Raw genomic sequence first — 57,671 nt, forward strand, 5'->3', positions numbered from 1 at the left:
ACTTCTTCAATTTCTTCATTGAGATAGCGCACATCCGGCGTCACCAGTTGCACACCGCCCATCGACATATCAATGGTGGTGGTGCGCAGTGAAATGCCGTTGGCGTAATGAATAATCGCCGGGATCGCCACGTCGATACGGATGGTTTTACGCACCTGACGGGTTTCTTTCGCTACGGCAATCGCCGCCAGTAAAATCAGCACGCTGAAGCTGCCCCACGCAATGTTCAGCGCGACAACACTGGGGTCGATGGCAAAGTAATCATGAAATACGGCGCGCACGATGCCGTATCCGATACCCGCAAGCATCAGGATCGCGACAATCAGGTGCGGTTTGACGATGTTGAAATCGAAGAAACCGACATCCAGCAAACCGCCTTTATCCGTCACGTTAAACTTGCCGCGTTTTGGCGCGAACATGGTCACAATCGTTGGCAGGATCAGGTGGAAGGCCATCACGGTTTCGTAGATTTCACCCCAGAAGGTATAGCGGAAACGGCCATTCATGCGGGAGTTGATGTACAGCGACATCACCAGGTGCGGCAGCGCGTAAGCAAAGATCAGGCTGGCGGACGAGGAAATGATGTTCAGGTTAAACAGCAGGAACGCCAGCGGCGCGGTCAGGAACACCACGCGCGGCAGACCGAACTGGAAGTGCAGCATGGCGTTGAGATAGCACAGACGTTGCTGCCATTTCAGGCCACGGCCAAGCAGCGGATTATCCACACGGAAAATCTGCGTCATGCCGCGCGCCCAGCGGGTACGCTGAACCACGTGCAGACCGAGACGTTCCGTCGCCAGACCGGCTGCCAGCGGGATATCCAGAAAGGCGGTATTCCAGCCACGGCGCTGCATTTTCAGTGCGGAGTGGGCATCTTCGGTGACGGTTTCCACGGCGAATCCGCCGACTTCTTCCAGCGCCACGCGGCGGATCACCGCACATGAGCCGCAGAAGAAGGTCGCATTCCAGTTGTCGTTACCTTGCTGAACCGGGCCGTAGAACAGGGCGCCTTCGTTCGGCATGGTGCGGCCGGCAGAAAGGTTACGTTCGAACGGGTCAGGCGAATAGAAGTAGTGCGGCGTCTGGATCAGCGCCAGACGGGGGTCTTTCAGGAAGCTGCCGACGGTCGCCTGCAGGAACGCGCGTGTCGCCACGTGGTCACAGTCGAATACGCAAATCAGCTCGCCTTTGGTGAGTTTCATCGCATGGTTCAGGTTACCGGCTTTGGCGTGGGAGTTGTCATTACGCGTAATATAGCCAACGCCTGCATCCGCCGAGAACACCGCAAATTCATCGCGTTTACCGTCATCGAGCACATAAATTTTGATTTTGTCTTTCGGATAATCGATGCACTGCGCCGCCAGCACGGTATCACGCACCACGTCGAGACTTTCGTTGTACGACGGAATATACACATCGACCGTCGGCCACAGGGAGGTGTCATCCGGCAACGGTTCGATGGTGCGTTTTAATGGCCAGGTGGTTTGCAGGTAGCCCAGCAATAAGATAATCCAGACATACAGTTCGGCGAGAAATAAACCGATCCCTAAGATGGCTTCTATCGTTGAATTAAAATGCAGCGTTTCTGTCGCGCGCCAGTAAATATACCGCGTCGACATCATGACGGACATGATGACCATGACCACACTGATGCGGCGGCTTTTACTGATGCCCAGCAGGAATAACAGCCCGATGCTGATCAGGCCAAAAATGTACTGCTTCTGACTGTCCATCGGGGCAATAATGATGACTGCTGCCACCGGCAGCAGCAGAAGCACAAGTAAGGAAAACAGGAATTTATTCATCGCTTTGGGGTCGCTGTTAACAGTGATAGTTAATAACTGCCAGATTTAGGCGCGGCGTGTAATTCACCATCACCGACTTTAATCCCTAAAATGGCGGCGACTTTCTTGCTGATCAGTTCAATATCAAATGCCGAAGCAGAGACCGGACTGAAATCAATAATAGAGCGCTGCGAGGCATTCGCCTCTGGCACACATTCATCCCTGTGGATTGTGCCTAATAATCTTTCATTTAAACGCTGTTCGAAAAATTGCGTGACGTCGCGGCTTAATGTCCGGCGGGTGTCACTTTGGTTAACCACATAATATTCACCCTTCTTATTATTAAGCGGGGTACCAATTAATTTATTCTTTTCCATTAAAGGCAATAAAGATAATGACGCGGTATCCGCCAGCATCACCACAACATGTAAATCCGCAATCGCCTGAACGGCTTTTAATGCCGGACTCGGACCCGGAGGGAAATCGGCAATAATAATCAATCCCGGATAATTCAGGACGGTATTTAATCCGCGCTGTAAAAAATGCGGATCGCTGGCGAGCTGGTGTTCGAATTCCAGCCGCTGATCTTCCGTCACTTCGCCGTAAGGTAAGACAAAGGTATTGGAACCCGCTTTGAGGATGAACTGACTCCAGTCGGATTCATTCCCCGAACCGGCGACAAAACCACGGGTATCGGAAATCGGTACACCGAAATGCAGGCGAAGGGCGTTCTGCACGTCAAAATCGATGACCAGCACTTTGCTGCCACTGCGGGCAAGGGAATAGGCCAGATTGGAGGCCACCGTGGTTTTTCCTACCCCACCTTTCGGTGAACAAACGCAAACTAACGGCATGAGGCAATCATCTCTAACAAGGGTTGAAGCGGTGTGTCGCGATGTAAATAAGCGCTGGCAGGCTGCGGAGCCCGTTGTTTAAACATCTGTTTAAAGCGCTGGTTAGCATCAGCAGACGCCGGAGACGCCACGTGTGCCGGGCTTGCGGGTAACGGGCTGCGCACTGGCGCGGGTTGCTGTACAGGTGGTGCGGCGCGGACCGGTGCAGGCTGGGCAACCGGTGCAGGCTGAGCCTGAACGGGCGCCGGTGCCGGTGTCTGAACCGGCGGCGCTTCAGGCATGGCTTTACGCAGGGAATCGAGCAAACCTGACCCACTGTCTGGGATCACAGACTGCGCGTGCAACGTCGGTGCCGTGTGAACAGGCTGATGTTGCGCGGGCTGTGACGCCACAGGGGCAGGCGGCAGTGTTTCGCGCAGCGCATCCAGTAAGCCAAAACCGGCTGCCGGCGGAGCCACTTCCGATGACATCGGCGTGCTTTGCGCGTGCGTGGCAGGCTGCGTTTCCGGTTGCGGCGCGGCATGATGTTCAGACGCAGCCTGAGCCGCAGATAAGGAAAACTCATCCGCTGAAATGGCTTGTGGGGTGGGTTGCGTCGTGCGGCCATTGTCGAGGGGACCCGCAGGTTCTTCGCTGGCAGAAACTTGTTTAATCAACGTCCATTGATTCATTGAACCCGTAATGGATTCACCCGTTGATTTTTCATTAAGCTCTTTATAATCAAGCTTTTCCAACTTCGTCTTATCCATAAAACGTTTAATATCATCATATTTATTCATAAATCCCGCCCGGTAGGATTATATATATCGGTGTTTTCTGGACGTCAAAACGGCCCGGATTGGCCGCTAACAAAGCGTGTGGAAGGTTTAATTTTTTTAAAGTTTTATGTGGGAATAAGACTCGTCTTAATATATCAGTTCTTTTACAGCTTAGAGCACATTTTACAAAAAATAAGAATTTCCCGCATAAAAAACAACACCTCTATAACTGGCTGTCACACAAGGTTTTTAGCCTTCATTTGCTGGTTGTTTGTCTTAATGTAGTGGAATAGTTTGTCTTTACCGTGATCACCAGCACACTCACTTCATAAGTTGTATTCAAGTCAGGATGTTCGGTTTTTCCTTATTATTCGATTACAGTAAGTAATGTATGGATTTCGTAAGTTAAATAACCTCATGAATTATCAGTGTAGAAGCCTTCCGGCAAAGATGTTGTTTTTTATAGTCAAAACGTGGTGTAACGCCTCGAAATAACACGTTATAAGGTATACTGCGCAGAAGTGCCGTGCCTGCTCAGGCGGGCGGGGCAAATCGGGTCGGCGATTGATGGAGAATTAAGTTGCGGGTCAGGCGTTCACTAACGATCAAACAGATGGCGGCGGTATCCAGTATTGCGGCAATCACCATTTGTATTTTCATCGTCATCCAGCTGTTTCACTTTGTGCAGCAGCGGAGGGATGATTACGCCCAGCAACTTGAAAACATAGCACATTCTGTCCGGGTTCCGCTGTCTCAGGCGGTGCTGGATGTCGATCTGGAAGAAACTCAGGATATCCTGAATACCCTGCAACCGGTGGGCATATTAAGCCGCGCCGATGTCGTGATGCCTAACCAAATCGCCGCGCTGCACACGCATTTCCCGCCTGGCCGCCCGGTGCCGCAATGGGTCACGCGGGGCTTTAATTTACCGGTGACGATTTCCGTTCCTCTCTATTCTGCGGCGGCCAGCCCGAAAGATCCCAAACCGCTGGCTTATCTGGTGTTGCAGGCAGATTCCTACCGCATGTATCAGTTTATTGTCAGCGCGCTGTCGACCATGCTGACGACGTACCTTTTACTGGCGCTGATCCTGTCGATTTCCCTGAGCTGGATTATTAACCGGCTGATCGTTAAACCGCTGCGCAGCATCGCCAGTGATCTGGAATCCCTGCCCGAAAGCGATGTGCCGCACCATCAGCTGACCCTGCCGCCGCGCCATGAAGACGATGAAATCGGCATGCTGGTGCGCAGCTACAACCGCAATCAGCAGCAGCGGGAAAAAGCCCGGCCGCCTGTCACCGAGATGCTGCTGCCGTCAGACGGTGCGCTGAACAGCGAAGAACAGTTTATGCAGCGCCTGCAACACCGTCTGCATGGCGCGGAGCCGGAAAAAGGTTTCCATCTGCTGCTGATCGGCATTGAAAGCCTGCGCGATGACGGCCATGTCGATTGTCCGCTGATCTCATCCATCATGGAGGTGCTGCCGGAGCATTGCCTGATGGCGCGTCTGAGCTACAACGAGTTTGCGGTGCTGGCGGGCGATATTCCCCGGCCCTTTATGGCGATGCGTCTGGCCAGACACATCATGGAGCGCATTAATGCGCCGCAGGAAAGCCATGCGGGCAATATGTCGCTGCATCCGACCGGCAGTATCGGTATCGTGCAATACACCGGCGAATTCCCGGTGAGCGCGCAGCAACTGATGGTCAACGCGCGGGCGGCGAGAGTGTCGGCGTATCAGCAGGGGAAAAACCAGATCCTGTTCTTTGAACCGGAACTGACGGCGAAAATCCAGAAGCGCCTGTTGCAGGAAAACGAAATCCTGCATGCGATGGAGCAGAACGACTTCACCTTGTTTATCCAGCCGCAGGTCAATATGAAAACCGGCGAGGTGGTCGGTGCGGAAGCCCTGTTGCGCCGCAAAATGACGGACGGCAGTTACGGGCTGGAAAGCGATTTTATTGTGCTGGCCGAAGAAATTGGCGTCATGAGTTTGCTGGGATACAAAATTCTTGAACTGGGCTGTCAGATCCTGGCGGACTGGCAACGGCGCGGCATCACGTTACCGTTGTCCGTGAATCTTTCCGGTGCTCAGGTGCAGCAGCGTAATTTCCTGCCGGAGCTGCGCAGCCTGCTGAGCCGCTATAAAATCAATCCGGGGCAACTGGTGCTGGAAATCACCGAAACGGCACGTATTGATGATTTAGATCGCGCGCTGCTGTTACTCAGCGAACTGCGCGCTGTCGGTGTTTCGATTGAACTGGATGATTTCGGTCTGGGTTACTCCGGTCTCGAATACCTCAACCGGCTGCGTTCGCTGCCGATTGACGTGATTAAAATTGACCGCAGTTTCGTCAGCGTTCTGCCTGACGATGAAGTGATGGTGAATATCGTGGCCTCGATAGGCCGCGCCATGAATATTCAGCTGGTGGCGGAAGGTGTCGAAAATGAAGCCCAGCGCCGCTGGCTGCTGAAGGAAAATATTCACATCGGACAGGGGTATTTATTCTCCGCACCGCTTTCCAAAAAAGAGTTTGAACGCCAGTTCTGCCAGCCTTCCTGATCCTGCCTGACGGCGGGAAAACCCGCCTGTTTCCTCACTTTTTTACTTTCTTTACTTACTAAATTCTCAGCTGAATGGTTTCCGCTCTGGTTTTTCATGAGTCGCCATTGCAGAGGGAAACAAAATATTTCCATCATGTTGTGTTGGTGTTACTTTCCGGCTGTCGCTCATGACCTCCGACCCTACAAAATAAAGGGCGACACAATCACATCAGGATGGCAATAACATGAAAAAATCAATCTTCAAGAGCCTGTATTTTCAGGTTCTTTTGGCAATTACCGTCGGTGTTCTGCTGGGCCATTTTTACCCTGAGCTGGGCGCTCAGATGAAACCACTTGGTGATGGTTTTGTTAAATTAATCAAAATGATCATCGCCCCTGTGATCTTCTGTACGGTGGTAACGGGCATCGCCGGCATGGAAAGCATGAAAGCCGTTGGCCGTACCGGTGCGATCGCGCTGCTGTACTTTGAAATTGTCAGTACGCTTGCGCTGATCATCGGGCTGGTGATCGTCAATATCGTGCAGCCGGGTGCCGGGATGAACGTTGATCCGGCGGCGCTGGATGCCAAAGCCGTGGCGGTGTACGCCGAGCAGGCGCAAAGTCAGGGCATCATTCCGTTCCTGCTGGATGTGATCCCGTCCAGCGTCATTGGCGCGTTCGCCAGCGGCAATATTTTGCAGGTGCTGCTGTTTGCCGTGCTGTTCGGTTTTGCGCTGCACCGTCTGGGCCATAAAGGCCAGCTGATTTTCAACGTCATCGAAAGCTTCTCGCAGGTCATTTTCGGCATCATCAATATGATCATGCGTCTGGCTCCGCTGGGTGCGTTCGGCGCGATGGCCTTCACCATCGGCAAATACGGCGTCGGTTCGCTGGTGCAACTGGGTCAGCTGATCCTGTGCTTCTACCTGACCTGTATTTTGTTCGTGGTCGTGGTGCTGGGGCTTATCGCCCGCTTCACCGGCTTCAGCATCTTCAAGTTTGTGAATTACATTAAAGAAGAACTGCTGATCGTGCTGGGTACGTCCTCCTCCGAATCCGCCTTGCCGCGTATGCTGGATAAAATGGAGCGCCTGGGCTGTAAGAAATCAGTGGTCGGTCTGGTGATCCCGACCGGTTATTCCTTCAACCTCGACGGCACCTCGATTTACCTGACGATGGCGGCGGTGTTTATCGCCCAGGCCACCAATACGCATATGGATATCTGGCATCAGATCACCCTGATTGTGGTGCTGTTGCTGTCTTCCAAAGGCGCGGCGGGCGTCACGGGCAGTGGCTTTATCGTGCTGGCGGCGACACTGTCTGCGGTAGGGCATTTACCGGTTGCCGGTCTGGCGCTGATCCTGGGTATTGACCGCTTTATGTCAGAAGCGCGTGCGCTGACCAATCTGGTCGGTAATGGCGTGGCGACCATTGTGGTGGCGAAATGGTGTGATCAGCTCGATGAAGGACAGTTAAAGGCGACGCTGAACGGTCAGAAAGGTCTGACAGAAGCCGAGAAATCTGCCTGAATTTTCTGAATAAACGTCAGTAAGCGGAAAGAAATTCCGAGAAGGGTTTCCGAAAACGCATTTATTTAGCCTCAATCTCGCCTAATAACCCCCGGTTACTTGATGTAACCGGTGGATTATCTTCATAATATGTCCCTCTGATGCCTCATCCGGCGTTACTTCCCAGAATATTTTTGCAGGCTGCGCGACATTGCGAAAAATGTGCGGTCTAACGAAGGGCTGTATTTTACGTCCTAAAACTTACGCATTCAGTTCCTGTGGGCGAGTCAACTGACACCGGCAGGACAGCAAATTGAAAATTGGATTGTCATTACGTAGGGGTTCACATGCAGGGCACCAAAATCCGTTTACTCATTGGTGGATTGCTGCTGGCAGCAGCCGCAAGTCATGTGCAAGCTGAAGCATTACAACCAGACCCGGCCTGGCAGCAGGGGAAACTGGACAATGGATTTACCTGGCAGTTGCTGACCACGCCGCAACGCCCGAGCGATCGCATTGAATTACGTCTGGTAGTGCGCACCGGGTCGCTGGCAGAATCCGCCCAGCAAACCGGCTATGCCCATTTCCTTCCTCGTCTGGCGCTGATGCACAGCGAAGGCTTCAGCACGGCTCAGCTACAGTCTTTGTGGCAGCAAAGTATCAATCCGCAGCGGCCTTTGCCGCCCGCTGTCAGTTCTTATGATTTCACCTTATATAACCTGAGTTTGCCGAACAACCGTCCGGAGCTGCTGAAAGACGCGCTGAACTGGCTGGCAAACACCGCAGGGAAAATACCGGTCACTCCGGCGCTGGTGAACGCCGCGCGGCAGGAATCGCAGGATCCGGTCGGCTCGTTACCGCAAAATACGCAGGATCCCTGGTGGCGTGCCCGTATCGCCGGTTCGACGCTGGTCGGCCATAATCCTGACCAGTTACCCACCAAACCTATCAATATCGACGCATTAACCAAATTCTATCATCAGTGGTATACCCCTGATGCGATGACCTTATTTGTGGTCGGGAATGTCGATGGCCGCGGTCTGAGTGAGCAAATCAACCGCACTTTCTCTTCGCTGAAAGGCAAACGTGAAACGCCGCAGACCCTGCCGACGCTGTCTGAAGTCACCACCAAATCCATGACCGTGATGGATGAAAACCTGACGCAGGATCGCGTGTCGTTAATGTGGGATAACGCATGGCAGCCGATCCAGGAGTCACAGGCGCTGGCCGCGTACTGGCGCAGTGATCTGGCGCGCGAAGCGTTGTTCTGGCATTTGCAGGAGCAGCTGAAAAGCGCCTTTGAAAGTAAGAAAGACGCGACGACTCCGGCTTCGGCACTGGGCTTTGACTGCAATGTGCAGTACCAGCGCGCGCAATGTGCCATCCGCATTGAAGCGCCTCAAGCCAAACTGACCGAGCTGTTTAAGCGTCTGTCGGAAGAATTGCTGGCAGTGCGCGACAAAGGGATTTCTCAGGCGGAATTTGATGCGCTGATTGCGCAGAAGAATGATCAGCTGAGTAAACTGTTCGCGACTTACGCCCGCACCGATACCGATGTGCTGATGAGCCAGCGTTTACGTTCACAACAAAATGGCGTGGTGGATATCGCCCCGGAACAGTATCAGCAATTGCGCCAGCAGTTCCTTTCGACGCTGACCCTACCGGTCCTGAATCAGGAACTGAAGCAGCAGTTGTCCCGCGAGCCAGCGTTACTGATCGCGCAACCGAAAGGGGAACCTGAGGTGAATGCGGCAGAACTGCGGGCGGTGTATGACAACGTTATGGCTCCGGCGGAGACCGCTCCGGCGGCAGAAGCACCTGCCGGGGATGTGCCGGCGGCTTCGGCGGCAACGAGTGCGCAATAAGCAGATTGTTGAGTAAGAATTCGGTCGACTCCCTCCCCTGCGAAGGGGAGGGGTGGGGTATTAAAGATAAATCATAGGGTTAAAGCGTGGTTTGACCGCTGTTTTTGTTTTTAAAACCCCCTCCCAGCCTCCCCCTTCGCAGGGGGAGGAGCAGAGCCAGCGCGTTTTTAATCACGTTTGTTGAGTAAGAATTCGGTCAGCTCCCCCCCTTCGCAGCAGAAGCAGAGCCAGCGCGTTTTTATCCCCGATCTGGCATAAACTCCATCGGGATGATCGCCCCGCGATGCTGAATCACGGTACTGGCAGTCTCATGCCCGCGCACCGCCGCTTCCACCGCGCTGCCGCCGGTGAGTCTTACCGCCAGATACCCGGCACTGAACGAATCCCCGGCCGCTGTGGTATCGATGACTTTCTCTTTCGGCAGTTTTACGGCAGGCACATCATGTAGCTCGCCTTCGGCGCTGGAGACGATGCAGCTGTCGGCGCCGCGTTTGACCACGACTTCACTGACACCCAGCGCATGCGTGCGCGCAATCACCTCATCGTAAGGCTTCTGGCCCCACAGCATGTCTTCATCATCAAGGGTCAGGAAGGCGATATCGGTGCAGGAAAGCATGGCGTTATACGCAGCCTGGGTTTGCTCTTTGCTGGCCCACAGGCGCGGACGGTAATTGTTGTCGAAAATCACTTTGCCACCGCGTGAACGGCAGGCTTTCAGCAGGGTCATCAGACGGTCACGGCTTTCGTCGTTGAGGATCGCCAGACTGATGCCGCTCAGGTACAGATAATCAAACTCTGCCAGTTTCTGGCAAATCTCTTCCGATTGCGGGCTGTCGAGCCAGTAACGCGCAGCGGCGTCGTTGCGCCAGTAGTAGAAGGTGCGCTCGCCGGTGCTGTCGGTTTCAATCACATACAGACCCGGCAGTTTGTTATCCAGACGCTGGGTGAGATCCGTGTTCACGCCTTCCTGCTGCCAGGCCTGCAACATTTCATTGCTGAAACTGTCGGTGCCGAGCGCGGTCACGTAATGCACGTTCAGCGCATCAGGGGAAACCTGGCGGGAAATATAAACAGACGTGTTCAGCGTGTCGCCACCAAAACCACGGTGAAGCGCATCGCCTTTCTGAGATAATTCGATCATGCATTCGCCGATAACGGCAATGTTTTTGCGGGTCATTGTACCTGGCCTATGTCTGAAGCATTAAAACGAAAGGAAAGAAAAGACCGTCATTATTGCGCTCTAGTCTCTTCATAAGAATGCGGTCAGTCAAATAAATTAAAACGAGGTTTTATTTTTTTAGGCAGGAGGCAAAAAAACGAAGCAAAAATGCAGAAAAAAGTGGAAGTGGCAGCACTTCCACCTGAGGGCGTTACTTGCTTCCCTGTCGCAACTCGGTCACCGGACGGCCACCCAGACCCCAGTTATCGGTATCGATCTCATCAATGATCACCGTCGTGGTGGCCGGATTTTTACCCAGCGTATCCACCAGTAACTGCGTCACACCGGCAATCAGGGCTTTTTTCTGTTCTGCCGTCGCGCCGTCGCGGGTAATTTTGATATTAACGTAAGGCATTTTTTTCTCCGGGTTGTGAATGGGCGGTCAATGACATGTTTCAGTGCCTCCAATGTAGAGCCTGCGGAAAAGAACTTCCAGCGCGGTTTTTTGGTTTTTTATGCGCACAGATTGCAGGGAAATGCGGAGTGATTAAAGTTTCCCCGCGCAGCGCCGATAGATAACTCTACTAAAGAAAGCCAGGAAATCGGGCTACTTTGCCTCCATGAAACACGGTGTTTCCTGAAACACAGGCTGTTGACATGAATCTCATTGTAGTCACGCAACACATGTTGCCGCATGTCCCTGATAATCTGATTCTTATTCATGACGGCAGAAAAATATGATCACGAAGATGATGTTAGGGCTGATTACGCCTTCTTTTACCGCCATAGAGCGCGTAAAAGCACAATCTTACTGGCGTCAGTGTCAGAGAGTGTACCGTTTTCAGCCCATTTATCGCACCACAGGAAAGCTGTTGGGAATTGAATTACTGACCGGGGTTTTCCATCCTGCGAACCCGCATAAATTCATTTCGCCGGAAGCGTATTTTGTCGCGATTGCGGTGGGTAAACGCCTGCAAATCGTGCAGGAGCAACTCGACCTGTTGCAACGCTGGCAGACGATGTTTATCGAACATGAATTACTGGCGTCGATTAACGTCGATGGTCAGGTGCTGGAAATGCTGCAATCTGATTCGGCGCTGCGGGCGCAAATCAGCGCCATGCCGTACGTCCGTTTCGAACTGGTCGAAAGCGCCGAACATGCGCTGAGCATTCCGCTGTCGCAAATCGAGCAATCCGACCGGTTATGGCTGGATGACTTCGGGCAGGGCATCGCCAACTTCTCTTCCTTCACGACCTGGCATTACGAATACATCAAAATCGCCCGCGACCTGTTTATCCTGCTGGGGCAGAGCGAAGAAGGCTCACGGCTGTTTTACACGCTGGTGACGCTGATGAACCGTTACAGTAAAGGCGTGATTATAGAAGGGGTCGAGACCGCCGCAGAATGGGCGATGGTCTGTAATTCCGATGCGCTGGCCGCACAGGGGTATTATCTGGCGCGCCCGACGATTTTCGATAATCTGGACAACCTGCCGATACATTTCAAAGGATAATGGATCACACCTGACCCGCTAAGGCTAAGTCTCAAAGTGTCTGGTGAGTTGCTGTGGTGTGATGCATTTCCAATGCCTTGATTTCACTTCTCTTTCCTTTTCTTCCTCCTGCGGTTTCTTTCCCCTGCGTTTATACCGTTTCCGGCAAGCTGCGATGAATTCTACTATGGTTAAACTCTGGGATTCGTTAACTGTCTGAAAGGAACAGATTTATGACGCGCACAGGTAAAGTGATTTCCTGGGTTGTGGGTGTGATTATCATTCTGTTGATTGCTATCGTGATTTTCATCGCGATGTTCGACTGGAACCGGCTCAAACCCACCATCAATCAAAAAGTCAGTACAGAACTTAACCGCACTTTCGCCATCCGTGGCGATCTGGGCGTCGACTGGTCGCGTCATAAAGATGAAGCGGGCTGGCGTGCGTGGGTGCCCTGGCCGCACATTCATGCGGAAGATATCGTGCTCGGCAACCCATCCGATGTACAGACTGGCGAAAAAGACCCGCAGATGGTGAAACTCGCCCGCGTCGATGCCAGCATTGCGCCGCTGGCGTTATTGCATAAAGAAGTGCTGATCCCCACGATCTGGCTGAAACAGCCGGATGCCTCGCTGCTGCGTCTGGATAATGGCAAAAACAACTGGACGTTCAACCTCGCCAACAGCGAGAAGAAAGACCCGGCGCAACCGCCGTCTGCCTGGTCATTTACCCTCAATGACATCGTATTTGACCGCGGTCAGATCGATTACAAAGATGCCCAACTGAAAGCCGATTTCCGCGCGGTGATTGATCCGCTGGGCAAACCGCTGCCGTTTACCGAAGTGGTCGGTGATAAGAGCGATGCACCGAAATCCAAAACCCCGCCTTACATGTTTGGCTGGAAAGTGGACGGAAAATACAACGGCGAATCCCTCTCCGGCAGCGGTAAAATCGGCGGCATGCTGGCGCTGAAAGATCCCGATGCGCTGTTCCCGTTACAGGCGGATGTGCGCTCCGGCAACACGCGGGTGGCCGTGGCGGGGACCTTGCAGGATGCGATGAACCTCGGCGGTCTGGATTTACGTCTCAAATTCTCCGGCCAGACGTTGTCCGATTTGTACGGTCTGACCGGTGTGTTGTTACCGCAAACCCCGCCGTATTCCACCGACGGCCATTTATCGGCGACATTACACGGCAAAAACGGCGCGGTTTACCGTTATCAGAACTTCAACGGCGAAATTGGCGACAGCGATATTCACGGTTCACTGACCTATCAGGCCAGTAAACCGCGGCCTAAACTGAGCGGCGAAGTGGTTTCCAAACAGCTGCGCTTTGCCGATCTGGCGCCGCTGATTGGTGCCGATTCCAACAAGGATAAAGCCAAACGCGGCGAAACGACCCGCCAGCCTTCCGACAAAGTGCTGCCGGTCGAGAAGTTCGATACCAAAAGCTGGCGCGTGATGGATGCCGATGTGAAGTTCAGCGCCAAACGCATTGAGCACGGCAAATCCCTGCCGCTGAGCGATCTGAGTACTCATCTGAAACTCAACGATGGCGAAATCCTGCTCGACCCGCTGCGTTTCGGTGTGGCGGGCGGTAACCTCAATTCCACCATCCGGCTGGAAGGCGACAAATCACCGATGCAGGCGCGTGCGGACATTCATGCACGTAAGCTGAAACTGAAACAGTTGCTGCCAAGCGTGCAGTCGATGGAGCGCAGTCTGGGTGACCTGAACGGCGACGCAACCCTGACCGGCACCGGGAACTCCGTCGCCGCGCTGCTGGGGACCAGTAACGGCGACATGAAAATCCTGATTAACGATGGCGTGATCAGCCGTGGCCTGATGGAACTGGCCGGTCTGAATGTCGGTAACTATGTGGTGAGTAAACTGTTTGGTGATGACGAAGTGGCGATTAACTGCGCCGCCGCCAACGTTAATGTCAGGAACGGGCTGGTGACGCCACGTCTGTTTGTGTTCGATACCGAGAATGCGGTGATCAACATTACCGGCAACACCAACATGGCGACCGAACGGCTGGACCTGTCGATCAATCCGGAAAGTAAGGGTGTACGTATCCTGACCTTACGTTCACCGCTGTATGTGCGCGGCACGTACAAAAATCCGGATGCGGGTGTTAAACCGGGGCCGTTGATCGCCCGTGGTGCGGCAGCCGTCGCGCTGGGTGCCGTCGTCGCACCAGCCGCTGCCCTGCTGGCCCTGATTTCCCCAAGCGACAATGAAGAAAACCAGTGCGGCCCGATATTGCAGCAGATGAAAGAGAAGTAAGCTCCTCCCCCTCGTGAGAGGGGAAGGCGCTGGCATTAATCACCTTCGGGTATCTGTATTACTGAGGCACCGGATCCAGTACCGCACAATTGTGGTCCTGGATCTCTTCCGTGGAGGCGTTATTGAGTTTCAGCAGGTCGCGTTCGCTGGCGAGCAGCAGGAAGTCGCCGCCCGGCAGGGTGACCATCGCCATACCGAAATGGCCCATCTTCTTCTCCGCTTCCGGGACGCCTTCTGCCAAAAGCCGGAACGCGCCTTTCTCATTCAGCTCGGCTGAGGTCACTTTGCGCGCCAGATAAGTGTGCCCGAGCAATTTATCCGGCAGTGCCTGCCAGTTATACCCCATCTGCCCGCCATCCCTGCTCAGCGTGGTTTTCACCTGCGGCAAAAGACAGGAAATATGGATATGCAGCTGATTCTGCGAGCGGCCGTATTGTGAGTTGATCGCCAGCGAAACATTGGCGTCATCAATCGGTTTGCCGTATTTATCCGCCATAAAATGCCGCGCATTCCATGCCTGACTGAAAAAGTTCGGTGTGGCCGGTTCCAGCAGGGCGGGGCTTTCCATACCGGTGATGCGCGCGGTGGGCATCAGCAAATATTGCAGCGGGCCGTTCAGGTCTTTCAGCACCACAAATCCATGTTGTTCATCCACCTGCACACAAGGATCGGGTTTGCCCGTGCTTTGCTGATTCGGCACGCATTTCTTACTGACGATGTTCCACAGGGCGTTCGGATTGGAGGTGTGAGGCCAGAAATACCAGAGGGCCGCAGCAATGACGATAAGCAGGAGCAGGAAAGGCAGGATAAATCGACGCAAGCGCATAAGAAACCTTCGCTGAAGGCACCGTGCCGGGCGCAAACCGGGCACGGTGTCCGGGTCAGTTACAGTGACTGATGGGCGGTTTCTTTCGACAGTAACAACGCGATCAGCGTCAGCGTTGCCATTGAGGCCAGATAAACGCCCACATAGAACAACCCGTAATGGGTTGCCAGCCAGGTGGCGATGTACGGCGCGACGGATGCGCCCAGTATCGAAGACACATTATAGGAGAAGGATGCGCCGGTATAGCGAACTTCTGTCGGGAACAGTTCCGGCAGCAGCGCGCCCATCGGGCCGAAGGTCAGCCCCATCACCATAAAACCACACAGCAGGAAAACCATCACCAGCGCCTGTGAACCGGCCCCCAGAATAGTCGGGAAGCACAGCGCGAAGACGATCATCAGCAGCGTAATGCAAATCATGGTTTTGCGACGGCCAAACTTATCCGCCAGCTGACCGGCTACCGGCACCATCACGCCGAAACCGATCACACCAATCATCAGCATCAGCAGGAATTCGTTACGCGGAATGCCCAGACCCACCGGTTTCGCCGCCGTGCCGTAACCCAGTGAATACACGGTCATGATGTAGAACAGCGTGTAAGTCGCGACCATGATGAAGGTGCCGAGGAGGGTGGCTTTTTTGTATTTGGTGAACAGCGTGCCGATCGGCACTTTGACCTGTTTGCCCGCTTTGGCGATTTTGGCGAACACCGGCGTTTCGTGCAGGGAAACGCGCACATACAGACCGACGATGACCAGCACCGCAGAAAGCAGGAACGGCACACGCCAGCCCCAGGAAATGAACTGTTCGTCCGTCAGCAGCCACGACAGCAGCAGGAACATGCCGTTGGCGAAGAAGAAGCCAATCGGTGCGCCAAGCTGCGGGAAAGAACCGTACAGGGCACGTTTCTTCGCCGGGGCATTCTCAGTGGCGAGCAGCGCTGCGCCGCCCCATTCACCGCCCAGTCCCAGACCCTGACCAAAGCGCGCCAGCGCCAGCAGCAAGGGTGCGAAAACGCCTATCGTCGCGTACGTCGGCAGCAGGCCGATCACCACGGTGGACACGCCCATGGTCAGCAAAGACGCCACGAGGGTGACTTTACGGCCAACGCGGTCGCCGAAGTGACCGAACAGCGCGGAGCCGATCGGACGTGCGATAAAGGCGATGGCGAAGGTGGCAAGCGACTGTAGCGTGGCTGCCGTCGGATCCCCCTGCGGGAAGAAAATATGCGGGAAAACAATCACCGCAGCGGTGGCATAGATGTAAAAGTCGAAGAATTCGATGGCCGTACCGATAAGCGATGCCACGATGACTTTGCCGCGGGAGTTCTGACTCACCAATTGCGCGTCAGCTTCTAATTCTGGAGTGATAGTGGCTTGCATAAGTGTTTCTTATTTGTAATGAGTGGGAGGGATCTAATGTAAATAAATGTATATCGAAAAGGCATCTTATGCAGAGCGCAGCGGTATTTCAACGCAACGAAAGCAGGGGGAAAGGGCAATTCAGGGTGGATCGGGGGAATGTTTTATCAGGGCAGGATTTCGCCAATCATAAGTTTGGCGAATGGGTAAAAGTCAGAGTAACTGACTGCAAAACCGCGAAATAAAAGTACGGCTCTCAGTCAGTTATTCTGGTTTTCAGGGTGAGGCTCGGCTTTATTTGGTGTTATTCACTGCTTTTTAGCTTCATTCTCAGCATTAACGTCGGCTATATGCATTTCATCTGGCACGATGAGGTTGTCCGGTGTGTATTCACTGTCGTTTCCCGTGGCCGTTTTTGCGTGTTTGGCGGCCTTTTGCTTCGGATCCGGCATCGGCGGGTCATCTTTGTATTTCGCCGTGGCGATCCACGCCGCGACAAACAGCGTCAGACGGGCGAAGAAATAGAAGAACGCCATCAGACCGATCACTGACCCGAACGCCGCACCGGAAGGCGAGGTCGCCAGTTTCGGCAGCGTCATGGTCATCACGAATTTGATCACCTCAAAGCCTACCGCTGCCAGCAGCGTGCCGCGCAGTAAGGCTTTTTTGCGAGGCTTATGGCGCGGCAACATCCAGAAAATCCACAGGAACAGCAGATAGTTGGCGGCAATGGAAATCACCAGCGTAATACTGGTCATCACCGGACGCAGCCAGTCGATGCCGCCCAGCCCCAGTGCATCGACAATGGTTTTTTGCGCCGCACCGGCAATAGACGTCAGAGACAGCGTGATGATCAGCGCCAGCACCAGCCCGGTCAGGGAAATAAAATCGCGGATGTAGCGGCGGTAAATCTTCTCCTGATCCTGCGGATTGCGTTCCCAGACATCACGCGACTGAGCGCGGATCGCCTCACGCAAATTGCCCATCCAGCTGACGCCGGAATACAGCGCAATCAGCAGACCGGACAAGCCCACGGCGGTACGCTGCTGAATGGCGGTATTCACCGTGCTTTTCAGCGTATTCGCCAGATTCGGGTCACTGATGCTGTTGACGATTTTGTTGATCAGCTGGGCCAGCAGATCCGGATTTGAGGCCAGCACAAACCCCACGGCGGCGAAAGACACCATCAGAATGGGGATCAGCGACAGAAAGGAGAAATAGGTGATGGCCGCGCCGAACTGGCTGCCCAGGCGATCGTTAAAACGTTCCATGGCACGCAGCAGATGCGCGACCCAGCCCCAGGACTGAACGTGCTCCACCAGCCGCGAGAAGCGGCCAATGTTTTTATCCACCGTCTGATTGCCGGTTTTGAGGTTAATCAGCGGCGCGGTAGTTTCCTGCGTTTTCGGTTCTTTTTTTGAAATGATGGGCATTGATCCATGTCGTCCATAAAAGTGCATCCAGCCTTAAGTATAGACACCTGAGTTGCTCAGGCTATGCCGCAGCGGTTTAACCGCTCAGGCAATGAACGTTTGGGTGATTTCTGTCAGCCAGTCCATAAACACTTTCACGCGGCGGGAAAGGTTCAGGCGGTGCGGATAAACCAGTGTGACCGGCATCGGCGGCGCACGGAACTGCGGCAAAATACTCACCAGCTGGCCGCCCGCCAACGCGTCACGCACGCCGATCAACGGTGCCTGAATGATCCCAAGACCGGCCAGACAGGCAGAGACGTAAGTTTCGGTGCTGTTAACGGTCACCGCGCCGCCACTTTTCACCGTTTTTACCTGCTTGCCGTCGAGATATTCAAAGGCGGAGGTGTGGCTGCCGAGGGTCTGTTCGTAATGCACCATCGCATGTTGCGCCAGCTGATCAGGGTGATCCGGCGTGCCGTAACGGCGCAGATAACCGGGGCTGGCGCAGTTAATCACGCTGAGCTGGCCGAGGGGACGCGCAATCAGCCCGGAGTCTTTCAGCGTGCCGGAGCGGATCACACAGTCAAACCCCTCGCGCACCACATCCACACGATGATCGGTGCTGCTCAGTTCAATTTCCAGCGCCGGATAACGGTTAAGAAACTCGGCCAGTCGCGGCAACACCAGATGCGTTGCCATTCCCACAGACATATCGACGCGCAACCGCCCGCTGACGCTGGCCGGATTCGACTGAAACATCGATTCCAGTTCATCCATGCTGGCCAGCAACTCCTTGCAGCGTTGATAAAAGACTTGTCCGTCCTGCGTCAGTTGCACGCGGCGCGTTGAGCGGTGCAGCAGACGCGCCGACATCCGCGTTTCCAGTTGTTGCACCAGACGCGACACACTGCCTTTCGGTAATCCCAGACTTTCTGCCGCACGGGTAAAATTGCTCAGCTCCGCGACCCGTACAAAAACCTGCATTGATTGAATTTTATCCACATTTTGCCTGATTGTTGTTAATACTGAGACAGTGAAACTCATTATGGACCATTTATCACGCCTGAGTAATCCAATAGGCTGTATTTCATCCGATGCAGAAGATGCAAAAAGCCAATGAGGTCTGAAATGAATCGTAAAATCGCAATTGTGACCGGCGGAAGCCGTGGTTTAGGCAAGAATGCCATTGAAAAGCTGGCAAAAAAGGGCGTTGACGTGATTCTGACTTACCACAGCCAGGCCGCTGCGGCGCAGGAAGTGGTCGCCACGGTGGAAGCTCAGGGCGGAAAAGCCGTTGCCTTGCCGCTCAATACCGGTGAGTCCGGCAGCTTTGACGCTTTTGTGGCGCAGGTAAAAACTCAGCTGCAACAGGTGTGGCAGCGCGACACGTTTGATTTTCTGGTCAACAATGCCGGTGTGGGTTTGCATGAGTCTTTTGCGCAGACTACCGAAGCGCAGTTTGATCTGATGATGAATGTGCACCTGAAAGGGCCGTTCTTCCTGACCCAAAAACTGCTGCCGCTGATGGCCGGCGGTGGCCGCATCCTGAATATTTCCAGCGGTCTGGCGCGGTTTGCGCTGCCGGGATCATCCGCTTACGCCATGATGAAAGGCGCGATTGAAGTGCTGACCCGCTATCAGGCAAAAGAACTGGGTGCGCGGGGCATCACCGCCAACGTGCTGGCTCCCGGCGCGATCGAAACCGACTTCAGCGGCGGCATGGTGCGCGATAACCCGGAAGTGAACAAAATTGTTGCCAGCAACACGGCACTGGGGCGCGCCGGATTACCGGATGATATCGGGGATATGGTGGCGCTGATGCTCAGCGATGAAACGGGCTGGATGACCGCCCAGCGCGTCGAAGCGTCAGGCGGCATGTTTATCTGATGGCTGGTTCAGTCGTGCTGGAAACGCTTTGCTTTCATATGTTGCTGTTTTTCCAGCTCGAAAATCGCCCGTTGCAGGTCACGTTCCTGCGCGGGCGATAAATGCGGAAACTTAAAGCTCAGCCGCTGCGTGCTGACCGTCTCGCCTTTATTGCTCACTGATTTGCGCGCCATTGCGCCCAGATACTCTAAATCCACTTTAAAGGTGCCCAGCTCGGCAAGCTGGATCATCGAATCTTTCAGCACGGAACCGGAGGTGATCTCCGGCGGCGTGATCCCGTCAATTTCCAGCCCCAGCCCGCCCAGGGAAATGTCCCTGACACGGTAGGCGAACTCGGTCGCGTCCGGTAAGGTTCCGCTGCAACGGTAATCCGGCAGCCACGGCACATTCACGCGGAAATACTCACGACGTTGAATGAAATACAGCACCGGGGGAATATCGCAGGTAAAGGTAGGCAAACCTTCAAACGTCACCTGACGGACTTTGCTGCAGGAGTACTCTACTTTCGCGCCGGTCGGTTCAGCGACAAAACTCAGCGAGTCCGCTTCCATCGCCAGACCGTTTTCATAATCTGAGCTGCCCAGATCGAACAGGAACTGGTGGTTATCGGGATCCACGTCCAGAATTTTACTGATAAATTGCCCGCGGGCGTGGCTGACCATGACCAGCGTCTGATTCTTCTTTAAGTCACGCAGAACGGACAAGATTGCCAGCGTGTTCCGCTTAGCAAACGACTCTTTGGATACTTCGCTCACCTGCCACACCTCATAAGAAATAAATGCAAATTAATGGCGCAGCCGTTGCCGTATAAGACGCCCGATAGGGATTATCGGCTACGCAGAACAAAACTTTATCCGGAATTAAGGCGGTTCTTTATGGGTAAAATGGGCAACTGCTGTGCGAGGGTATGCCATTTTGTCCGCCCCTGACTTTATATATAGGCTATCTTTCACACCATTGAAGGTCTATTTCCCCTCTGTCTCAGATTTTTATTATCAGATTCGTCCTTTGCCGCCGACGACCAGCGTGTAGTTTCACTGCGAAACTAACTTATGTAATTATTTAAAGTATTAAACTATTTTTAATGCACGTAACGACGATGTTAAATTGTTTACGAAATCTCGATAATATGAGTATTCGGTAACATTTGTGTGGTTGATTTTGTGAACATCTGCCACGTTGTCGTCACTCTCCATTATTGTCCTTTCATACTCTGTGGAAATAAGTGTTTATTTCCCTCCGCACCGGGTTGTTGATTTCGTTTATCCAGCGCAAATCTGGATAGCTTTCACCTGCAAAACTAAAACTAAACATTCAGAGAAACAGACGTCATGAGAAAGATACTCGCCATGATCCTCTGCCTTAACGTGGTTGCTTTCAGCCAGTCAGCGTTGGCAGAAGATGAAAAGCCCGTTGATGTGTTACTGATCGGCGGCGGCATTATGAGCGCGACGCTGGGGACATACCTTCAGGAATTAGAGCCAGACTGGTCCATCGACATGGTTGAGCGTCTGGACGGTGTGGCGCTGGAAAGCTCCAACGGCTGGAACAACGCCGGTACCGGTCACTCTGCGCTGGCGGAAATGAACTACACGCCGGAAAAAGCCGACGGCAGTATCGATATCTCCAAAGCGGTCGAAATTAACGAATCCTTCCAGATTTCCCGTCAGTTCTGGACCTATCAGGTTGAGAACGGCGTGTTGCACAACCCGCGTTCTTTCATCAACAGCACGCCGCACATGAGTTTTGTCTGGGGCGACGACAACATCAATTTCCTGCGTAAACGTTTTGCGGCGCTGCAACAAAGCACTCTGTTCCGTGGCATGGAATATTCAGAAGACCCGGCGCAAATCAAACAGTGGATCCCGCTGGTGATGGAAGGGCGTGATCCGGCGCAGAAAGTCGCGGCGACCCGTATCCCGATCGGCACCGACGTCAACTTCGGCGAGATCACCCGTCAGCTGGTGGCGTCGTTGCAGAAGAAACCTAACTTCTCGCTGAGCCTCGGTCATGAAGTCCGCGATATCCAGCGTAACCCGGATAACACCTGGAACGTGACCGTTGCCGACCTGAAAAACGGCGACAAAGAAAGCGTCATCAAAGCCAAATTCGTGTTTATCGGCGCAGGCGGCGCGTCCCTGACGTTGCTGCAAAAATCCGGTATTCCGGAAGCAGACAACTACGGCGGCTTCCCGGTCGGCGGCGAATTCCTGGTGACCGAGAACCCGGACGTGGTGAAACGCCATCTGGCCAAAGTGTACGGTAAAGCGTCTGTCGGCTCACCGCCGATGTCCGTGCCGCACCTCGATACCCGTATTCTGGATGGCAAACAGGTTCTGCTGTTCGGGCCGTTCGCCACCTTCTCCAGCAAATTCCTGAAAAACGGTTCCCTGTGGGATCTGTTCGGCAGCGTCAATTTCTCCAACATCATGCCGATGACCCACGTGGGTATCGACAACTTCGATCTGGTGAAATATCTGGTCAGCCAGGTGATGCTCTCCGACGACGACCGTTTCGATGCATTGCGTGAATACTTCCCGGATGCGAAGAAAGAAGACTGGCGTCTGTGGGAAGCCGGTCAGCGCGTGCAGATCATCAAAAAAGATGAGAAAGAAGGCGGCGTTCTGCGTCTCGGCACCGAAGTGGTCAGCTCGAAAGACGGCAGCATCACCGCGCTGCTGGGCGCTTCTCCGGGCGCATCTACCGCAGCGCCGATCATGCTGCACCTGATGGAAAAAGTGTTTAAAGACAAAGTGGCGACGCCAGAATGGCAGGCCAAACTGAAGGACATCATCCCTTCTTATGGCACCGAACTGAACGGCAACGTGGCGGCAACCGAGAAAGAACTGGGCGACACCAGCCGCGTTCTGATGCTCGACAACCCGCAGCCAAAAGCCGCAGAACCGGCTCCGGCGGCGGACAATTCTTCAGCCCCTAAAAAGGGTGAAGAGCAGAAGCAGGTTGCAGACGTCGCGCTGTAATGTGATTCCGTAAAAAGTGATCGTAAAGGCGCGGGCAACTGCGCCTTTTTTAACATCTCACGTTTGCCATCAAACCCGATTTAGCACAAATTGCACGTTCTTTGACCGCCAGAAACCCCTCCAAAACTCTTTTGCAGAACCCTTAAAATCCAGCGGTGACGCGGCCTGAGCCACTGTCTGATATCCCCTCTGCCTGTTTTTTTGAAACGTTAAATCCTTTTTTAAATTTTGTAGTGATAATGTTATATTCGTAGCCATCATTTGAAAAAATGAAGTTTCAGTAACGATCCCGCGTGTTTTTTTGCTAATTTCTTGTTCGATAGCCATAACAATATTCCTAACGAATAGCCAAAACAGAACTGAACATTTAGAGAAACAGACGTCATGAGAAAGATACTTGGTATGCTTCTCAACCGTGACTCACTGGGTGCCAGCGAGCCTGCGGCCGCAGAAGACGAAAAATCCGTTGATGTATTGCTGGTCGGCGGCGGAATTATGAGTGCAACCCTGGGGACTTATCTCCGGGAACTCGAGCCGGACTGGTCGATCCATATGATCGAACGCATGGATAGCGTGGCGCAGGAAAGCTCCAACGGCTGGAATAACGCGGGTACCGGCCATGCCGCGCTCGCAGAAATGAACTATACCCCGCTGATGCCCGACGGTTCTGTCGATATCACCAAGGCCGTGGCGATCAACGAAGCCTTCCAGGTTTCCCGTCAGTTTATGGCGTATCAGGTGCAGAAAGGTGTGCTGAATAATCCGCGCTCGTTCATCAACAGCGTGCCGCACATGAGCTTTGTCTGGGGCGATGAGAATATCGATTTCCTGCGCAAACGTTTTGCTGCCCTTCAGGAAAGTACGCTGTTCCGTGGCATGGAATATTCGGAAGACCCGGAACTGATCAAACAGTGGATCCCGGCAGTGATGGAAGGCCGTGATCCGGCGCAGAAAGTCGCCGCAACCCGCACCACCGCAGGCACGGACGTGAACTTCGGTGAAGTGACCCGTCAGCTGGTTGAGGCGTTGCAGAAACAATCCAACTTCACGCTGGCAAACGGTCAGGAAGTGCGGGATATCCAGCGCAATCCGGACAAAACCTGGCGCGTCACCATTACCGATCTTAAACACAGCCACAAACACCATGTCGTGAATGCCAAATTCGTGTTTATCGGCGCAGGCGGCGCGTCGCTGACGCTGCTGCAAAAATCCGGCATTCCGGAAGCGCGTGAATACGGCGGTTTCCCGGTGGGGGGCGAATTCCTGGTGACAGAAAATCAGGATGTGGTGAAACGCCATCTGGCGAAGGTTTACGGCAAAGCCGCCGTGGGCGCGCCACCGATGTCGGTTCCGCATCTCGACACCCGTATTATTGATGGCAAACAGGTTCTGCTGTTCGGGCCGTTCGCCACCTTCTCCAGTAAATTCCTGAAAAACGGGTCCCTGTGGGATTTGTTTGGCAGCGTCAATAGCTCGAACCTGCTGCCAATGACCCATGTCGGCGTGGGCAACTTCGATCTGGTGAAATATCTGGTCGGGCAGGTGATGCTCAGTGACGAAGACCGTCACGCCGCGCTGAAGGAATTTTTCCCGCAGGCCGAGCAGAAAGACTGGAAACGCTGGGTCGCCGGACAACGTGTGCAGGTCATCAAAAAAGATGGCAAGCACGGCGGTGTGCTGCGTCTGGGCACCGAAGTGGTGAGCGCAAAAGATGGCAGCATTGCCGCCTTGCTGGGTGCATCACCGGGCGCATCAACGGCGGCACCGATCATGATGAAGTTGCTGGAAACCGTCTTTAAAGAGAAAGCCGCCAGTGCAGAATGGCAGGCCAAATTCCGGGAAATCATCCCGTCTTATGGCACCAAACTGAACGGCAATGTGGAAGCGACCGAGAAAGAACTGCTGGAAACCAGCCGTATCCTCGGGCTGGAAACCCCGTCGCTGAAAACCACACCCGTTGCCGATGTGGTTCAGCTACGTCCGCTGGAGGCTCAGGCGAAACAAGAGCCGAAACAGCCTGCGGATATCGCGCTTTAATTTCCTGATTTCAGGCACAAAAAAACCGCTTTAAAAGAGCGGTTTTTTTTATTGGTGATTTAGTTAGCGCTAAACCAGCCTTTTAAAACAAGCGGGAACGAGCAACCTCAACGAAAAGAACTGTACATGATTCACCCGAAACGAACAAGTTGAGTGACAATAAAATTGTCTTACTTTTTATATGGTCTTAATGCTAGTCTGCGCGCGGAGCTAGTTTCGCCTGTTTAGCGACAGGTCACCGGGCTCAGGAAATAGCACTTAAGTACCGCGGGGACGAGCAACCTCAACACTGCTTGTCCTTCTCCTGTCGGTCCCGGTGCTTATGGGTGAAACGCGGCTATAAAAGGCCGTAACAATGAAAAAGTGTATATACGCACTGATCGTTGTGCTGGGTTCTTTGATGACGTCTGAGAATGATGGATGGAACGTTAACGTTTCTCATATCAATATTAACGTCAACATGGGGTCTGGTTTATAGCAGTAGAGAAACCGCCCTTCGGGGCGGTTTTTTAACTCAGGCTTTACGCCCTAATCCCCAGCACACCAGTCCCGCCACCAGCAGCGACGGAAGAGTCGCCCCCACATCAGGCAGCAGATTTGCCATCAGATGATAGACCGCAATTCCGATAAACCAGGCTGCGACAGATCGCAGATTGAGGTTTTCGGTGGTCTGCCGGCGCAGGACAAAATGGTGCGTCAGCACCACGCCGAACAGCGGCGCGAAGACTGAACCAATCAGCAGCAGGAAGTTTTCATATTGCGTCAGCGGCACCGACCAGGCGATCAGCGTACACAGCAGGCCGATACCCAGCGTCAGCTTACCGACGCTGACCGGCACGGAAGTGCCTGCCGACACCGCCGCCGAATGGATATCCGCAAAGGCATTTTCATGTTCATCCACCAGAATCAACAGCAGCGGAATGCCCAGCGCGATACCGGAAAGTGCCAGCAGCAGCGCATTGGCATCGGTCGGGGTGCTGACAAACGCAAGCGTATAGGCCACGCCGAGCGACATCATCCACACGCTGCCGAGGAAATATCCGCACGCCGTGCCCCAGAAGTTTTGTCGCGCAGATTTGCCAAAACGGGTGTAATCCGACACCAGCGGCAACCACGAAAATGCCATCGACACCACGATGTCACAGGCCAGCGCGAAGGGCATCGAACCGTCTCCGGCGCTGTGCCACAGCGTGGATAAATCCGTATGCAGGAACAGATAACCGGTCAGCCATGCGCAGCTCGCCAGCAGCAACCAGATACCCCAGCGGCGCAGCACCACGCGGATAAACGCCAGTGGCCCGCTGGCCGCCAGCAAGGTAGCGACAGCGCCGAAAATAAACGTCCAGAGTGTCGGATTCGCCCAAATACTGCCATCCCCCCAGGCGCGTTTCGCCAGCAGACTGGCGGCATCACGCATCACCACAATTTCGAACGCGCCCCAGCCAATCAGTTGGATCAGATTGAACAAGACCGGCAACACCACGCCGCGTTTACCGAGGCTCAGTTTCAGCGACGCCATTGATGATAAACCGGTTTGCCCGCCGGTTACGCCGACCAGCGCCAGCAGCGCAACGCCGACGGCAGACCCCAGCACAATCGCCGCCAGTGCTCCTGCCAGTCCGAGGCCCGGCGCAAGAATCGCCCCGGCCTGCAACACCATCAGGCCCATGCCGAGTGAGAACCACAGCGAGAATAAATCTGACCAGCCCAGCACCCGTGATTTTTCCGGCACAGACGCCTGAGGAGAGTAAATACTATTATCTTTCATGAGGTTAATTTTGTGGCTAAAGCGAATGCCTGTTATAGCATATTGCGGTGAGATCCCGATGAAGGGCGGGGGAGAAGCGCACTTTTCGGCGGGGCGTGAGGATTTCAGACACAAAAAAACCGCTTCAGAGAGCGGTTATTTTGTTGAGGAAGTTCAGTTAGCGCTAAGCTTTCTCAATTTTCATTTGCTTAAAATAAGCGGGACAAGCAGCCCAGACCGGGTAAATATACCTAAGTGAAGAATCCCCGGCAAGCTTAAATTATGATCAATAACCTTATAAATATAATGGCCTTAATGGTAGCATCTGCGCGGGGCTAGTTTGCCCGTTTAGCGGCGGGTCACCGGGCTTGTAATTGGCACTTAAGTACCGCGGGGACAATCAGCCCAGACGCTGCTTGTTCTTCTCCAGTCGGTCCCGGTGCTTATTGGTGAAACGCGGTTATAAAAGGCCGCAACAATGAAAAAGTGTATTTATGCACTGATCGTTGTACTGGGTTCTTTGATGACGACTGAGAATGATGGATGGAGCGTTAACGTTTCTCATATCAATATCAACGTCAATATTGGCCCGGTTTTATAGCAGTAAATGAACCGCCCTTCGGGGCGGTTTCATGCGAGGGTTAGATTAACCGCTATTTTTGCAGTCCGGGGAAACAGGTAGAATAAATCCATTGTTTGCTGAATCAACGCCCTTGCTGGCTGAAGGAGTAAGTACCGGTGGATGAACACATTACGCCTCTGGCGCCGGAAGGTGAGTTTGTTCTTTTCCAAACTCATGACGGGCGGCTACGTATAGAATGTCGCTTTGAATCGGAGACGCTATGGCTATCGCAGGCTCTGATTTCCGAAATTTATCAAAAAGATGTTCGGACCATTAACGAACATTTGATGAATATCTATAACGACGGTGAGCTTGAGCGAGATGCAACCATCCGGAAATTCCGGATAGTTCGTCAGGAAGGGACGCGGGAGGTTTCCCGGCAGATTGATTATTACAATCTTGATGCCATCCTTGCGGTCGGATATCGCGTCCGCTCTGCCCGTGGTACGCAATTCCGTCAGTGGGCGACACAAACCCTGCAAGAATATGTCATTAAAGGGTTTGTCATGGACGATACACGACTGAAAAATCCGCCAGTGGGTCAGTCAGTCGTGCCGGATTATTTCGACGAAATGTTGGAGCGCATCCGGGATATACGTGCCAGCGAACGCCGTATTTATCTTCGTATCAAAGATATTTTTGCGATGGCGGCTGATTATCGGCCCACAGATAAAGATACCGCGCGTTTCTTTCAGGCAATCCAGAATAAGTTGCATTTCGCCTGTACCGGCCTTACAGCGGCGGAAATTATCGCTCAGCGCGCGAATGCCAGCCAGCCGGATATGGGACTGACCAGTTTCAAATGTGATCAGGTGCGTAAGACTGATACCACGATTGCGAAAAATTACTTACGCGAAGAAGAAATTGATCAGCTGAATCGCATTATTTCAATGTGGCTGGATTACGCGGAAGATCAGACTAAGCGCCGCCAGCAGATATTCTTAAAAAGCTGGGAGGATAAACTTGAACAATTCCTCAATTTCAATGAGTTTGACGTTTTGCAGGGCAGCGGTAAAACCAGCAAAAAAGAAGCGGATGAAAAAGCCTGCCAGCAATATGAGAAATTCGCTGAACAGCGTCGCAAGCTGAAAGAGGCCGAAGGCGAAAAAAGTAATATTGAGGCGCTTTGCACTCTCGCACAGAAAAAACGTTAACTGTGCTTTCAAATCCCGTCATTTCGAATGAATGACAATCACACCCAGCTTCTCCAGCAAATGACTTTGCTGCCAGTCATCGATTTTCACGCCATCGAGATCGATTTTACGGATATTCAGTTCGCCCAGATCTGAATTCGTCAGGTCGCAATGGGTGATGTTGACGTTATTCCAGTCAAACTCAGTGAATTCGCCACCGGAAAGGTCGGCGCCGCTGAAATTTGCACCCTGCACGTTCGCGCCGGTCCAGCGGTTTTCCCACAGTTCGCATTTTTCCAGAATGACGTTGCGGAAATTGGCATAACTGAAGTTATTTTTGGTCATGAACGCGCTGCAAAACCAGGTGCGTGGGGTGATCATATTCATAAAGCTGGCACCGCTGAAATCTGCGCCGGTGGCTTTGCATTCGCGGATTTCACAGCCCAGCGCCTGAATGTTTTTGAAATCCGCCATCGTCAGATCGCAATGTTTGAAACTGGCATCCTGCAATCTGGCATGCTGGAAAGAGCAGCCTTTTTGCTCTTCATCATCGTAAAACAGACAATCGACAAACGCGGTTTCTGACAGATCGGTGCTGTCGAAACGGCAGCGGTAAAAGCGGCAATTCTCCAGCGTTTCGCCGGTAAATTGTTTCACGCTAAAACGCTGGTCGCTGAATGTCTGGTCTTTGATCATCGGATCCTCTGTCGTCTTTGATGCCCTGCAAAGGCCGATATCCTGACAGAAAACGTTTGCCGAAAATATGGAATCCGCCTCGTAATAACACGATTTACCTACGTTTGCCTTTTGCCGGATCGGCGTGCGAGGTCTATTCTCAATGACTTAACGGAGCACTTCTCTCACTCAGATAAGGAAGACTGGAATGCGTTTGTCATCTCTCTTTTTGGCAACCAGCCTGGCTGTCAGCCAGTTTGCAGGGGCTGCGGAAACCGCCAGGCCCGCCACGCAGGAGCATGCTATGAATCACGCCATCAATGCAGATAACCCATTTCTGAAACCCAGCCCGCTGGAATATCAGGCGCCGCAATTTAATCTCTATAAAGACAGTGATTATGAACCGGCGATCCTCGAAGGCATCCGCCAGAAACTGGCTGAAGTCGATAAAATTGCCAGCGACACGGCGCCGCCGACCTTTGAAAATACCTATGTGGCGCTGGAAAAATCCGGCGTCATGCTGCAACGCGTACAGAATGTTTTTGGTGCGATGACCGGTGCGAACACCAACGACACGCTGCAAAAAATTGACGAAGACACCTCGCCAAAACTGGCCGCGATGGACGACAGCATTCATCTCAACAGCAAACTGTTTGCGCGTCTGAAAGCGGTGTATGAGCAGCGTGGCAGCCTGAAAATTTCGCCGGAATCGCAGCGCCTGATCGACGTGACGTTTAAGGATTTCGAGCTGGCAGGTGCCAATCTTTCTGATGCGGATAAAGATAAACTGAAGGCGCTGAATCAGCAGGCCGCAACACTTAGCACCCAGTTTACCAACAAATTACTGGCCGCGACCAAAGCGGGCGGGCTGACGGTGAAAGACAAAGCGCAGCTTTCCGGGCTGAGCGATGCCGAACTGTCGGCGGCCGCGCAGGCCGCCAAAGATCGTAAGCTGGATAACGCCTGGCTGCTGGTGCTGCAAAACACCACGCAGCAGCCGTTATTGCAATCGCTGGAGGATCGCGACACGCGCAAGGCGCTGTATGAAGCCTCGATCAATCGCGCCGAAAAAGGCGATGCCAATGATACCCGCCAGCTGATTGCGACGCTGGCAAAAGTCCGTGCCGAACAGGCTCAGGTGCTCGGCTTCCCGAGCTATGCCGCGTGGAAGCTGGAAGATCAGATGGCGAAAACGCCGCAGGCTGCGCTCGATTTTATGCACAAAATCGTCCCGGCAGCCACCGCCCGCGCGCAGCGTGAGGCCGCTGATATTCAGGCGGAAATCGATAAACAGAAGGGTGGCTTTAAAGTGGCTGCCTGGGACTGGCAGCACTATGCGCAGCAGGTGCGCAAAGAGAAATATGACCTCGACGACGCGCAGATCAAACCCTATTTCGAGCTGAATAATGTGCTGGAAAACGGCGTGTTTTATGCCGCGAATCTGCTGTACGGCATCACTTTTAAAGAACGCAAAGACCTGCCGGTGTATAACCCGGACGTACGGATTTTTGAGGTGTTCGATAAAGACGGTAAATCGATGGCGTTGTTCTATGCTGATTATTATCAGCGCGATAATAAAGGCGGTGGCGCGTGGATGAGCAATTACGTCGAACAGTCGAAATTGCTGGGCAATAAACCGGTGATTTACAACGTGGCGAATTTCCAGAAACCGGCGGCGGGGCAACCGGCGCTGCTGTCGTGGGATGACGTGATCACTATGTTCCACGAGTTTGGTCACACGCTGCACGGCCTGTTTGCCGATCAGGAATACCCAGGCCTTTCCGGCACCGCCACACCGCGTGATTTTGTCGAATTCCCGTCGCAGTTTAACGAGCACTGGGCGAGCGACCCGAAAGTGTTTACTCACTTCGCCAAACATTATCAGACCGGCGAGGTGATGCCGCAGGCCCTGCAGGACAAAATCGAGAAGGCCAGCAAGTTCAACAAAGGTTATGACATGACCGAACTGCTGGCGGCGGCGTTACTGGATATGCACTGGCACAGCCTGAGCGCGGACGCTCCGCAGCAGGATGTGGATAAGTTCGAAGCGGAGTCGCTGGCGAAAGACAAGGTGAATCTGGCGTATGTGCCGCCGCGCTACCGTTCCAGCTATTTCCAGCACATCTGGGGTAACGGCTATGCCGCCGGATATTACGCCTATCTGTGGACCGAAATGCTGGCCGACGATGCCTTTGCGGGTATCACTGAACAGGGCGGACTGACGCGGGAGAACGGTCAGAAATTCCGTGATCAGATCCTCTCGCGCGGCAACAGCGAAGATCTCGAAAAACTCTATGAAACCTGGCGCGGCAAAGCGCCGTCGATTGAGCCGATGCTGAAAAATCGCGGGCTGAAGGAGTAACTTTCGGGTTTCCTTGAGGCCCTGACGTGAAAACGTTCAGGGCCTTTTTTATGCTGTCCGCGATGCCAGCCGGTGCCCCATCCAGAAGAACACCAGGCCGCCCACCGAGGCGGCGATCAGCGCGATAAACATCACCGGCGGGGCGGCGTAACTGAGCAGAAAACCGCACATGACCGGGTTTATCGCGCCGCCCAGATTGCTCAGGTTCTGCATGCCGTAGTAGCTGCCTTTCATGTTTTCCGGGGCGATAAAGTCGATAAACATGTATTCCACCGGAATGACGATCAGTTCGCCGAAGCTGAAAATCGCCATGGCGATCACCCAGAACAACACCGATTGTCCGGCGGTCATAAAGCCAATCAGGCCGATGATGAAGAAAATCGTGCCGAGAAGCAGCCATTTCAGCAGGCTGTTTTGTTTCATCCGGCTGCTTAATACGTACTGGAACGCGATAACAATCACGGCGTTGGTGATCATCACCGCGCCGATGATTTTGTACGCGAAGGCCGCGTTCGACACCAGAATCAGGTACTGCGACAGATAACCGGCGAACTGCCCGAACACCACTGAACCCAGCGTACTGCCCAGCGTGAAGTAAATCAGTCGCCGGTCGCGGGCGAGAATACCCAGCGTCTGGCGCAGATTGGGTTTCGGCTGCGGAGTTTGCTCCTGCTCCGCTTGCGGCGGTTTATGCGCAATATTGCGCAATCCCCAGGTCAGGGAAATCACGGTGCCCAGCGCCAGTACGCCGGAAATCACAAACGGCAGCATCGGGCTGAAACCGGCCAGCCAGACGCCCAGCGATGAACCGACCGCCCAGCCGACGTTTACCAGCGTGTAGTTCATCGAAAAGGCTTTCACCCGTTTTTCCACCGGCAACCAGCTGGCGATACAGGCTTTAAGCGTGATGCTGAGCAGGGCATAAGAGGCATTCAGCAGCGCCAGAACCAGCAAAACACCGGTCACATTGGGCAGCACCGGCAGCAGTAAAAAACTCAACCCGAACAGGCTGATCGAGACGGTGATCAGTGTCCGGTGGTTGAATTTATCCACCAGATAGCCGCCATACAGGCTGCTGAGAATGCCGATCGCCAGACTGGCCCCGAGAATAATCCCGACACTTTTGGGCAGCAGATGATAGTGCTCGGTCAGATAAATGGTAATAAACGGCAAGGTAACGCCACGTCCGATAGTAAGTACTAATGAACTGGCTAGTAACGCGAGGATTAACGGCGGCATTCCCTTCATGATGAACGGCATTCCCTGATTAACGGCAACATTTTTGTTACATGATAAAGGAGTCTGCGCAGTATTTTTCATTACAAAAAAGAGGGATTTAAGAGAGTTGCGCGGGCGAACCCGCGCCGGTCAGGATCCTGCTTATGACTTCTGCGGTGCAAGGCCGTGGAAGGATCATGAACCTGCTCTTGCAGGCTCATCAAGTTACCCTCAGCCCATCAGTTATAACTCTGAGCTGTTTTATTAAGATGATCAGAAAATTGGTAGATATCATCGAGAGAGTCTATCGGATGTCGGGTCTCATTTTTTTCGGCATCAAACAACCCAATATAAAATTGAGTACGGTTAAAATGGAGACGACAAATAGGTTTTCTGTTGTTGTCATCAATGAGAATACCAAAATAGCTTTTGGTATCCCTCGGTGTGATACGTTTAGCATCGACAATGGTTCTTATGATTGACTTAACAATATGGAACCCTTCCAGTTCTTCCTCAGAGGTAACAATCTGTTCTGTTTCAGGCGTGCTCATAATTGCGGATGCAGCACCAGGTTCATCTTCGATTTCTTTTACAGGTAAGTTTTGCACTGTGCCGCTGAGTGCTGATTTAAGCCTTTCGTTAACCTGATCATTTAACAACTGGCTCGCGGCCTTACGGGTAAGAGTATTAAATTGCTCACGGACTTTTTGAGTGAGTATTCCGTCATAAACACGAGAAGCAAAGAATTTAACGAAATCTTCCTCAGGATTAGTGAACTGAGTAAGAAATATTTTCTTAATCTGACTTACGTATTTCAGCTCACCCGCAGCATTGACGATGGACTCAACATCGAAGGCTGATTTGGTGAGTTTGATCAACTCTGGAACGAGATTCTCATCTAAATCAAGTAGATCGAGTTCAAAGAATGGTTTCTCATCCATTTTATTCGGAGCATCAAGATCAGTAAAAAACTTATATACCTGCCCGTTAGTTAGAACGGATATCCGGGCATTTGTCACATGGAAATATCGGAATAGTTGAGAAGCGTGGTTTATGTTGAGTGATTCGCCGATTTTTTTGCATTCCACAAGGATTTGAATTTCTCCCCCTTTAAGGATTGCGTAATCGATTTTTTCACCTTTTTTGGTACCTACATCACAGATAAATTCTGGAATAACCTCTGTCGGGTCAAAAACATCATACCCAAGTATTTTATTAATAAATGGCATAACAAATGCGTTTTTGGTGGCTTCTTCAGTTTGAATCAGTGGCGACTGTTGCTTAATTTTTACAGCCAAGCTATTCAATTGTTCCAAAATTTCCATATATGCCTCAATTATTTTCTAATCACTGCTGTGTGATGTTTACTTATAGGGAATATAGAGGAATAACACCAGATGCAAATTGTGGCATTGATCACTTATTCAGTGAAATGCCACTAATAATCGAGGAGTAAAAGTAAATAGCTTATGACTTCTGCGGTGCAAGGCCGTGGAACAGCAGCAGGGCGACGTGTTTGCGCAGCATATCGGGGGAGATCGGCGACGCGCCTTCCTGACGCATTTTCATGGAGGCCATCGGGAACAGCGTCAGGCCGAACAGGGAGATGAACAGCAGCGCCGGATTCAGATCCGGGTTCAGCCGTCCTTCCGCCTGCCAGCGGGTAATGCATTCCTGCACGATTTTACGGTTTTTATCGCCGTTACGTTCTTCCATGCGTTTTTTCAGCATACCGCTTTCGCTGATCACTTCGCGTACCCACAGCGGTGCCACCCACGGGTATTTTTCTGCCGCATCAATCATGCACTGCGCCATATGGGTGATTGCCATCAGCGGGTCGTCGGCATGGGTTTCGAAAATGTCGGTGAAACCGGCGCGCACCGGCTGGAAACGTTCGTCGATCATCACGTCCAGCAGCTGTTCGCGGGTTTTAAAATAGTAATGCAGCATGGCGGTGGTGACGCCTGCTTCTCTGGCGATCATGCTCAGCGGCGTTTCAGCGATGCCGTATTGGGCAAACAGTTTCAGGGCGGCATCCAGCAGCAGTTCGCGCTTATCTTCACCTTTTTTGGCACTGCGCGGCCGTCCCGGACGACGGGCGGGCGAGGTGACTTCCTTTTGATCCTTTTGTGCGGATCCTGGCGATTCTGAGATTTTTCTGTCTGCCATAAGGGGTTTGATCCATTGACCAGATTAATTTGATGCTTCAATATTAATTATACAGTTAATTAATTACAAGTCAGGATGTCATTCATGACGACAATAAATTCGGCACAGAGCGAAGTCACGAAGGAGAAGCCTTCGATAAAGCTGCTGTTCTCCGCGCTGATGCTGGTGATGCTGCTGGCCGCACTCGACCAGACGATTGTGTCTACCGCGTTGCCGACTATCGTCAGCGAGCTCGGCGGGCTGGATCAGCTCTCGTGGGTGGTGACCTCTTATCTGCTGGCCTCCACGATTGTGGTGCCGCTTTACGGTAAGTTTGGTGATCTGCTCGGACGCAAAATCGTGCTGCAAACGGCGATCATTGTGTTCCTGCTCGGTTCGGTATTGTGCGGACTGGCGCAAAACATGACGCAGCTGATCCTGATGCGCGCTCTGCAAGGGCTGGGCGGTGGCGGGCTGATGGTGGTCAGTATGGCGGCGGTCGGTGATGTGATCCCGCCTTCTGAGCGCGGAAAATATCAGGGGCTGTTCGGCGGCGTGTTTGGTCTGGCGACGGTGATCGGGCCGCTGATCGGCGGTTTTTTGGTAGAACACATTTCGTGGCGCTGGATTTTCTACATCAACCTGCCACTGGGGATTTTTGCCCTGCTGGTGATTGGCGTGGCGCTGAAATCACAGAGCGCACGCATCCGCCATGAAATCGATTTTCTCGGCGCGGGTTATCTCGCGGCGGCACTGACCTGCATCATTTTGTTCACCAGCGAAGGTGGCACGGTGTATCAGTGGTCGGATCCGCAACTGTGGTGCATTCTCGCCTTCGGTATCGTGACACTCGGCGGCTTTATTTATGAAGAAACGCTGGCCGCTGAACCGATCATTCCGCTGGGGCTGTTCCGCGACCGCACCTTCCTGCTCAGTTGCGCGATCAGCTTTATTATCGGCATGTCGCTGATGGGATCGATGACCTTCCTGCCGCTGTATTTGCAGGTGGTAAAAGGCTCGTCGCCGTCGGAAGCCGGGATGCAACTGTTGCCGCTGATGGGCGCGTTGCTGGTCAGTTCGATTATCAGCGGACGGCTGATCAGCCGCATCGGGCGTTACCGTATCTTCCCGATTATCGGCACCTTGCTGAGTTTTGCCGGCATGGTGTTACTGGCTCTGCTGAAAGTCAGCACGCCGGTGCATATGTTGTATCTCTACATCGGCGTGCTCGGCCTTGGCCTCGGGATGGTGATGCAGGTGCTGGTGCTGGCGGTGCAAAACTCGGTATCGATGAAACAGATGGGCGTGGCCACCTCCGGGGTGACGCTGTTCCGCTCGATTGGCGGTTCGATTGGCGTGGCGATGTTTGGTGCCATTTTCACCCACGTCCTGCGTGATCAGCTGGTGGCGCTGATCCCCGAAGGCACGGTGCTTCCGCGTTCCCTCAGCGCGCAGGCGGTGCAGGAATTACCCACCGCCATCCGCGCTGATTATTTGCAGGCGTTTGGCTCGGCGCTGCACTCGGTGTATCTGATTGCTGCCTGCGTGATGGTGCTGGCGTTTGTTCTGTCGCTGTTGCAAAAAGATGCGGTGCTGAAGAAATAAGCGGCGGCACTCTGCGCGATATGCACTAAGCTTTCCCCTTTACGGCGTTGAAATGGCATGGAAATCCGGCAGCGCCGACAGGGATATCATCAAGGGGATCGCTATGCTGTTTCGCCGTTTCGAGCGAATGATCGACATCTTCCGTGAGGCACCGGCCGCTCAGCCGCCGGATCAGGTTCTGCCTTTCTATCTTTATTATCTGCGTCAGGTCTGGCCAAGCTTTGCGATTTTGCTGGTGGTGGGGCTGGTCTGCGCGCTGATTGAAGTCTCGCTGTTCAGCTATCTCAGCCAGATTATCGATCTGACCAAAGACACCCCGCCGGGCAGTTTTTTCACCGACCATATGGGCGAGCTGTTGTGGATGGCGGCGGTGGCGATGATTCTGCGGCCGGTATTTATCGGGCTGCATGATTTGCTGGTTCACCAGACTATCAGCCCCGGCATGACCAGCATGATCCGCTGGCAGAATCATAAGTATGTCCTCAAACAAAGTCTGAACTTTTTCCAGAGCGATTTCGCCGGACGCATTGCCCAGCGCATCATGCAGACCGGGAACTCGCTGCGCGATTCTGCGGTGCAGGCGGTGGATGCCATCTGGCATGTGGTGATTTACGCCGCCAGTGCGCTGTTCCTGTTTGCCGAAGCCGACTGGCGGCTGATGATCCCGCTGATTATCTGGATTTTCGGCTATGGCGTGTGCCTGCGTTATTTCGTGCCGCGCGTGAAACAACGTTCGGTGCAGTCGTCGGAAGCGCGCTCAAAACTGATGGGCTGCATCGTTGACGGTTACACCAATATCACCACGCTGAAACTGTTCGCGCATACCGATCTTGAGCAGAAATACGCCCGCGAAGCGATCACCGAACAGACGGAGAAAACCCAGCTGGCGGGGCGTCTGGTTACCGGCATGGACGTGTCAATCACCACGCTGAACGGGCTGCTGATTGTCAGCACCACGGGTCTGGCGCTGTGGTTGTGGACGCAGTCGCTGATAAGCGTCGGAGCCATCGCGCTGGCGACCGGCCTGGTTATCCGTATTGTGAATATGTCCGGCTGGATCATGTGGGTGGTGAACGGTATTTTCGAAAATATCGGTATGGTGCAGGACGGCCTGCATACCATTGCGAAACCGCTGAGCGTCACCGATCAACCGCAGGCGAAAGCACTGAAAGTCGATCAGGGTGCGATCCACTTTGATCATGTGGACTTCAATTACGGCAAAGGCGGCAGGGTGATCCATCATCTGGATCTGGCGATCCGCCCCGGCGAGAAGATCGGCCTGATCGGACCGTCCGGCGCGGGGAAATCCACGCTGGTGAACCTGCTGCTGCGCCTGTATGACATCGACGGCGGCCGCATTCTGATTGATCAGCAGAACATCGCGGAGGTCACGCAGGAAAGCCTGCGCGCGCAAATCGGCATGATCACGCAGGATACCTCGCTGCTGCACCGTTCGATCCGCGATAACCTGCTGTACGGACGGCCGGACGCAACGGAAGAAGAGTTGCAGCTGGCAATCCGTCAGGCACGCGCCGACGAGTTTATTCCCGAACTCTATGATTCGCTGGGCAGAACCGGGCTGGATGCGCATGTCGGCGAACGCGGGGTGAAACTTTCCGGCGGCCAGCGTCAGCGTATCGCGATTGCCCGCGTATTACTGAAAAACGCACCTATCCTGATCATGGATGAAGCCACATCGGCGCTGGATTCCGAAGTGGAAGCGGCGATTCAGGAAAGTCTGGAGACGCTGATGGGCGGCAAAACGGTGATTGCGATTGCACACCGCTTATCGACGATCGCCAAAATGGACCGGCTGGTGGTGCTGGAAAAAGGGCAGATTGTTGAGACGGGCAATCACGCCGAACTGCTGGCGCACGGCGGGCTTTATGCGCGCCTGTGGCAACATCAGACCGGCGGATTTGTCGGCATGGATTAAGGCCGGAACTTAAACGACGTCGTGCCGGTAGGGCAGCACTTCGCGGGCTTCGTCCGCCCAGCGCTGCACGGCGGCACGTTCTTCCACCAGAAAATCTTCCACGGCGTCACGTAAACCCGGATGCCGTAAATAGTGCCACGAGTCGGTGATCACCGGCTCAAAGCCGCGCAGCAGTTTGTGTTCACCCTGTGCGCCCGCGTCAAAGCGCGCCAGCCCGCTGGCAATCGCGTATTCCATTCCCTGATAGAAACAGGTTTCAAAATGCAGCCGGTCGAATTCTGCCAGACAGCCCCAGTAACGCCCGTAAAACGTATCGCCACTGATTAAGCTGAACGCCATTGCCACGTCGCGGCCGTTTTGTTGCGCGAAGACGACGCGGATCGCCTCCGGCATTCTTTCCGCCAGCAGGCTGAAAAAAGTGCGGGTCAGATACGGCGACTGGCCGCGAATATGATAGGTGTTGCTGTAGCAGGCATAAACGAAATCCCATTGTGATTCAGTTACCTGTGCGCCTTCCCGCCAGACAAAATCAATTCCCTGCGCAGCCACCTGTTCGCGCTCTTTGCGAAACTGTTTACGCTTGCGCGATGTCAGCGCATCAAGGTAATCCTGAAAATCGCGGTAACCGCGATTCTGCCAGTGATATTGCAAACCCTGCCGGTGCTGCCACACCGCTTCACTGCCCATCAGCCGGTTGGCGCGCTCGTCGGTAAAATTGATGTGCGCGCCGGTCAGGCCGTTCTCTTCCAGATAATCCGGCAACGCCTGCAACAGGCTGATGGCGGCAGATTCCTCGCCCAGCAATCGTGCGCCGGTCACCGGGCTGAACGGCACCGCGCCAAGCCATTTCGGGTAATAGGCAATGCCCGAACGCTGGCAGGCATCCGCCCAGCCCTGATCAAAGACGTATTCGCCATAAGAATGGCGCTTGCGGTAGCCGGGAATGGCGGCGCGGATTTCGCCGTTTTCCTGCCAGAGCAGATGCTGCGGACGCCAGCCGGAGTGCGGTCCCAGGCTGCCGCTGTCTTCCAGCGCCGATAAAAAGGCATAACTGAGGAAAGGCTGTTGCGCAGGCACCAGCGCATCCCACTGTGCAGCAGGACAATCGGCCAGACGGTCTAACGTGATAACAGGCATCAATTATTCTCGCTGTGGCGTAAAAGAGAAATCGGTTAACTGTCGTTCAGGCAGGGGGATATTACGGCAGAGGGTAAGACAACAATATAATAAGACTTAAGTCGCTGATTTATCATCCGGAACATTATTTAACACTGTTCCGGATGTTTTATTTTACGGGCAATTAACTGGCGCGGACTTCCGGATTATCTGACAGCGAAATAAAGGATGCGCTTTTCGCATCAAAGGCTTCGATGCAACCGGATTCAATATCATACACCCAGCCGTGCAGGGTAATTTCCCCTTTCGCCAGCGCGACCGCCACGCAAGGATGCGTACGCAGGTTGCTCAGCTGAGCCACGACGTTCTGGTGCACCATACCGTTCACACGAGCTTCTGGATTTTCGTGTTCGACGGATTCATTAATCGCTTTTGCGGCATCGGAATAACGCAGCCAGTGCGCGACCGCAGGCATGTGATCCAGACAGGTGCAGTTAGCGATGGCGCTCATTGCGCCGCAGTTGGAATGCCCGCAGATGACGATATCTTTCACGCCCAGTGCTTTAACGGCGTACTCGACCGTAGCGGAAACGCCGCCCGGTTCCGGCCCGAATGGCGGCACAATATTCCCGGCATTACGGATCACAAACAGTTCACCCGGTTCACGTTGCGTCACTAATTCCGGTACCAGACGGCTGTCGGAACAGGAGATAAACAGGGTCTTAGGATTTTGGTTTAACGCGAGTTCTTTGAATAGCTTAGAGCGTTGAGGAAACGCCTCTTTCTGGAATCTGAGGAAGCCTTCAATTACGTCTTTCATAGGGGAATTCCGTGTATTTCAATGTCAGTGAGTCTGCCACGAAAAAAAAGGCAGATCAATCAGACGCAATATCAGCATTATTTCTGTGGGAAATTAACTGACACAAAATATTCTCTTTTTCTGCGCAGAAGAAATTCACACAGCCGGTTATTTATTGTAAACCCTTTATCTCAGTGTCATCTGTCCCCATATTTCCTTTGTTGCCTAAATTAAGGAGTCTGCATGACAATCGAATACGCTATTTTCGGCGGTGGTTGCTTCTGGTGTACGGAAGCGGTGTTCAAAGACGTCATCGGCGTCGAGTCGGTGGAAAGTGTGTACACCGGCGGCCGTCGCCCGAATCCGACCTATGAACAGGTTTGCACCGGCACGACCGGCCATGCAGAAGCCATCCGCGTCGGTTTTGACCCGGAAAAACTGAGCTACGGCGATCTGCTGGATATCCACTTTGTGACCCACGATCCGACCCAGCTTAACCGTCAGGGGAATGACGTCGGCACGCAATACCGTTCGGCGATTTTCCCGGCCAATGAACAGCAGAAAGCGGAGGCGGAAGCCGCCATACTGCGCGCGCAGCACGATCACCGTGATCCGATCGTGACCAGCATCGAACCGCTCGGCGAAGTGTACGTGGCCGAAGGCTATCACCAGAATTACTGGGATGGCGCCGGGCAGCAGAACCGTTATTGCATGGCAGTGATCCCACCGAAACTGCAAAAGTTGCGTAAGAGTTTTGCGCAGCGCACCAAATCTTTGCAGCAGTCATAACGGCGGGTTGCGCAGTTGTGCAGTAAAAACTCTCAGTTATTGCGCACAGGGACGCCCACGCTTTTCTGTGTGCGATAGCGAAGATAGAGATTATTGAGGATCAGCGCAGAACCGGTGATACAGGCACCCGCGATTTCCGGGGCGCTGGGTTCGACACCGGTCATGGCGGAGATAGAGAACGCGGTGATCGGGACGATATCCATAAACAACACCCCGTTAAGTGGTGTCAGGATTTTATTGCCGATATTCCAGCACAGGATGCCGATAAAACTGGCCACGAAGGCGGTGTAAAAGACATGCGGGATCACATACACGAAGTCGCTGACGGCGGGCACGGCCACGAAGCCAGTGATATACAGCAGCGCGTTTAATACCAGTACGCTGGTCATCCCGAGAACGCTGGTTAATGCGGTGTATTTAAGCGGTGACCAGGTCGGGAAAAACGACGCGCCCACGGTGTAAAATACCCAACACAGTGCGCCGAAAATAATCAGGGCGTTGGCTTTGTAGCTGGAAGGTGAATCAAACAGGCTGGCATAGTGCCCTTTGGTGATCACGGTCATCACCCCAAAAAAAGACATCATAATCAGGCCAACGGAAACCGCGGGCGGGACGATTTTGCGCAATACGCCGTTTACCAGAATACCCAGCATCGGCATGGTCGCCATCATGATCGACGTGGTTAACGCGCCGTTTTCTCCGGCCATTTGCTGACCCAGAAAAACAAAAAAACCAAAACCCACAAAAGCCGCTGAACCTAATAACCAGGCCAGACCGACGCGTTCACCTTTCAGGTTCAGCCCCTGTTTTCCTTCGCGTAATCTCAGCGCGATCACTAACGCGATCGCCGCGAAACCATAGCGCAGGGTGGTGAAAGTATAGGGGTCAAGATGTCTCAGCGCGCTGGTCATCATCGGGAACGTCGCGCCCCAGGATAAGGTCGCTATCAGACAGCAGATAACGCCCGCAGAGTAAGAGTTTTTCATTTCTTTATTTCTCGGTTAAGTGGCAATCATAATGAAATCATTCAGTCATCCGGCACAGGGAACATGTGCCGGGTGGTCAGTCTTCTTTCGCCTGAGAATTATTCCCCCAGCAGTTTCCCGCCTTTTGCCCAATGCGTTTTAGGGACTTCAGTAATCACCACATCAAGGCTTTCAGGCTTGCAGTTGAGGGTTTCTGCCGCGACACGCGTGACTTCACGGGCGAAATCGCTTTTTTGCTCAGGCGTACGGCCCGGCACCAGTTCTAAACGGATAATTGGCATCATGGTTCCTTATTTTTCAGCCCCCCGGCTGAGGGGCTGAATCTGATTTTTACTGAAGCGCGGGAAATGATAAATATGTGTTAAGTTGAATGAATTGAAACCTGCAGGTTCATAATCATGAGCAAATTGTCCGGAATGGAAATGTTCGTCAGAGTGGTGGAATGTGGCAGTTTCACCGCGGCAGCGGTGGCCAGCGGCGTCTCACCCACGATGGTGGGCAAGCAGATCCGGGAGATTGAACAAAGGCTCGGTGCGCGCTTATTGCACCGCACGACGCGGCGTCAGCAACTGACGGAAGTCGGCCAGCTCTATTTTGACCGCTGTCGCCGGGTGCTGTCGGAAGTGGAGCTGGCGGAGAGCAGCGCCATGGAATTGCAGGCCGCGCCGAAAGGGCTGGTACGAATGATTGCCCCGGTCAGTTTCGGCTGTCAGTGTCTGGTGCCGGAACTGAGCGCCTACATGGCGCAGCATCCCGATGTGGACGTGATGCTGAATCTGGATAACCGGGTGCCGAATCTGAGTCAGGAAAATTACGAATTAGGCATTCAGATCGGGGAAGTGTGTGAGCCGGGCGTGGTGGCGCGTCCGTTACGCCCGTATCGCCGGATACTGGCCGCGTCGCCGGACTATATCCGTCAGCACGGTATGCCGGAACATCCCGATCAGCTCGGCAATTACAGCTGCCTCGGCCTGTCCTACTGGCTGCATCAGGATCGCTGGGATCTGATGGGGCCGGAAGGGGAAACCTTTAAGGCGTTTATCAGTGGCCGGTTCATGTCTAATCAGGGCAATTCCCTCAGGATTGCGGCACTGAATGGCTGCGGGATTGTTCTGCAACCCGATTATGTGTTGATGGACGATATCGCGCAGGGCCGTCTGGTTCCTGTATTACCGGCATGGTCGTATAAGCCAACGCCCTTGTACCTGATATATCATCAGGATAGTCGTCCTTCTGCCAAATTACGCAGTGTCATTGATTTTCTTATGGAACGTCTGGGGGCATGAAATCCCAGAATGAGAATTATGCTTACCAATAATCCTAATCGCGAATGAGGGGCATTTCTTTTTTAACGGAAAGCGTTAATTTATTATTTCCGCCTCCGCTTTGGCCGGTTAAAATTCTGGATGACATAGCACAATTTTGACGCGCTATCGGGTCATCTGACGCAGAAAAAGGTGTTTTTGCAGGCTTGCGGAGACCGGGTTTTGGCACTAAATTTACTTTTTTTATCCTCTAATGCCATGATTAACCGTCTTTTATAAGTTGTTTTGGGTTGGCTACATATTCATTTAAGTGAAAGTGGGTGTTCCACGGGCGATTTTGCTGGGAAAATAATGTGTTCCATCAGTAAAACCCTACAGGATAACTTCCATGAATAAGCCCGGCTTAACGTCTTTGGCACTCCTGGCGTTAATCGCTTTGAGCGCATGCAGTACGAAAAATAATGTGGCGACAACAAAAGAGACACCGACAAATAAAACGTCGAATAATACCTGTGTTAATGAATTCAAAGCATTACAGCGTCTCTCTCCTCACGATTTTGAAATTTACCAGCAACAGTTTAATCAGCTGACGAAATCTTATGATGTGTATAAAGCGAATAAGGGTCTGATTAATAAAGATGCTCAGGAAATCCTGAACATCGAGCTGGATTCAAAATTAAAACTTATCTGCGCAAGAGTTAAAGGTGCGACCTTTAAGAGCATGGACGAGCGCTCTCAGGAAGTGAATAAAATATGATGGCGCGAGTGAAGTCTTTCTTCTTAATTCTGCTCCTGATCAATATACAGGGAGCCCATGCTGAAGAGCCGGTGGATGCTAACCTGAGTCTTTTGGATCAGTTGCAAAGTGAAAATTTAATTTCTGCTCCAGAACCTTCTGTTTTTGCGGAAAAAGATAAGACTTCCTCTCCGCTGATCCAGCCTCCAAAAAATATTGTCGTGCCGAAAGCCCCTGTTGAAAAACCCGTCGCTGTCGAAAAACCGGTAGCGCCAAAACCGCGGCCTAAACCGACGCCAGCGCCAGCCAGGAAAACCCCCAAAGCGCCTCAGCCTGCGAGCACTCAATCGGTACCGGCGGTGCCTGCCACTGCGGATGTCAGCGACACCCAGAAAAAGGCCAACGATCAGCTCAAAAAATCCCTTGAGGCAGCAAAATCCACCGCAGAAAAATCCCGTGACCAATACGCGGCGTTGCAAAAATCCTATGCGGATACACAAAAAGAAAACCAACAGCTACAAACGCAGATTGCGGCGTTAAAAGCCAAACCTGTGGTGACCCCGCCGTCGGCAGACCAGAAACTTGCACAGAAAAAAGCGCAGGATGAACTGAAACAACTGCAAAATTCGCTGAAAAATACACAACAAGAAAATCAGCAGATCAAATCGCAGTTACAGACGCTGCAGGTCAGCAAGAAACAAGCCGAAAGCCTGACGGAAAAATTGTCCGTTGCGCAGACCGCGTCTAAAAAATCTCAGGACGAAGTGGCCGGTATCCAGCAGTCGTTGAAAAAGACCAAAGCTGAAAATGATCAACTGAAAGCGCAGCTCACCGCGCTGAAAACCAGTCAAGACGGGGTCGCGAAAAAATCCTCTGAGCAGGTGGCGACGTCGCAGCTGGCAGCCAAAAAAGCCCAGAAAGAGATTGCCACCCTTGAGGCGAGCTTTAAGAAATTAACCAGTGAAAATACGCAACTCAAAACACAACTCGATACCGTGAAAAAGCAATCCTCCGTGCGAATTGAGCAGCTCAGCTCATCCGCGCGTGCTAACGGTAAATCGCTGGCTGAATTCGCGGTACTGAATGCGACATTGCAGCAGGCGACAGAAGAAAATCATCAGCTCAAAACCCGGCTCGAGACGCTGCAAAAGCAGTCGACGGAACAGGCTGATAAGTTGCAGGCTTTACAAAGCAATGGCTCTAAATCCCAGGCGAATGTCGCTGAGTTGCAGACGACGGCAAAACAAGCCGCCGCTGAAAATGCACAGCTGAAAGCGCAACTGGCCGATCTGCAAAAACAGGGAGACAGCCAGAACGAGAAGATTGCGTTTGCCGTGGCCGCCAATAACAAGTCTCTCGGTGAAAATCAGGTTCTGCAGAAAACCCTTAAACAGGCCACTGATGAGAATGCGCAGTTGAAAACTCAGCTGGCAGGTCTGAAAAAACAGGGCACCGCGCAGAATGGCAAACTGTCCGAATCTGAAGCCGCCAACAAAAAGTCACAGGCTGACTATCTGGCCGTGCAGAAAACCCTTAAACAGGCCGCTGATGAAAATGCACAGCTGAAAACCCAGCTGGCAGATTTACAAAAACAGAGTGCCGCGCAGAACGACAAACTGTCTGTGTCAGAGACGGCCAATAAAAAGTCGCAGGTCGATTATCAGACCTTGCAGAAAACCCTTAAACAGGCCGCTGATGAGAATGCACTGCTGAAAACCCAGCTGGCAGACCTGCATAAACAGGGCACCTCGCAGAATGGCAAACTGTCCGATTCTGAAGCTGCCAATAAGAAAACTCAGGCAGATTATCTGGCCTTGCAGAACAGCGTGAAACAGGCTGCGGATGAAAATGCGCAGATGAAAACTCAGCTGGCAGCGTTACAGAAACAAGGCGCGGCGCAAAATGAAAAGTTGTCTGCGTCTGAAGCCGCCAATAAGAAATCTCAGGCGGATTATCTGGCCTTGCAGAAAACCCTGAAACAAGCCACCGATGATAAAACGCAACTGAATACCCAACTGGCAGCCTTGCAGAAACAAAGCGCCGCGCAGGCTGAAAAACTGATTGCGTCTGAAGCCGCCAATAAGAAATCTCAGGCGGATTATCTGGCCCTGCAGAAAACCCTGAAACAAGCCACGGATGACAACGCGCAACTGAATACCCAACTGGCAGAGTTACAGAAACAAAGCACCGCACAGGCTGAAAAACTGGCTGCGTCTGTGGCTGCGAATCAAAAATCGCAGAATGAGTATCAGGCGTCGCAAACGGCATTAACAACCTCTTCTGAGGATGTGAAACGCCTGACAACCCAGCTCAGCGAGAGTCAGCTGGCGGCGACCAAAGTTACGGAAGAAAAAAATAAACTGACAGCCGAACTGGATAAAACGAAGAAAGACCTCGCCTCACACAGTATCGCTGCCGTGACAAAATCTGGCGGAGAGCTGATCAGTGATGCCGAACTGAAAGCGTTGCAGGCGAAAGAAAGCAAGAAAACCGGCCGTTCTTATTCTGTCGGGTATTTGCTGGGTCAGGCCGCGAATTCAAAAATCGAGCAGGTGGTATCCGCCGGTGAGAAAATTGATCGCAATGTGATTATCAAAGGCTTTGTTGACCGCATGAATGAGCTGTCCAGCATGTCGACAGAAGACATGCGGGAGTCGCTGAACAGTCTGGACAGTGATATCCGCTCTCGTCAGGAAAAGCAAAAGATGTCCAATGTAGAGAATAACCAGAAAATCCTCGATAAAGCGGGCAAAACGAAAGGTGCGGTGAAAGCCAAATCGGGCTTCATTTACCAGATCACTAAGCCAGGCTCTGCCCCTAAAGTGACGATGGAGAAAAGCATTCGTCTGCGGATTATTGAGAAACTGGGCGACGGTAAAGTCATTGCCAGCGAAAAAGACGATAATGTGATCAGCGCGGCCGTCACGGAAATCCCGGCAGTGCTTCAGGAAGTCGTGCTGAATCTGGGTTTGCAAGGTGAAGCCACATTGTATATTCCGCCTGAACTGGCGTATGGCAAAGACGGCATTCCGGGGAAAATCCCGCCGAATTCACTTTCCATCATGAATATCAAAATATTAGGTGTGAAAGACAAGTAACAGTGGCCGGATAAAAAAAGGCAGGCGATCGTCAGATCACCTGCCTTTTTTATTTCTGCGGCCTGATTTATTTACCGCTCAGGAACGCCAGTAAATCTTCATTCAGCTGATCCTGATGGGTAACCGCAAACCCGTGCGGTGCGCCTTCATAAACTTTCAGCTCTGAATTCTTAATCATTTCTGCGGCCAGTTTGCCGGTGGCTTCAAACGGCACGATCTGGTCGGCGCTGCCGTGGATCACCAGCGTCGGCACGGTGATTTTCGCCATGTCCGGGCGGAAATCCGTCTCGGAGAATGCCGTCACACAATCAACGGTGCCTTTCAGCGATGCCATCAGCGCGATGTTCAGCGTCTGGGTCATTATGCCGTCAGAAACGGTCATGCCCTGATTGGTGCCGTAGAACGGCGTCGCAAAGTCACTGATAAATTGTGCGCGGTCTTTCAGCAGGCCGGTTTTGATGCCGTCGAAGACCGATTTATCCACGCCCTGCGGATGATCTTCCGTCTTAATAAACAGCGGCGTCACCGCACCTAACAACACCAGACTGGTGACACGTTCTGAGCCGTAACGGCTGATATAACGCGTCACATCGCCGCCACCCATTGAGAAACCAACCAGCGTGACGTCATGCAGATCGAGATGTTCGATCAGGTCGTTGATATCGGACGCGAAAGTGTCGTAGTTGTAACCTTCCCACGGCTGTTCTGAACGGCCAAACCCGCGACGGTCAAAGGCGATAACGCGATAACCGCGATCAGCCAGGAAATTCATCTGGCTGTCCCACATATCGGCGTCCAGCGGCCAGCCGTGGCTGAATAATACCGGCTTACCTTTGCCCCAGTCTTTAAAATAAATTTGAGTGCCGTCTTGGGTATTGAATGTGCTCATGTTTATTTCCTCAGCGATTGTTTTTGCAGGTTTTGCGTATTGTGTGTTGTGTTGCAATCAACATTAGGCGTGGCGGGGAAATATTGCTAACAGGTTATTTTTGACAAGTCGTTAAAAGATTTTGGTGTTCCTATCATTATGAAAAATAGGCGTATTCATGACTGTTTATATAGGGAATGCCCTGTCAAAAAAATCTGAACAAGTTGCCAAATTCTTTCCGCTATCTGCTTTTCGACTCCTGACCTATTGTTAATTCCAGCAGCACAACAACACAACGTTAAATACAAACACACAACCCAACAATGCACTCTGAGAGGAAATGAAAATGTCTAAATTCGATTTGCTGGACCCACAGAATTCCACCCTGATTTTCATCGACCATCAGCCACAAATGTCTTTCGGCGTCGCCAATATCGATCGCCAGCAGCTTAAAAATAATACAGTCGCTCTGGCTAAAGCGGGCAAAGTTTTTAACGTGCCGGTGATTTACACCTCGGTGGAAACGGAAAGCTTCAGCGGCTACATCTGGCCGGAACTGCTGGCGGTTCACCCTGACGTGAAACCGATTGAGCGCACATCAATGAATTCCTGGGAAGACGCGGCATTCGTCAAAGCCGTTGAAGCCACAGGCCGCAAAAAACTGATTATCTCTGCCTTGTGGACAGAAGTCTGTCTGACATTCCCGGCGCTGATGGCGATGAAAGAAGGCTACGAAGTGTATGTGGTGACCGACACCTCCGGCGGCACCAGCGTGGATGCCCACGAACGTTCCATCGACCGTATGGTGCAGGCCGGTGCCATCCCGGTGACCTGGCAGCAGGTTCTGCTTGAGTACCAGCGCGACTGGTCCCGCAAGGAAACCTACGACGCGGTCATGGATCTGGTTCGTGAGCACAGCGGTGCCTACGGTATGGGCGTCGATTATGCCTACACCATGGTTCACAAAGCGCCACAGCGCCAGGGTTAATACCGGCATCCTTCGCGCCGCAGGTGCGTTGGCTGGATTCAGTCACCCGAATCAGTTACCTGAGTAAGCTCATCGGGACTCCTTCGCTTGCCGCCTTCCTGCAGTGCGAATGATGAGGTATTAACAATTAACAGGCCGGAACCGCGCCTTGAGCAGGTTCCGGCAGGAGAGAAATCATGCGTCACGCCCCTGTTTCCAGTCTGTCGGCTCCTGTTGTCCCTTTCCCGGTTATCCGCTGGTTTGCCCTGCTGGCCCTGTGCGCCGCGTATTTGCAGGGCGGTATCGTCAAGTTGTTCGATTTTCCCGGTGCCATCGCTGAAATGCAGCACTTCGGATTATCGCCTGCCGCGCCAATGGCTGCCGCAGTCATTGTGCTGGAACTGGGAGCCTCTGCGCTGATCCTCTCCGGGCGATATCGTTGGGCTGGCGCGCTGGCACTGGCGCTGTTCACCTTCTGCGCCAATTTTATGGCGAATGCGTACTGGCAGGTTTCCGGCCATGAACGCGCGATGATGATGAACGGATTCTTCGAACATATCGGGCTGGCCGGTGCGTTTGTCTATGTCGCATGGAATGATATTAAGGGGCGGGTATGAGCCAGAACAGTGTCGCGGGCGGGGCATTTTCACCGCTTAAACAGGGATTATTCGCCACGATCTGGGTGGCGACCATCCTCGGCAATACCGGCAGTTTTATGCGCGATGTCGCCAGCTCATGGTTAGTGACCGGGCTGTCATCGAACCCGGCGGCCGTCGCGCTGATGCAAACCGCCGCCACGCTGCCGATTTTTTTGCTGGCGATCCCCGCCGGCGTGCTGTCCGACATTCTTGACCGTCGCCGCCTGCTGATTTTTGTTCAGCTGTTGCTGGCGGGCGTCAGCGGAACCTTGCTTCTGTTGTCGCACAATAACTTGCTGACCGTGGAATATCTGGTGGCGCTGACCTTTATCGGCGGTATTGGCGCGGCGCTGATGGGTCCCGCCTGGCAGGCGATTGTGCCGGAACTGGTGCCGCGTCCTGATCTGCGCAATGCCGTTGCGCTGAATTCACTGGGGATTAATATTGCCCGCGCAGTAGGGCCTGCGGGCGGTGGCTTACTGTTAGCCAGCCTCGGTGCCGGTGCGGCTTACGGCGCCGATGTCATGAGCTATGTGTTTGTGATTGGCGCACTGCTGTGGTGGAAGCGTCCGGTCAAAGCCAAAAATGAGTTATCCGAACACTTTCTCGGTGCGTTCCGTGCCGGGCTGCGTTATGTCAAAGCCAGCCGCGAACTGCACCGTGTGCTGCTGCGTGCGGCGATTTACTTCGCGTTTGCCAGCGCCATCTGGGCGATGTTGCCGCTGATTGCCCGCAATATGCTGCACGGAACCGCCGGGTTCTACGGCATTCTGCTCGGCGCGGTAGGCGTCGGTGCCATATTCGGTGCGCTGCTGTTGCCGCGTTTACGCCAGAAACTGAGCGTGGATGGCCTGGTGCTGCTCTCCGCGCTGCTGTCGGCGGCTGTCATGTTGCTGCTGGCGACGTCTCCGGCAAAATGGCTGGCGGTCGTACTGATGGTGGTATTAGGGATGGGCTGGATCATTGCGCTGACGTCGATGAATGGCGTGGCACAAGCGGTTCTGCCCGACTGGGTGCGCGGTCGCGGTCTGGCGGTGTACCTGATGGTGTTTAACGGCGCGATGGCGGCGGGCAGCCTGTTCTGGGGCTTAATCGCCCGGGAAACCGGTCTGGTGGGCGCATTGCTGCTGGCGGGAACCGGGCTGCTGATTGCCGCATTGCTGTGCTGGCGGCTGAAACTGCCTGCGGGTGAGGCGGATTTACAGCCTGCCGGTCACTGGGACAATCCGGTGGTGGAAGGCGATGTGCAGGGCGATCGCGGCCCGGTGATGATCCAGATTGAATACAGGATTGCGCAGGAAGATCGTCCGGCGTTTCTGAGCGAAATCCGCAAACTTTCGCTGGCACGCCGCCGTGACGGAGCTTATGCGTGGGGCATTACCGAACACAGCGATGACCCGCTGCGGCTGGTGGAATGGTTCCTGGTGGAGTCCTGGCACGAACATTTGCGTCAGCATCAGCGTGTGTCGCATGCGGATGCCGATCTGCAAAGCGAGGTAACGCGTTATCATCGCGGTGAGAACAAACCGCAGATGCATCACTATCTGTCGGTGCGTTAGCCAGAGTAAAAAGCCGCATGATGCGGCTTTTGTTTTTCAGTCCTGGCTGTACACCGCCGCAATGCCCTCGAAATCCTGCAAATTTTCGCGCCACCACATCGCCGCATTGCCGGTAGCATTTTCGTTCCAGGCCATAAATGCCTGATCGCGGCGGGTTTCGGTATCGAGACGGCGCTCAACCAGCGCACCGCTTGCCAGATGTGGCGCGGCCAGATAACGCGGCAGATAGCCGCAGCCCAGCCCGGCAATCTGTGCATGAACTTTGGCGTTAAAGTCATGAACGCTGAGCATCTTCTGCTCATCCAGCACCCGCAAATCCGCACCTGTCCCGTGACGCGACGTGTCATGAACCACCACGGCGCGGTACTGACGGATTTGCTCGCGCACCAGCGGTTCCGGCATTGCGGCGAGCGGGTGATGCGGCGCAACCGCAAACACATATTCCAGCCAGCCGATCGGGCGGTATTCGATGCCACTGCGGATGACCGGTTCCTGCACGGCACCGAAAACAATGTCGGCCTCGCCATAACTCAGGGCTTCCCAGCACCCGGCGAGCACGTCGTGGCGGAACAATAACTGCGTGTGCTGATGCTCGGCGTAAAAACGGTCAATCAGCGGCGCCAGCAGGGCGAACGGCACTGAGGCATCGACGCTGATGGTCAGTTTGCTTTCCCAGCCGCTTTCCACATACTGCGCCTGCTGTTCCAGCTCGCTGACGGCGCGCAGCAGCACGCGGCCTTTTTCCAGCATCAGGCGACCGGTCGGCGTGAAGGTCGCGCGATGTCCGGAGCGGTCCAGCAGTTTAATGCTCAGATCACTTTCCATTTTCTGCACGGTATAACTCAGTGCCGACGCGGTTTTAAACAGTCTGGCGGCGGCTGCGGCAAAGGTGCCGTGTCTGTCCAGCGCATCCAGGATCAGCAGCGCTTCAAGGCTTAATCGCATTATTCTTCCCCACCCCAAAATTGTTTAACAACAACCCAAAATATTTCCGTTATCAATAGCCGTGCGGATTTCGTATCGTTTATGAATATAACGCAACATTCAGTTAACCAGAATACCGGTTACTCAGAAGGAATATCCCATGGCTTATCCACATCAACCTGAACAGATCACCCTGGTGATCACCCACGGCGTACGGCGGGATAAGCTGGCGGAATACGAAAGCTGGCTGGAACAGCTGAAGACGGATGCGGCACGGTTTCCCGGTTATCAGAATGTGAATATCCTGCGTCCGGTGCACGGTGAAACCACCTACACCGTGCTGGTGCGGTTTGATAACGTCGATAATCTGTATCTGTGGATACAATCCGATCAGCGCGACACCCGCGAGGCGGCGTTAGGTAACCTGCTGAGCGGACAGGAATATATCGGGATGCGTACGCAGGCGTGAGTTCCGCCGTGCAATATTTACACACTGATTATTTCGCAAAGGTTGAAGGCTGTATAAAACGCCAGTATTATCTGTCTGTTTTCTATACGACATTTATCCGGTTAAAGCAGGTCAGCTATTTTGTGGAATCCCGAAAAAGAGCTTTTTACGGAGCTTTATCAGTACCCTGAACACCTTCGCCATACCTTAGAAAATTTACCCGGCAGCAGCGGCGTCTATATTTTTTACGGCGACGACAACGCCTTTCCGCTGTATATCGGCAAAAGTGTGAATATCCGCAGCCGCGTAATGTCGCACTTCCGCAATCCTGCCGAAGCCAAACTTCTGCACATGACCCGCGATATTGAATTCATCAAAACGATCGGTGAAGTGGGGGCGTTGTTGCTGGAATCGGATCTGATCAAAACCCGGCGACCGCTGTTTAATAAGCGTCTGCGCACCGCCCGCAAACTGTGCTCTATCCGCCTTCAGGCGCTGACGGCCAGCATTGTGTTCAGTGATGACGTGGATTTTTCGCACAGTGAAGATCTGTTTGGCCTGTTCAAAACGAAGATGTCGGCACTGGAAAAGCTCCGTGATATCGCCGATCAGGAAAAACTCTGTTACGGCGCACTGGGGCTGGAAAAAGGGGCAAAAAACCGCGCCTGTTTCCGCTTCTCACTGGGAAAATGTGCCGGAGTCTGTTGCGGTAAAGAATCGCCGGAGGCCCATCAGGCGCGCCTGCGGGAAGCGCTCAGCGCGTTAAAAATCCGCAGCTGGCCGTATCCGGGCCGCATCGCCATCGCCGAAGAAGCCAACGGGCTGACGGATTATCATGTCATCAATCACTGGTTCTATCTGGGCACCGTCAGCACACTGGAAGCCGCTAAAGCATTCGATATCGCCGTGCCCCATTTTGACCGCGACAGTTATAAAATTCTCTGTAAGCCACTGTTCGAGGCGGACAGTTCGAAAGTGATTTTGCTGGACTGAAGGTAATAAAAAAGGCTGCCGGTGGCAGCCTTTCAATTCATCGCGCTTTCAGCGCAATGCCCGCGAATTAACGCATGGTCACAAACTCTTCCGCGCCGGTCGGGTGGATAGCGACGGTGTTGTCGAAGTCTTTCTTGGTTGCGCCCATTTTCAGTGCGACCGCGAAGCCCTGCAACATTTCGTCCATGCCATAACCGATACCGTGGATGCCGACGATTTTCTCTTCAGCACCGACGCACACCAGTTTCATGCGGCATGGCTGGCGGTGCTGCGTGACGGCGGTGTACATGGCGGTGAATGCGGATTTATAGACTTTCACGTTCTCTTCGCCGAATTGCTCTTTCGCCTGCGGTTCGGTCAGGCCGACCGTACCGATTGGCGGGTGGCTGAACACCACAGTGGCGATGTTGCTGTAATCCAGATGCTCATCAGGTTTGTTGTTAAACAGACGCTCAGACAAACGACGGCCTGCGGCAACCGCAACCGGCGTCAGTTCAACGGCACCGGTGTTATCGCCCACCGCGTAAATACCTTTTACGCTGGTGTTCTGGAACTTATCGACGACGATGTAACCTTTATCGTTGGTTTTCACGCCGGTGGCTTTCAGGTTGAAATTGTCCGTTTCCGGTTCGCGGCCAATCGCCCACACCAGACTGTCCACTTCAAATTCCTGGCCGTTTTCCAGTTTCAGCGTCAGGCTGCCATTGGCATTTTTCACCACTTCTTTCGGAATGGATTCTTTATGCAGCGCCGGGCCTTCGGTTTCCATCACTTCCACCAGCGTCTCGACGATCAGTGGATCGAAAGTACGCAGCGGCGCGTGTTTACGCACGAACAGATGCGTTTCGGCACCCAGCGCGTTCATCACACCGGCGATTTCCACCGCGATGTAACCTGCGCCAACGACGGCAACACGTTTTGGCATTTCGGTCAGATCAAAGAAACCGTCTGAATCGATGCCGTATTCCGCACCCGGAATATCCGGATGGCTCGGACGGCCACCGGTGGCGATCAGGATGTGATCCGCTGTGATCTTCTCGCCGTTCACTTCAACGGTATGATCGTCAACGAAACGTGCGAAACCTTTAATCACGTCAACGTTGTTTTTGCCCAGCACGTTGTCGTAAGAAGTGTGGATGCGGTCGATATAGGCGGTACGGTTGGCGACCAGCGTTTTCCAGTTAAAGCTGTTCACGGTGGTGTCAAAGCCGTAATCCGGGCCGTAATTGCGGATCGCTTCCGCGATTTGCGCAGCGTGCCACATCACTTTTTTCGGGACACAACCCACGTTGACGCATGTGCCGCCCAGCTCTTTAGCTTCGATCAGCGCGCATTTTTTCCCATACATGGCTGCACGGTTGATTGATGCGATACCGCCGCTGCCGCCGCCAATTGCCAGATAGTCATAATGTTTGGTCATCGTTTTATCCGTAAGTTGTGAAAAATGGAGACACTGATTCAGCGTCGTTAATCTCAAAATTTGGTTAAGAGTTTAACGTGTTGTGGAAAAGATTGGATCAATGATTGCGATAGGTTTGATAGCTGAGACCTTTGAAAAAGGCCTCAGCGAGGGGGAAAAGCTTTACTTACTCAGGCACAACCCAGTTAACTGTAGTATGACCGGTACCGGAAGGCACCAGCACTTTGAGCAACCACGGCAGCACGTTGTTCATCTGCTGCTCGAGTTTCCACGGCGGGTTAATCACGATCATGCCGGAAGCGGTCATGCCGCGCTGATCGCTGTCCGGGCGCACGCCCAGTTCGATTTGCAGGATGCGGCGGATGCCGGTCGCTTCGAGGTCACGCAGCATTTTCTTGATTTGCTGGCGCATGACGACCGGATACCACAGCGCGTAAGTGCCGGTGGCAAAACGCTTGTAGCCTTCCTGAATGCCTTTTACCACGTCCTGATAATCGGTTTTCATTTCGTACGGCGGGTCCATCAGGATCAGGCCACGGCGTGAAGGCGGTGGCAACTGGGCTTTCAGCTGCTGATAACCGTCAGCGCGCGCAACGCGGGTGCGGTCATCTTTCTGGAATTCACTGCGCAGCAGCGGGAAATCGCTCGGGTGCAGTTCGGTCAGGTGCAGCTTGTCGTCTTCGCGCAGCAACTGACGGGCAATCAGCGGCGAACCCGGGTAATAACGCAGATTTTCATTGCGGTTGAAGTGATTGACGACCGACATGTAGGCCGCCAGTTCTTCAGGAATATCATCGCGCTGCCAGATGCGCGCGATGCCTTCCAGATATTCGCCCGTGCGTTCGGCGTGCTCGCCGCTCAGCTGATAGCGCCCGGCACCCGCGTGGGTGTCGAGATAAAGGAAGGGTTTTTCTTTTTCTTTCAGAGATTCAATGATCAGGCTCTGAACGGTGTGTTTCAGGACGTCGGCATGGTTGCCGGCGTGAAAACTGTGGCGGTAACTCAACATAACTTTATTGTTCCGGAGTGGCGTATTGCCGACAGTATAAACTGTTTGCCCCCTTCATACTTCACGTTGCAGGGTTGATCTTACTTTCCCACCCAGCTGTTCTTGATTTTAAATTTGTCTGCGCGGTTATAACTGATTGAGTAGTTGAAGGTTTTTCCGTCTTCCAGTTTGGTAACACCCGACACTTTCAGCATCGGCAGACCGGTTTCAATCTCAAGCAGTGCGGAAAGCGTGTCGTCAAACAGCGAGGCTTCAATCACCGAATTGTAGAATTTAATTTTCCGGCCAGTTTTATTTTCAATGAATTCATATAAAGAGGCATGTTGTAAAACCGTCTCAGGAATAATGTCTATTACCGCACAGGGAATATAGGAGTCTTCGATCAGGACCGGCATATTATCCACCAGCCGGATGCGGCGGATATAATGGACCTCATCATTTATATCAATATCTAACTGGCTGGCGATTGCGTCACCGGCTTTGATGGTCTGCAAACTGATTAAGCGGCTGGAGACTTTAACGTTATCTTTAAATTCACGCGAAAAACCGAGAATAGAATCGCTGGTGCCGTTATTGAGCAAATAAACGTTGTCTTCAATCACTTTGGTGACATACATCCCTTTGCCATGAATACGTTCGATAAAACCTTCCTGCTCCAGCATGTGCATGGCTTTTTGCAGCGTCACCCGTGTCACTTCATAATGGACGGCCAGCTCCCGCTCGGAAGGGATTTTGTCCCCGACCCGATATTCTTTATGCAGGATCGCCTGCTTCAGGCTGTTTTTAATATCAATGTAACGGGCGGCCATGGGCGTAACTTCTTCATGTCAGGGTTTATTTTTGAGCAGTATAGACACATGCCCTGCTGACCGGAAGCTTCCGCTCCCGGCCTGCGGGTTTTTAGCGAAGCCTGATCAGCGCGGGCGCGGGTTGTTCAAATGCCCGGTGCAGAATTTCCATTGTGGTCATTACCTCAGCGGCTGGCACATATGGCGCACGTCCCTGACATATCGTGGCACAGACGGCGTCATAAACGCGGCCATAATCGCCGTTGCCCGCATCGACATGTTCGGTAATGGTGTGGCCGTTGTCATCAATGTATTTCAGCACGCCATATTCCGTTTCCTGACCAAAATCCGGTGTGCCCGGTAATTTCCCGGCTTTCAGACAGGTTTCCTGCTGATCGATATTCAGTTTAATAAAGGAGCCTTTTTCCCCGTGAAGAATAAATTTCGGGTAAGGCTGCATCACCAGATGGCTGCATTTAATTATGGCTTTGGTTTCACCGTAATAAAGTTGCAGTTCAAAAGTATCGTCAGGGTTGTTTTTATTTCTCACCGAACGGATGTCGTAATGCACATATTCTGGCCGTCCGAACAGGCTGACGACCTGATCGACAAGATGCACGCCCAGCCCGTAAAAAGCGCCATGAGTGTAATCTGCCGGGGCATCAGGCGCGTCAGGACGGAAGTAATCGAAATGACTTTCGAACTCGACAATGTTACCCAGCACGCCGCTGCTGATGACTTTTTTAGCTGCTAAGAAGCAACTGTCGAAGCGCCGGTTCTGATACGGCGTGACCGTCAGCCCTTTTTCGGCGGCAAGCGCGAATAACGATTGTGCCTCGGCCAGCGTCCGGGTAAAGGGCTTTTCGACAATGACGTTTTTCCCGTGCTCAAGGCACAGTTTTGCGTAATCGTAATGGGTTTGCGGCGGCGTACACAGCGTGACCAGCGTAATGCTTTTATCATGCAGGATATCGTTCAGATCATCGGTAAACCGGATCCCCTGATAAGCCTCTTCTTTTTCACTCTCCGGGCGACGGGCGATATCGAAAATCGTTTTAACCT

Annotated in this window: 47 protein-coding genes (2 of these 47 running past the window's edge); 21 read left to right on the forward strand and 26 right to left on the reverse strand. The window is 53.2% G+C overall.

Translation table 11 applies throughout. The features are described 5' to 3' along the window. The 3 genes in view from bcsA to EDF78_RS25940 are tightly spaced (at most 29 nt apart) and all read right to left on the reverse strand, a layout consistent with a single transcriptional unit that may run on beyond the window. A protein-coding gene (gene bcsA / locus EDF78_RS10520) for a UDP-forming cellulose synthase catalytic subunit (RefSeq protein ID WP_095923940.1) crosses the window boundary here: on the reverse strand, window positions 1-1,805 show its 5' portion. The gene continues 295 nt to the left of window position 1, outside the view; the window shows 1,805 of its 2,100 coding nt (coding positions 1-1,805); its start codon is at window positions 1,803-1,805; its stop codon lies beyond the left edge, outside the window. 29 nt (window positions 1,806-1,834) lie between these two features. After that, a complete protein-coding gene (gene bcsQ / locus EDF78_RS10525) occupies window positions 1,835-2,638 on the reverse strand; it encodes a cellulose biosynthesis protein BcsQ (RefSeq protein ID WP_119825464.1) in 804 nt (267 codons plus the stop codon). Further along, window positions 2,629-3,417, reverse strand: a complete 789-nt coding sequence (locus EDF78_RS25940; protein WP_095923938.1) for a cellulose biosynthesis protein BcsO — start codon at window positions 3,415-3,417, stop codon at window positions 2,629-2,631. Before EDF78_RS25940 ends, bcsQ begins: the two co-directional genes overlap by 10 nt. Before the next feature lie 559 nt (window positions 3,418-3,976). Here EDF78_RS25940 and hmsP point away from each other — a divergent pair. The 3 genes from hmsP to EDF78_RS10545 all read left to right on the forward strand — a co-directional run bounded on the left by hmsP (window position 3,977) and on the right by EDF78_RS10545 (window position 9,313). Beyond that, window positions 3,977-5,959: a biofilm formation regulator HmsP gene (gene hmsP / locus EDF78_RS10535; RefSeq protein WP_133823062.1), complete on the forward strand. Its 1,983-nt coding sequence runs from the start codon at window positions 3,977-3,979 to the stop codon at window positions 5,957-5,959. A gap of 226 nt (window positions 5,960-6,185) precedes the next feature. Further along, on the forward strand, window positions 6,186-7,469 hold the full coding sequence (locus EDF78_RS10540) for a dicarboxylate/amino acid:cation symporter (protein ID WP_133823063.1): 1,284 nt from the start codon (window positions 6,186-6,188) through the stop codon (window positions 7,467-7,469). A gap of 326 nt (window positions 7,470-7,795) precedes the next feature. Beyond that, the gene (locus EDF78_RS10545; RefSeq protein ID WP_133823064.1) at window positions 7,796-9,313 is read left to right on the forward strand and encodes a pitrilysin family protein; all 1,518 of its coding nucleotides are present in this window, start codon (window positions 7,796-7,798) and stop codon (window positions 9,311-9,313) included. Window positions 9,314-9,551: 238 nt separating this feature from the next. Here the strand turns inward: EDF78_RS10545 and EDF78_RS10550 are convergent, their stop codons facing one another. Beyond that, on the reverse strand, window positions 9,552-10,490 hold the full coding sequence (locus EDF78_RS10550) for a sugar kinase (protein WP_131693699.1): 939 nt from the start codon (window positions 10,488-10,490) through the stop codon (window positions 9,552-9,554). A 193-nt stretch (window positions 10,491-10,683) separates the two neighbouring features. Further along, on the reverse strand, window positions 10,684-10,887 hold the full coding sequence (locus EDF78_RS10555; protein WP_133823065.1) for a 4-oxalocrotonate tautomerase family protein: 204 nt from the start codon (window positions 10,885-10,887) through the stop codon (window positions 10,684-10,686). A 322-nt stretch (window positions 10,888-11,209) separates the two neighbouring features. Here EDF78_RS10555 and pdeH point away from each other — a divergent pair, with 322 nt between their 5' ends. Both pdeH and EDF78_RS10565 read left to right on the forward strand, forming a co-directional pair. Then, a complete protein-coding gene (pdeH, locus tag EDF78_RS10560) occupies window positions 11,210-11,986 on the forward strand; it encodes a cyclic-guanylate-specific phosphodiesterase (RefSeq protein WP_095923932.1) in 777 nt (258 codons plus the stop codon). 212 nt (window positions 11,987-12,198) lie between these two features. Continuing rightward, window positions 12,199-14,253: an AsmA family protein gene (locus EDF78_RS10565; RefSeq protein ID WP_133823066.1), complete on the forward strand. Its 2,055-nt coding sequence runs from the start codon at window positions 12,199-12,201 to the stop codon at window positions 14,251-14,253. A 58-nt stretch (window positions 14,254-14,311) separates the two neighbouring features. Here the strand turns inward: EDF78_RS10565 and EDF78_RS10570 are convergent, their stop codons facing one another. The 4 genes from EDF78_RS10570 to EDF78_RS10585 form a co-directional block, all read right to left on the reverse strand. Next, window positions 14,312-15,079, reverse strand: coding sequence for a CDP-diacylglycerol diphosphatase (locus tag EDF78_RS10570; RefSeq protein WP_131693698.1), 768 nt, complete (start codon window positions 15,077-15,079; stop codon window positions 14,312-14,314). A gap of 59 nt (window positions 15,080-15,138) precedes the next feature. After that, window positions 15,139-16,461, reverse strand: a complete 1,323-nt coding sequence (locus EDF78_RS10575) for an MFS transporter (protein ID WP_119825452.1) — start codon at window positions 16,459-16,461, stop codon at window positions 15,139-15,141. A 287-nt stretch (window positions 16,462-16,748) separates the two neighbouring features. Continuing rightward, the gene (gene yhjD, locus EDF78_RS10580; protein ID WP_133823067.1) at window positions 16,749-17,873 is read right to left on the reverse strand and encodes an inner membrane protein YhjD; all 1,125 of its coding nucleotides are present in this window, start codon (window positions 17,871-17,873) and stop codon (window positions 16,749-16,751) included. Window positions 17,874-17,957: 84 nt separating this feature from the next. Then, the gene (locus EDF78_RS10585) at window positions 17,958-18,857 is read right to left on the reverse strand and encodes a LysR family transcriptional regulator (protein WP_162928650.1); all 900 of its coding nucleotides are present in this window, start codon (window positions 18,855-18,857) and stop codon (window positions 17,958-17,960) included. 126 nt (window positions 18,858-18,983) lie between these two features. Between EDF78_RS10585 and EDF78_RS10590 the strand changes: the two genes are divergently transcribed. Next, complete coding sequence (locus EDF78_RS10590) at window positions 18,984-19,742, forward strand: SDR family oxidoreductase (RefSeq protein WP_133823069.1); 759 nt, start codon at window positions 18,984-18,986, stop codon at window positions 19,740-19,742. Between the two features lie 8 nt (window positions 19,743-19,750). Here EDF78_RS10590 and EDF78_RS10595 read toward each other — a convergent pair whose 3' ends face one another. Continuing rightward, window positions 19,751-20,497: a flagellar brake protein gene (locus EDF78_RS10595; RefSeq protein ID WP_095923925.1), complete on the reverse strand. Its 747-nt coding sequence runs from the start codon at window positions 20,495-20,497 to the stop codon at window positions 19,751-19,753. 576 nt (window positions 20,498-21,073) lie between these two features. Between EDF78_RS10595 and EDF78_RS10600 the strand changes: the two genes are divergently transcribed. Further along, a complete protein-coding gene (locus tag EDF78_RS10600; RefSeq protein WP_131693693.1) occupies window positions 21,074-22,723 on the forward strand; it encodes a malate:quinone oxidoreductase in 1,650 nt (549 codons plus the stop codon). Window positions 22,724-22,792: 69 nt separating this feature from the next. On the opposite strand, the gene EDF78_RS10605 is transcribed toward EDF78_RS10600, so the two are convergent. Continuing rightward, window positions 22,793-23,050, reverse strand: coding sequence for a hypothetical protein (locus EDF78_RS10605; protein ID WP_133823070.1), 258 nt, complete (start codon window positions 23,048-23,050; stop codon window positions 22,793-22,795). A gap of 57 nt (window positions 23,051-23,107) precedes the next feature. Here EDF78_RS10605 and mqo point away from each other — a divergent pair, with 57 nt between their 5' ends. Beyond that, the gene (gene mqo, locus EDF78_RS10610) at window positions 23,108-24,760 is read left to right on the forward strand and encodes a malate dehydrogenase (quinone) (RefSeq protein WP_133823071.1); all 1,653 of its coding nucleotides are present in this window, start codon (window positions 23,108-23,110) and stop codon (window positions 24,758-24,760) included. Between the two features lie 514 nt (window positions 24,761-25,274). Here the strand turns inward: mqo and cytX are convergent. Continuing rightward, a complete protein-coding gene (cytX, locus tag EDF78_RS10615; RefSeq protein WP_133823072.1) occupies window positions 25,275-26,528 on the reverse strand; it encodes a putative hydroxymethylpyrimidine transporter CytX in 1,254 nt (417 codons plus the stop codon). 717 nt (window positions 26,529-27,245) lie between these two features. Here cytX and EDF78_RS10620 point away from each other — a divergent pair. After that, window positions 27,246-28,283, forward strand: a complete 1,038-nt coding sequence (locus EDF78_RS10620) for a virulence RhuM family protein (RefSeq protein WP_119825434.1) — start codon at window positions 27,246-27,248, stop codon at window positions 28,281-28,283. 18 nt (window positions 28,284-28,301) lie between these two features. Here the strand turns inward: EDF78_RS10620 and EDF78_RS10625 are convergent, their stop codons facing one another. Then, entirely contained in the window at window positions 28,302-28,958 is a 657-nt protein-coding gene (locus EDF78_RS10625) for a Qnr family pentapeptide repeat protein (protein WP_133823073.1), read from the reverse strand. Between the two features lie 187 nt (window positions 28,959-29,145). Between EDF78_RS10625 and dcp the strand changes: the two genes are divergently transcribed. Beyond that, complete coding sequence (gene dcp, locus EDF78_RS10630) at window positions 29,146-31,299, forward strand: peptidyl-dipeptidase Dcp (RefSeq protein ID WP_133823074.1); 2,154 nt, start codon at window positions 29,146-29,148, stop codon at window positions 31,297-31,299. A gap of 48 nt (window positions 31,300-31,347) precedes the next feature. Here dcp and EDF78_RS10635 read toward each other — a convergent pair whose 3' ends face one another. From EDF78_RS10635 to EDF78_RS10645, 3 genes are all read right to left on the reverse strand, one after another. Then, entirely contained in the window at window positions 31,348-32,547 is a 1,200-nt protein-coding gene (locus tag EDF78_RS10635; RefSeq protein WP_243839444.1) for an MFS transporter, read from the reverse strand. Between the two features lie 209 nt (window positions 32,548-32,756). After that, complete coding sequence (locus EDF78_RS10640; RefSeq protein WP_131693687.1) at window positions 32,757-33,842, reverse strand: type I restriction endonuclease; 1,086 nt, start codon at window positions 33,840-33,842, stop codon at window positions 32,757-32,759. Window positions 33,843-33,984: 142 nt separating this feature from the next. Next, window positions 33,985-34,686, reverse strand: a complete 702-nt coding sequence (locus tag EDF78_RS10645; protein ID WP_133823076.1) for a TetR/AcrR family transcriptional regulator — start codon at window positions 34,684-34,686, stop codon at window positions 33,985-33,987. An 84-nt stretch (window positions 34,687-34,770) separates the two neighbouring features. Here EDF78_RS10645 and EDF78_RS10650 point away from each other — a divergent pair, with 84 nt between their 5' ends. After that, window positions 34,771-36,270: an MDR family MFS transporter gene (locus tag EDF78_RS10650; RefSeq protein ID WP_133823077.1), complete on the forward strand. Its 1,500-nt coding sequence runs from the start codon at window positions 34,771-34,773 to the stop codon at window positions 36,268-36,270. A gap of 103 nt (window positions 36,271-36,373) precedes the next feature. Further along, window positions 36,374-38,206, forward strand: a complete 1,833-nt coding sequence (locus tag EDF78_RS10655; protein ID WP_095925237.1) for an ABC transporter ATP-binding protein — start codon at window positions 36,374-36,376, stop codon at window positions 38,204-38,206. Window positions 38,207-38,215: 9 nt separating this feature from the next. On the opposite strand, the gene EDF78_RS10660 is transcribed toward EDF78_RS10655, so the two are convergent. Then, a complete protein-coding gene (locus EDF78_RS10660; RefSeq protein ID WP_119825420.1) occupies window positions 38,216-39,343 on the reverse strand; it encodes a GNAT family N-acetyltransferase in 1,128 nt (375 codons plus the stop codon). A gap of 163 nt (window positions 39,344-39,506) precedes the next feature. Further along, window positions 39,507-40,142, reverse strand: coding sequence for a carbonic anhydrase (locus EDF78_RS10665; protein ID WP_095923905.1), 636 nt, complete (start codon window positions 40,140-40,142; stop codon window positions 39,507-39,509). 222 nt (window positions 40,143-40,364) lie between these two features. Here EDF78_RS10665 and msrA point away from each other — a divergent pair, with 222 nt between their 5' ends. Continuing rightward, complete coding sequence (msrA, locus tag EDF78_RS10670; protein ID WP_095923904.1) at window positions 40,365-40,910, forward strand: peptide-methionine (S)-S-oxide reductase MsrA; 546 nt, start codon at window positions 40,365-40,367, stop codon at window positions 40,908-40,910. A 32-nt stretch (window positions 40,911-40,942) separates the two neighbouring features. On the opposite strand, the gene EDF78_RS10675 is transcribed toward msrA, so the two are convergent. Next, entirely contained in the window at window positions 40,943-41,896 is a 954-nt protein-coding gene (locus tag EDF78_RS10675; protein ID WP_133823078.1) for a DMT family transporter, read from the reverse strand. Between the two features lie 98 nt (window positions 41,897-41,994). Continuing rightward, a complete protein-coding gene (locus EDF78_RS10680) occupies window positions 41,995-42,180 on the reverse strand; it encodes a 4-oxalocrotonate tautomerase (protein ID WP_232770321.1) in 186 nt (61 codons plus the stop codon). 114 nt (window positions 42,181-42,294) lie between these two features. On the opposite strand from EDF78_RS10680, the gene EDF78_RS10685 reads away from it, so the two are divergent. The 3 genes from EDF78_RS10685 to EDF78_RS10695 all read left to right on the forward strand — a co-directional run bounded on the left by EDF78_RS10685 (window position 42,295) and on the right by EDF78_RS10695 (window position 46,995). Beyond that, window positions 42,295-43,182 carry a LysR family transcriptional regulator gene (locus EDF78_RS10685; protein WP_119825414.1) on the forward strand — a complete coding sequence of 296 codons (888 nt, stop codon included), beginning with the start codon at window positions 42,295-42,297 and terminating at the stop codon, window positions 43,180-43,182. 367 nt (window positions 43,183-43,549) lie between these two features. Then, window positions 43,550-43,918, forward strand: coding sequence for a hypothetical protein (locus EDF78_RS10690; RefSeq protein ID WP_095923900.1), 369 nt, complete (start codon window positions 43,550-43,552; stop codon window positions 43,916-43,918). Next, on the forward strand, window positions 43,915-46,995 hold the full coding sequence (locus EDF78_RS10695; RefSeq protein ID WP_133823079.1) for an FKBP-type peptidyl-prolyl cis-trans isomerase N-terminal domain-containing protein: 3,081 nt from the start codon (window positions 43,915-43,917) through the stop codon (window positions 46,993-46,995). The genes EDF78_RS10690 and EDF78_RS10695 overlap by 4 nt, the downstream gene beginning before the upstream one ends. 67 nt (window positions 46,996-47,062) lie before the next feature. On the opposite strand, the gene EDF78_RS10700 is transcribed toward EDF78_RS10695, so the two are convergent. Further along, window positions 47,063-47,884: an alpha/beta hydrolase gene (locus EDF78_RS10700; RefSeq protein WP_095923898.1), complete on the reverse strand. Its 822-nt coding sequence runs from the start codon at window positions 47,882-47,884 to the stop codon at window positions 47,063-47,065. A 325-nt stretch (window positions 47,885-48,209) separates the two neighbouring features. Between EDF78_RS10700 and EDF78_RS10705 the strand changes: the two genes are divergently transcribed. The 3 genes from EDF78_RS10705 (at window position 48,210) to EDF78_RS10715 (ending at window position 51,027) form a co-directional block, all read left to right on the forward strand. Next, window positions 48,210-48,851, forward strand: coding sequence for a hydrolase (locus EDF78_RS10705; RefSeq protein ID WP_095923897.1), 642 nt, complete (start codon window positions 48,210-48,212; stop codon window positions 48,849-48,851). A gap of 176 nt (window positions 48,852-49,027) precedes the next feature. Beyond that, on the forward strand, window positions 49,028-49,447 hold the full coding sequence (locus tag EDF78_RS10710; RefSeq protein WP_119825410.1) for a DoxX family protein: 420 nt from the start codon (window positions 49,028-49,030) through the stop codon (window positions 49,445-49,447). After that, a complete protein-coding gene (locus EDF78_RS10715) occupies window positions 49,444-51,027 on the forward strand; it encodes an MFS transporter (protein ID WP_119825408.1) in 1,584 nt (527 codons plus the stop codon). Before EDF78_RS10710 ends, EDF78_RS10715 begins: the two co-directional genes overlap by 4 nt. A gap of 36 nt (window positions 51,028-51,063) precedes the next feature. Here EDF78_RS10715 and EDF78_RS10720 read toward each other — a convergent pair whose 3' ends face one another. Continuing rightward, on the reverse strand, window positions 51,064-51,972 hold the full coding sequence (locus EDF78_RS10720) for a LysR family transcriptional regulator (RefSeq protein WP_133823080.1): 909 nt from the start codon (window positions 51,970-51,972) through the stop codon (window positions 51,064-51,066). Window positions 51,973-52,111: 139 nt separating this feature from the next. Between EDF78_RS10720 and EDF78_RS10725 the strand changes: the two genes are divergently transcribed. Both EDF78_RS10725 and cho read left to right on the forward strand, forming a co-directional pair. Then, window positions 52,112-52,420, forward strand: a complete 309-nt coding sequence (locus tag EDF78_RS10725) for an antibiotic biosynthesis monooxygenase (protein WP_095923893.1) — start codon at window positions 52,112-52,114, stop codon at window positions 52,418-52,420. A gap of 120 nt (window positions 52,421-52,540) precedes the next feature. Further along, window positions 52,541-53,392, forward strand: a complete 852-nt coding sequence (gene cho / locus EDF78_RS10730; protein ID WP_119825404.1) for an excinuclease Cho — start codon at window positions 52,541-52,543, stop codon at window positions 53,390-53,392. Between the two features lie 67 nt (window positions 53,393-53,459). Here the strand turns inward: cho and gorA are convergent, their stop codons facing one another. The 4 genes from gorA to EDF78_RS10750 form a co-directional block, all read right to left on the reverse strand. Next, window positions 53,460-54,812: a glutathione-disulfide reductase gene (gene gorA, locus EDF78_RS10735; RefSeq protein ID WP_095923891.1), complete on the reverse strand. Its 1,353-nt coding sequence runs from the start codon at window positions 54,810-54,812 to the stop codon at window positions 53,460-53,462. A gap of 166 nt (window positions 54,813-54,978) precedes the next feature. Continuing rightward, window positions 54,979-55,821 carry a 23S rRNA (adenine(2030)-N(6))-methyltransferase RlmJ gene (locus tag EDF78_RS10740; RefSeq protein ID WP_013573521.1) on the reverse strand — a complete coding sequence of 281 codons (843 nt, stop codon included), beginning with the start codon at window positions 55,819-55,821 and terminating at the stop codon, window positions 54,979-54,981. Between the two features lie 80 nt (window positions 55,822-55,901). Then, window positions 55,902-56,630, reverse strand: a complete 729-nt coding sequence (locus EDF78_RS10745) for a GntR family transcriptional regulator (protein WP_119825402.1) — start codon at window positions 56,628-56,630, stop codon at window positions 55,902-55,904. 91 nt (window positions 56,631-56,721) lie between these two features. Continuing rightward, window positions 56,722-57,671 carry the 3' portion of an oxidoreductase gene (locus EDF78_RS10750; protein ID WP_133823081.1) on the reverse strand. It continues 88 nt past the right edge of the window, so the window shows 950 of its 1,038 coding nt (coding positions 89-1,038); its start codon lies off the right edge, out of view — the gene reads right to left on this strand; its stop codon occupies window positions 56,722-56,724.

This window comes from Rahnella sp. BIGb0236 (genome assembly GCF_004364755.1).
Lineage (GTDB): Bacteria > Pseudomonadota > Gammaproteobacteria > Enterobacterales > Enterobacteriaceae > Rahnella > Rahnella victoriana.

What these genes read in the sequence shown, in the direction of transcription:
- EDF78_RS10550 (WP_131693699.1), bottom strand. Translation starts at nt 10,490, where the DNA reads ATGACCCGCAAAAACATTGCCGTTATCGGCGAATGCATGATCGAATTA.
- EDF78_RS10605 (WP_133823070.1), bottom strand. Translation starts at nt 23,050, where the DNA reads ATGGCTATCGAACAAGAAATTAGCAAAAAAACACGCGGGATCGTTACT.
- EDF78_RS10600 (WP_131693693.1), top strand. Translation starts at nt 21,074, where the DNA reads ATGAGAAAGATACTCGCCATGATCCTCTGCCTTAACGTGGTTGCTTTC.
- EDF78_RS10555 (WP_133823065.1), bottom strand. Translation starts at nt 10,887, where the DNA reads ATGCCTTACGTTAATATCAAAATTACCCGCGACGGCGCGACGGCAGAA.
- cytX (WP_133823072.1), bottom strand. Translation starts at nt 26,528, where the DNA reads ATGAAAGATAATAGTATTTACTCTCCTCAGGCGTCTGTGCCGGAAAAA.
- EDF78_RS10645 (WP_133823076.1), bottom strand. Translation starts at nt 34,686, where the DNA reads ATGGCAGACAGAAAAATCTCAGAATCGCCAGGATCCGCACAAAAGGAT.
- EDF78_RS10690 (WP_095923900.1), top strand. Translation starts at nt 43,550, where the DNA reads ATGAATAAGCCCGGCTTAACGTCTTTGGCACTCCTGGCGTTAATCGCT.
- EDF78_RS10655 (WP_095925237.1), top strand. Translation starts at nt 36,374, where the DNA reads ATGCTGTTTCGCCGTTTCGAGCGAATGATCGACATCTTCCGTGAGGCA.
- EDF78_RS10695 (WP_133823079.1), top strand. Translation starts at nt 43,915, where the DNA reads ATGATGGCGCGAGTGAAGTCTTTCTTCTTAATTCTGCTCCTGATCAAT.
- EDF78_RS10640 (WP_131693687.1), bottom strand. Translation starts at nt 33,842, where the DNA reads ATGGAAATTTTGGAACAATTGAATAGCTTGGCTGTAAAAATTAAGCAA.
- EDF78_RS10660 (WP_119825420.1), bottom strand. Translation starts at nt 39,343, where the DNA reads ATGCCTGTTATCACGTTAGACCGTCTGGCCGATTGTCCTGCTGCACAG.
- EDF78_RS10575 (WP_119825452.1), bottom strand. Translation starts at nt 16,461, where the DNA reads ATGCAAGCCACTATCACTCCAGAATTAGAAGCTGACGCGCAATTGGTG.
- mqo (WP_133823071.1), top strand. Translation starts at nt 23,108, where the DNA reads ATGAGAAAGATACTTGGTATGCTTCTCAACCGTGACTCACTGGGTGCC.
- EDF78_RS10590 (WP_133823069.1), top strand. Translation starts at nt 18,984, where the DNA reads ATGAATCGTAAAATCGCAATTGTGACCGGCGGAAGCCGTGGTTTAGGC.
- EDF78_RS10570 (WP_131693698.1), bottom strand. Translation starts at nt 15,079, where the DNA reads ATGCGCTTGCGTCGATTTATCCTGCCTTTCCTGCTCCTGCTTATCGTC.
- EDF78_RS10625 (WP_133823073.1), bottom strand. Translation starts at nt 28,958, where the DNA reads ATGATCAAAGACCAGACATTCAGCGACCAGCGTTTTAGCGTGAAACAA.
- EDF78_RS25940 (WP_095923938.1), bottom strand. Translation starts at nt 3,417, where the DNA reads ATGAATAAATATGATGATATTAAACGTTTTATGGATAAGACGAAGTTG.
- gorA (WP_095923891.1), bottom strand. Translation starts at nt 54,812, where the DNA reads ATGACCAAACATTATGACTATCTGGCAATTGGCGGCGGCAGCGGCGGT.
- EDF78_RS10545 (WP_133823064.1), top strand. Translation starts at nt 7,796, where the DNA reads ATGCAGGGCACCAAAATCCGTTTACTCATTGGTGGATTGCTGCTGGCA.
- yhjD (WP_133823067.1), bottom strand. Translation starts at nt 17,873, where the DNA reads ATGCCCATCATTTCAAAAAAAGAACCGAAAACGCAGGAAACTACCGCG.
- msrA (WP_095923904.1), top strand. Translation starts at nt 40,365, where the DNA reads ATGACAATCGAATACGCTATTTTCGGCGGTGGTTGCTTCTGGTGTACG.
- EDF78_RS10565 (WP_133823066.1), top strand. Translation starts at nt 12,199, where the DNA reads ATGACGCGCACAGGTAAAGTGATTTCCTGGGTTGTGGGTGTGATTATC.
- EDF78_RS10635 (WP_243839444.1), bottom strand. Translation starts at nt 32,547, where the DNA reads ATGAAGGGAATGCCGCCGTTAATCCTCGCGTTACTAGCCAGTTCATTA.
- pdeH (WP_095923932.1), top strand. Translation starts at nt 11,210, where the DNA reads ATGATCACGAAGATGATGTTAGGGCTGATTACGCCTTCTTTTACCGCC.
- dcp (WP_133823074.1), top strand. Translation starts at nt 29,146, where the DNA reads ATGCGTTTGTCATCTCTCTTTTTGGCAACCAGCCTGGCTGTCAGCCAG.
- EDF78_RS10725 (WP_095923893.1), top strand. Translation starts at nt 52,112, where the DNA reads ATGGCTTATCCACATCAACCTGAACAGATCACCCTGGTGATCACCCAC.
- bcsQ (WP_119825464.1), bottom strand. Translation starts at nt 2,638, where the DNA reads ATGCCGTTAGTTTGCGTTTGTTCACCGAAAGGTGGGGTAGGAAAAACC.
- EDF78_RS10720 (WP_133823080.1), bottom strand. Translation starts at nt 51,972, where the DNA reads ATGCGATTAAGCCTTGAAGCGCTGCTGATCCTGGATGCGCTGGACAGA.
- EDF78_RS10650 (WP_133823077.1), top strand. Translation starts at nt 34,771, where the DNA reads ATGACGACAATAAATTCGGCACAGAGCGAAGTCACGAAGGAGAAGCCT.
- EDF78_RS10715 (WP_119825408.1), top strand. Translation starts at nt 49,444, where the DNA reads ATGAGCCAGAACAGTGTCGCGGGCGGGGCATTTTCACCGCTTAAACAG.
- EDF78_RS10680 (WP_232770321.1), bottom strand. Translation starts at nt 42,180, where the DNA reads ATGATGCCAATTATCCGTTTAGAACTGGTGCCGGGCCGTACGCCTGAG.
- EDF78_RS10740 (WP_013573521.1), bottom strand. Translation starts at nt 55,821, where the DNA reads ATGTTGAGTTACCGCCACAGTTTTCACGCCGGCAACCATGCCGACGTC.
- EDF78_RS10745 (WP_119825402.1), bottom strand. Translation starts at nt 56,630, where the DNA reads ATGGCCGCCCGTTACATTGATATTAAAAACAGCCTGAAGCAGGCGATC.
- EDF78_RS10675 (WP_133823078.1), bottom strand. Translation starts at nt 41,896, where the DNA reads ATGAAAAACTCTTACTCTGCGGGCGTTATCTGCTGTCTGATAGCGACC.
- EDF78_RS10705 (WP_095923897.1), top strand. Translation starts at nt 48,210, where the DNA reads ATGTCTAAATTCGATTTGCTGGACCCACAGAATTCCACCCTGATTTTC.
- EDF78_RS10665 (WP_095923905.1), bottom strand. Translation starts at nt 40,142, where the DNA reads ATGAAAGACGTAATTGAAGGCTTCCTCAGATTCCAGAAAGAGGCGTTT.
- EDF78_RS10540 (WP_133823063.1), top strand. Translation starts at nt 6,186, where the DNA reads ATGAAAAAATCAATCTTCAAGAGCCTGTATTTTCAGGTTCTTTTGGCA.
- EDF78_RS10685 (WP_119825414.1), top strand. Translation starts at nt 42,295, where the DNA reads ATGAGCAAATTGTCCGGAATGGAAATGTTCGTCAGAGTGGTGGAATGT.
- EDF78_RS10700 (WP_095923898.1), bottom strand. Translation starts at nt 47,884, where the DNA reads ATGAGCACATTCAATACCCAAGACGGCACTCAAATTTATTTTAAAGAC.
- EDF78_RS10710 (WP_119825410.1), top strand. Translation starts at nt 49,028, where the DNA reads ATGCGTCACGCCCCTGTTTCCAGTCTGTCGGCTCCTGTTGTCCCTTTC.